Origin of the sequence: Salipaludibacillus sp. CF4.18, assembly GCF_051262595.1 — a bacterium.
Taxonomy (GTDB): domain Bacteria; phylum Bacillota; class Bacilli; order Bacillales; family Salisediminibacteriaceae; genus Salipaludibacillus; species Salipaludibacillus neizhouensis.
Map to the genome: position 1 here is coordinate 115,343 of NZ_JBIMEV010000001.1, position 57,671 is coordinate 173,013.

A 57,671-nucleotide genomic window follows, 5' to 3' on the forward strand; every position below is an offset into this window, starting at 1 on the left:
GTTTTGAAAAACGTCTCAGGTACGCAGAAGAAGAGATGAAAGAAGTAGAAATAAAGGATGAACCAGCTGGTGAAGATTGCGAAAAATGCGAGAATGAAATGGTATTTAAAATGGGTAGATATGGGAAATTTATGGCTTGTTCAAACTTTCCAAATTGCAGAAATACAAAAGCGATAGTGAAAGATATTGGAGTGAAATGTCCTACATGTTCAGAAGGCAATATTGTTGAAAGACGAAGTAAAAAAAGACGTATTTTTTATGGATGTGACAGATATCCGGAATGTGATTTTATTTCTTGGGATAAACCAATTGCGAGACCATGTCCTAAGTGTGAAAGTATGTTAGTAGAGAAAAAATCTAAAAAAGGTGTTCATGTTCAGTGTTCACAATGTGATTATAAGGAAGAAAGTAATTAACTGCATAAGTGCTGTCAGGCTTGCTGAAGATTGGAGCCATACTATGCTGAGAAAAACGCTCATTGTGTATTCCAAAGGATGCAATGGGCGTAGCAATGAAAGAGTTCATTGCCACCGTATATCCATAAAAATTTTAGCAATCAATACTGTGGCCACTTTTCGAAGAGCAAACCAAATGTGAAAAGAAGAGAAAACGTATTCTGGGTGATCAACAGCAACAATTCAGAATTTTGCGAAAAAAGAGTGCAAATATTTGAAAGGGCTACTAATCTGTGGTAAGATTTAGTAGCTCTTAATGTTGAATAAAATAGGTGAAGTCAATGAATAGAGATTGGTTACTGCGCTTTATTGAGTATTTACAAATTGAAAAAGGTGCTTCCCCTCACACGATTGAAAACTATACGTTGGATATTAATGACTTTTTTCATTTTATTGAGCAGCATTTGATTAAATCAATCGCTGCTGTTTCCCATGGAGATATTCGCGTGTATTTAACGGAATTACATCATAAGAATTATGCAAGGAAAACAGTAGCTAGGAAAATTTCTTGTTTACGTTCGTTTTGGACCTTCTTGGTTAGGGAAGAATTAGTAATAAAGAATCCGTTTCAAATGGTTACGACTCCGAGACTTGAGAAGCGCCTACCTACTTTTTTCTATGAGGATGAAATGCAAGCAATTTTTGATGTTATAAATGTCGAGAATCCACTAGGCAAAAGAAATTTGGCACTAGTAGAACTTTTGTATGGTACGGGAATGCGGGTAAGTGAATGTGTTGGCTTGAACCTACAAGACTTTGACAGAACTATTGGAACATTACTTGTTAGAGGTAAAGGCAGAAAAGAGCGCTATGTTCCGGTCGGCAGTTTTGCGGCTGATGCGCTTGATGTTTATTTATCGAAAAGTCGACCGATGATATTACATAACGATGCACAAGATGAAAAAGCCTTGTTTCTTAGTTATCGAGGAAAAAGATTAGGTGATAGAAGTATTCGAAAAGTATTAAATAACCTTGTTAAAGATGCTTCTATATCCTCTAGAATCAGTCCACACGTCCTTCGTCATACATTTGCTACTCACATGTTAAATGAAGGGGCTGATTTGAGAACTGTCCAAGAATTGCTAGGTCACAGTCAATTATCGTCTACTCAAATTTATACCCATGTTACAAAGGATCGACTTAGAGAGGTTTATCGTGCCTCACACCCAAGGGCTTAAGACAGGTTAGGAGGGAAACAGATACTATGGAAGAGATCAAAGGGACAACAATTTTTGCTATTCAACATAATGGACAGTCTGCGATTGCAGGAGATGGCCAGGTCACATTTGGCAATGCTGTAGTCATGAAGCATTCAGCTAAAAAGGTTCGAAGACTTTATCGTGGGCAGGTAATAGCAGGTTTTGCAGGATCAGTTGCCGATGCATTTACACTTTATGAAAAATTTGAAACAAAACTTGAAGAGTTTAATGGTAATCTTCAAAGGGCTGCAGTTGAGCTTGCGAAGGAATGGCGTAGTGATCGCGTCCTCAGAAAGCTAGAGGCCATGCTTCTTGTAATGGATCATACGAACCTGTATTTAATTGCAGGTACTGGTGAAGTTATCGAGCCGGATGACGGAATATTAGCCATTGGATCGGGTGGTAATTATGCGCTTTCTGCTGGGAGAGCGTTGAAAGAACATGCCCCTAATTTAACGGCTAAAGAAATCGCCTATGCTAGTCTGAAAACTGCAGCGGATATTTGTGTCTACACAAATCATCAGATTATTGTCGAGGAATTATCTAGCAAAGAAAAAAACTAAAATGTTCTTTAAAAGTGAGGGAAAAAGACATGAGTAGTGATTTGACACCTAAACAAATTGTAGAAAAACTTGACCAATCCATAGTAGGACAGAATAAAGCGAAAAAATCTGTAGCAGTTGCCTTAAGGAACAGATATAGACGCAGTCAGCTTGATGAGGCAATAAGAGATGAAATAACTCCCAAAAATATTTTAATGATAGGCCCTACAGGTGTAGGTAAAACTGAAATTGCAAGAAGATTAGCTAAATTAGTTGGTGCTCCGTTTGTAAAAGTAGAAGCAACTAAATTTACGGAAGTAGGCTACGTAGGAAGAGATGTCGAATCAATGGTTCGTGACTTAGTAGAAACTTCTATTAGAATTGTAAAGCATGAAAGAATATCGAAAGTGAAAGAGCAAGCAGAAAAAAATGCCAATCACCGATTAGTAGAATTATTGGTACCTTCACAGAAGAAAGAAACGAGTTATCGAAACCCTTTTGAAATGCTTTTTCAAGGTAATCAGCAGGACGCAGGCGAGGAAACGGAAACAGGTGAATCTCAAGAAGATAGTTCGATTAGAGACCGCAGACAAAAAATATCAAAAAAATTAGCTGATGGTCAACTTGAAAATGAAGAAATTAGTATTGAAGTTGATGAGCAACAACAAAGTTTTTCTGATATGTTTCAAGGTGCTGGTATGGAACAAATGGGTATGAATATGCAGGATATGCTTGGAAATATGATGCCTAAAAAGAAAAAGAAAAGAAAACTCCCAGTAAAAGAAGCTAGAAAAGTGTTAACAGAGGATGAGGCGCAAAAGCTCATCGATATGGATGAGGTTCATCAAGAGGCAGTTTCAAAAGCCGAACAATTGGGAATCATTTTTATTGATGAAATTGATAAAGTCGCTGGGAAAGGCAAACAGCAGTCAGCGGATGTCTCAAGAGAAGGTGTACAACGTGATATTCTTCCGATAGTAGAGGGATCAACAGTAGTGACAAAATATGGTTCTGTAAAAACGGATCATATGCTGTTTATAGCTGCCGGCGCTTTTCACTTTGCAAAACCATCGGACCTAATTCCTGAATTACAAGGAAGGTTTCCAATAAGGGTAGAGCTAAACAGCTTAAATGTAGAAGATTTTGTTCGGATATTAGTAGAGCCTGATTTTGCATTAGTGAAGCAATATCAAGCACTTTTGCTGGTGGAAGGAATAAAATTGAAATTTTCTGACGATGCTATTCGTAAAATTGCGGAAATAGCAACTGAAGTTAATGATGAAACTGAAAACATTGGAGCAAGAAGACTTCATACAATTTTAGAGAAATTACTGGAAGACTTATCATTCGAAGCGTCAGAAATATCCATGGAAGAAATTTTAATTACGCCTAACTATGTAGAAGAAAAACTTCAAGACGTAGTTAAAAACCGTGATCTAAGTCAATTTATATTATAACAGGAGGCACACAATGGATTTATTATCAAAAACTAGAACAATTAATGATTTACTGCAAAAAAGTGGAGGGCAATCTGTTAACTTTAAAGATATGGCTGAGACATTAAGAGATGTCATTGAATCTAATATTTTTATTGTAAGTCGCAGAGGAAAATTGCTCGGATTTTCGATAAAACAAGAGATAGAAAATTCCCGAATGAAGCAAATGTTAGAGGAACGACAGTTTCCAGAAGATTATACCTCAGGGTTATTTAAGATTGAAGAGACTTCTTCCAATCTTGATGTGGAAAGTCAATTTACTGCATTTCCTGTAGAGAATAAAGATCTGTTTGCTAAAGGTTTAACAACAATTGTTCCCATTCAAGGTGGTGGTCAACGTTTAGGAACGCTAATACTAGCGCGCTTGGATAAGAGCTTTGATGATGACGATTTGTTACTGGCGGAATACGGTTCTACAGTTGTAGGGATGGAGATTCTGCATGAAAAAACAGAGGAAATTGAGCAAGAGGCACGTAGTAAAGCTGTTGTGCAAATGGCAATAAGTTCGTTATCTTACAGTGAACTTGAAGCTGTAGACCACATCTTCGAGGAGTTGGATGGTACGGAAGGGCTGCTTGTTGCAAGTAAAATAGCAGACCGGGTAGGAATTACCAGATCAGTTATCGTAAATGCGCTGCGAAAATTGGAAAGTGCTGGTGTTATTGAATCACGATCACTAGGTATGAAAGGGACATACATTAAAGTATTAAATGATAAGTTCCTCACGGAGTTAGAAAAACATAAAAATTAACTCAAACAAGAAAAGATAGATATATTAAAGAAGGCTGTTAGTACTTTAGCCTTCTTTTTTTGTATCCAAAAAATAAACTGATATTTTATATATAAAATGGTAAAAAATATGTTAAAGTTTAAAATAGAGGGGGGTAAAAAGTTGAACTTTGTCATATTGTGACTTCAATTGTTAATTTGTGACGAACCGTGACTATAACCCTAATGTAATCTAGTACTTTTTTATGAAAATGTTATATTTTCCATAACTGTTAGACAATGACCCGTTTATTCTATAGAATACATCTAGATAGTAGTTCTATTTTAACAAGACATGTTATCTAGACGAAAGGAAGAAAGCACAATGAACGCAATTAATAATCCTACTACTCAATTGTTAGAAACTGCTTTGTCTTCTTCAATGACTAGGCAAAATACAATATCACAAAATATTGCAAATGTAGATACACCAAATTATAAAGCTAAAAAAACTGTTTTTTCTCACCAATTAAACGAAGCCATGAGTAATCAACAATTATCAGCACACCGGACAGATGAGCGTCACAACCATTTTGGGGGTACTGTTAATAATGATGCCGCCAAAGTTGTAGAAAGAACGAATACTACATATAACCATAATGGGAACAATGTTGATATTGATCAAGAAATGAGTGAACTAGCTAAGAATCAAATTTATTATAATGTTCTGGTAGATCGTATGAATGGAAGATTCAGCAGTATACAGACAGTTATTGGACATGGGAGGTAATTAAAATGTCAATGTTTCACGGAATGAATATTTCTGCCTCTGCTTTAACATCACAACGTCTAAGAATGGACGTTGTATCTAGTAATATGGCCAATGCAGAATCTACGAGAGGCCGATTAGTAGATGGAGAATGGGAACCTTACAGAAGAAAAATGGTAACGATGCAGGCAAATCAGGAGTCAGGATTCCGATCACATTTTAATCAAGCCTTGGGTATGAGTAAGGATGTTGGGCAAGGTGTTAAAGTCAAAAATATAATTGAAGATCAGACTCCTTTCAGACAAGTCTTTCAACCTGATCATCCAGATGCAAATGAAGAGGGTTTTGTAGAACTTCCTAATGTTGATCCGTTGAAAGAAATGATTGATTTAATGGGTGCCCAAAGATCTTATGAAGCCAATGTAACGACGCTGGATGCTCATAAGAATATGATGTTAAAAGCGTTGGAAATAGGAAGATAGTAATCAACTTTTCCAGATCTCATTAATTACTAGGAGGGATGTAAAATGATGGATATTAATCCACTTCAACAGACAAAGTCTATAATGAATCCACAAATAAAAAACAATAACACGATGAGCACTCCACATGAAGCACAAGTATCTTTTAAGACTTGGTTGAATGAAGCAATTACTAATGTGAATGACACACAAGTCAATTCAACTGTTATGACGGAAAAAATGGCCCGTGGAGAGCAAGTTGATTTGCATGATGTTATGATTGCAAGCCAAAAAGCTACAGTGACATTACAAACAACGACAGAGATTCGTAATAAAGCAATAGAAGCGTATCAAGAAGTCATGAGAATGCAAGTCTAATCTCTACTTTTATCTTAATACCACTAAATTGTGAGTGGTAAACTTTATTTTTAATTTTTAGATAAGATGCTATTATAAGTGATATTTTATGAGGAACATAATTTTCGTTAGAGGATAAAAAAATGATTAGCTGTTGTTTTATTCTGTGATGGGACAATCACCCTGTTTACGTTATGTCGATTCTATTTCTTATAGTTAATGAGGACAAACAAGAGACAAAAATGTACATAAGGATTAGATTATTAAATGTCCTATAAGACATATCGGATATCTAAACCGATTCTTAACAAATTATACTAAAGAATTTAAAAAAGATTAACTATAAAGACTTATTCTCTTTTTTAAATGGTTAGGGCAGTGTGGGAGGCAACATGAACGATACAGTGACTGGTTATAAAAATAAAACAATAGAATTTTGGCAATCTCGGACAAAGAAACAAAAAGGATTGTTTATTGGCTCAATTGCATTTATCATAGTTATTTTTCTAGCATTTTCGATTTTAGGTTCACGTACAAATTATGTTCCTCTTTATTCGAATTTAACAATACAAGAAACTGGTGAAATAAAAGCAACATTAGACAGTCAAGGTGTTGCTAGCGAAGTGAGTAGCGACGGGACATCCATTTCAGTTTCAGAGGCTTTAGTAGATGACCTAAAAGTTAGTTTAGCTGCAGAAGGCGTTCCACAAACAGGCAGAATTGATTATGCTACTTTTAGGGATAATATGGGTTTTGGAACAACGGATAATGAATTTCAACTTCTTGAGAGAGCGGCTATTCAAACTTCTTTAGAAGACCTAATTCACAATGTGGATGGGGTTCAGGCATCACAAGTGATGATAACTTTACCAGAAGAGAGTGTATGGCTAGGAGACGAGCCAGAACAAGCTACTGCTTCTGTTTTGTTACAATTAGAAGCAGGGCACTCCATGGATGAAAATCAAATTCGAGCCTTGTATCATATAGTGTCAAGAAGTGTTCCAGACTTACCAGTAGAAAACATTGTAATGATGGACCAATTATCCAGGTATTTAGAATTACAAGATAGTCCTGGAAGTGGTGGGGATTCTGCGCTTTCAGTTTATGAAGAACATCGAAATATACAACGAGATATAGAACGGGACATTCAACAACAAGTTCAACAAATGCTAGGTACAATGATGGGGCAGGACAAAGTACTCGTGTCTATTTCAACGGATCTTGATTTCACTCAAGAGAACCGACAAGAGGAATTAGTCGAGCCCGTGGATGAAGAGAATATGGAAGGTTTGGCTATCAGTGTTGAGCGAATCACTGAGACATACACCGGAGGCGAATTAGTAGATGGTGGTGTTGCTGGAACCGGTGAGGAAGATATACCTGCATACCAGGGAGTTAATGGAGTTGTTCAAGGCGACTCCGAGCGATTGGAAGAGCGAATAAATAATGAAGTTAATCGGATATCAAAAGATATTGTGGAAAGCCCATATCAAATAAAGGACATCGGTATTCAAGTGATGGTAGAACCTCCTGATCCTGAGGATCCAAATTCACTTCCACAAGAACGCCTTGATGACATCCAACAAATACTAGGTCAAATAGTGAAAACATCTGTTGATAGTGATTTGACGGCGGAGTGGGGACCAGAAGAATTGGAAGAACGCATCTTTGTTTCGTCACAACCGTTTTTCGGAAAAGTCGAATTTGAAGAGCCAGCAGAGGGGATTCCGTTTTGGTACTATATCGTAGGTGCTCTGATTGCTGTAGTTCTTTTGTTAATATTCCTCTTGTTTAGAGGTCGTAAAACGGAAGAAGAAGTAAAGGAAGTTACAATGGAGGATAGCAATCCATACGAAGTACCTCCAATCGATAGTGGACCTGATTCAGAAGAAAAAGCTCGTCGTAAGCAACTAGAAAAATTGGCCAAAGATAAACCAGAAGAGTTTTCAAAGCTGGTACGAACATGGTTATCAGAGGACTAAAGGGAGGAAATCATAGTGGCGAGAAAAAAAGAATTATCCGGTAAAGAAAAAGCCGCCATTTTATTAATCTCTTTAGGTCCTGATGTTTCTGCTCAAGTTTATAAACATTTGTCAGAAGAAGAGATTGAAAAACTCACACTAGAAATTGCAGGTGTGAGACGTGTGGAGCAAGATATGAAAGATGACGTCATTGAGCAATTTCACCATCTAGCAATAGCCCAAGATTATATTACTCAAGGTGGAATAGGATATGCGAGAGATGTATTGGAAAAAGCACTAGGTTCGGCTGAAGCAATGGAAATTATCAATCGTCTTACATCTACTTTGCAAGTAAGACCGTTTGATTTTGCTCGTAAAGCAGACCCGTCTCAAATTTTTAATTTCATTCAAAACGAACATCCACAAACGATTGCACTCATTCTTTCGTATTTGGAAAGTGAGCAATCAGGCAAAATTTTGTCTTCCCTTCCACAAGAAGTGCAAGCGGATGTCGCAAAAAGAATTGCCGTTATGGATAGCACTTCACCAGAAATAATCAGTGAAGTTGAAAGTATTCTGGAAAAAAAGCTTTCTACGACTGTTACCCAAGACTTTACTAAAGCGGGTGGCATTGAGTCTGTGGTAGAAGTATTAAATAGTGTTGACCGCAGTACAGAACGAACAATTTTAGATGCTTTGGAAATTCAGGACCCTGAATTAGCGGAAGAGATTAAAAAGCGTATGTTTGTATTCGAAGATATTGTTACATTGGATAATCGTTCGATACAAAGAGTTATTCGTGACGTTGAGAATGACGACTTGCAACTTTCACTAAAAGTAGCAAGTGATGAAGTGAAAGAGATTGTTTTCAATAACATGTCGCAGAGAATGTCAGACACATTTAAAGAAGAAATGGAATTCATGGGACCTGTCCGTTTAAAAGATGTTGAGGAAGCACAATCAAGAATTGTTGCGATAATTCGCAGATTGGAAGAAGCAGGAGAGATCGTCATCGCACGTGGTGGAGGAGATGATATTATTGTCTAAATTAATTAAATCTGCCTCTACCGATCAAAGAGTTTCCAATGAAAAATTAATTCATTTAAAAAGTATTACACCTGCGTTTACCCATTATGATAACGGAACTGATACGAATTCGTCAGAAATGATAGAATCTGAAGGTGATTCTGTTCACTATAATGAACAAGAACTAATCCAACTAGAAAATAATCGTTTAGAACAGCAAAAAAACGACCTTGAACGAGAAAAAGAAGATTGGTTACAAGAGAAAAAACAGCAGCAAATTCTGATGGATGAGACTGCTGAATTTAAAGCAAATCAGGCAGCTGAAGAAGGATATAATCAAGGCTACTCTGATGCGATTGAACAAGTTAAAAAAGAGTATTCTGCACATATTAAACAAGCTGAAAACACAGTGACAGTGGCTAAAGACGATTATTTAAAAAAGATAGAGTCTTCAGAGCCGATTATGCTTGATTTAGCGATTACAATTGCTAAAAAGGTTATAGGCGAAACATTAGCTGACAATGAAAAGTCATGGCTGGAACTTCTCAAAAAAGCGGTACTAGAGGTACGTGAACAAGAAGAAGTAAAACTATACGTTCATCCTAAATGGTTTGAGTTAACTCTTTTTCATAAAAATGAATTACAGGAAATAGCTCTTCACTCGAGAGAACTACTTATTTATCCTGATGAATATTTGCAAGAAAATGGATGTATCATTGAAACTCCTTACGGTCAAATGGATGTTTCTTTAGACAGTCAACTCTTGGAAATAAAAAAATCATTGTTTGAAAAGTTAAGGGAGGGAAACTCAGGTGAGTATTAAACAACTTCAGTCACATGTCGATAGCATTACTCCCTTTAAAACGTATGGAAAAGTTACTCAAGTGGTTGGACTTATGATTGAGTCAAAGGGTCCACAAGCTTCAGTAGGTGATCTGTGTACAATTCTTGTAGGTAAAAAAAAACCAAGACGTATTTTCGTAGAAGTAGTGGGTTTCAGGGATCAGAAAGTTCTTCTTATGCCATATGATCGTGTTGACGAGATTTCACCTGGAAGTTTAGTAGAAACAACACATAAACCTCTTCAAATTAGTGTTGGATCGAGTATGATCGGTTCTGTTGTTGATGGGCTAGGTCGTCCATTTGACGATAAAATCACTCAAGGAGCCTATCAATCAATTTCTACCGACAATCATCCTCCCAACCCAATGGATCGCCCTAGGATAAGTGAGCCGATGAGTTTAGGTGTCAAGGCAATCGACGGTTTGTTTTCAGTAGGAAAAGGCCAGCGGTTAGGTATTTTTGCAGGAAGCGGAGTAGGAAAAAGTACTCTTATGGCAATGATCGCCAAAAACTCAGATGCAGACCTTAATGTGATTGCTCTTATTGGTGAACGTGGTAGAGAGGTAAGAGATTTCGTTGAAAGAGATTTAGGTGAAGTGGGGCTAAAAAACACGATCGTAGTAGTCGCAACCTCTGATCAACCTGCTTTAATGCGGATAAAAGGAGCAATGACTGCAACAGCCATTGCAGAATTTTTCCGGGATCAAGGGATGAATGTCACGTTGATGATGGATTCGGTGACCAGAGTTGCTATGGCTCAGCGGGAGATCGGTTTAGCTATAGGAGAACCACCTACTACTAAAGGGTATACTCCTTCTGTATTTGCGCTTTTACCAAGACTGTTAGAAAGAAGTGGCATGAATAAGGTCGGCTCAATTACAGCCTTTTATACTGTACTTGTGGATGGGGATGATATGAATGAACCAATTGCTGACAGTGTGCGAGGGATATTAGATGGGCACTTGGTATTAGATCGCAAACTTGCGAATAAAGGTCATTTTCCTGCAATTAATGTACTAAAGAGTATAAGTCGAGTAATGAATGATATTGCTTCGCAAGAACATAAAGGGCTTGCAGATTATATGCGCAGTTTATTATCTACTTACGCTGATTCTGAAGATTTAATTACGATTGGTGCTTATAAAAAAGGAACAAATAAAGAGATCGATGAAGCTATCGTAAAGTATCCCGAAATTATGAGATTTCTCAAACAAGAATTAGAAGAAGAGTATACTTTCCAGGAAACAATTCATGAGATGTCGTTGCAGTTTAGCAAGGGAGGTAATTGATGAGTTTTCAATTTACACTACAAAAAGTGCTTGAAATGAAGGATTATGAAAAATCGGATGCCGAGCTTGCTTATACTGATTCCGTAAAGAAATTCGAAGAGATTGCGACAAATTTATATGAATTGATGAAAAGGAAAGAAGTCCTTGCAGAAGAAAACAATAAAAAGCTTCAAACTGGTTTGGCCATTTCTATGATTCAATGGAATGAACAAACGATCGAATTTATTCAAAAGGAAATTGAAGAGTTGCAAATGATGACTCAAAAAGCAAGAATAAAAATGAACGAAAAAGAGAATTACTTACATTTTAAAGCTGTTGATTTAAAAAAATATGAAAAAATGAAAGAAATTAAGTTGCAAGAATACTTAGAGAATGAAAAACAAGAGGAACAGAGGTTTCTTGATGAAATTTCAGTTCAACAGTTTGTCAGACGATGAAATCAGGTGAGACTATGAGTAAAAATAAACCGAAAGAATCAGGTCAAAGTAAGTTTTTAGTTTTCTTCATGGTTATCTTAATTCCTGCCGTTTTTGCACTGATATTGGCAGTAGTTCTTGCTTTTTATTTTGGATTTGGAGACCAACTTCAACGTTTGGCAAGTGTACTTCCTTTTATTGAAGAACCGCAGGAGGAAATGGAAGATGCGAGCGAATCAGGTGAAGAAAGCGAAGAGGGTATTTCGGACGAAGAATATATATTGCAACTTGAAAATGATAATGAAACCTACTTACAAGAAATAACGCGAATAGAGACTGAACTCAACTCGAAAGATGAAGAAATTGCAAGCCTTCAGGAAGAGTTAGTGACGATTCAATCGGAAGATCTTGGTATTGAAGGGGAAGAACCAGAGAACGGTACTACAGATATAAATGATATCGTTAAAACGCTAGAAGAAATGACATCATCTAAAGCTGCGGATATTATCGGAGAGATTCCTCAAGACGAGGCAATTACATATTTACGAATCATGCAAGTTAACTCGAGATCTGAGATTTTAAGTAAAATGGATGCCGAAGCCGCAGCGGGCTTACTTAGTAAAATGTCAAATTAACGATTGGCATTAACGTCAATGAGAGGGGGTGAAAAATTGAACGCAATGATGATGTCATCAATGGTAAACGTAGGTAAAACGGGTAATGGGGAAGGTTTCTCATTAGCTAAAAAAGAATCGGCGGGAAAGTCTGAGTCATTCATACATGCACTAGAGGGTCTTATGAAAGAGGGAAAAGAGACAAATAAAGCTAGTCTCAGCGCATTTTCACTGGAATCTTCAGAAGAGAAAGACTTTATTGCTCAACTTATGGAAATAGACCCAGAAGAGTTGCTAAAGGTATTATATAAGCTTTTAGAAGAGATTCCAACAGACGAAGGTTTTATACCTGAGGATATTCTAATGGGTGAGAAAGTAGCTGCATTTCTTGATGTACTTCCGGAATCTTGGAAAAAAGATTTAGAAGAGTTGATGGACAGCTATGTGTCAATTGAAGGGCTTATGGAAGAGTTTGAGACAACAGGAGATCCAGTAATCCTTCTGGCTATCATTACTAGTTTCACTGTAAAAGAACAACAAGGATTAGAGTTAAAAAGCGGAAATGAATTTCAAGCTTTACAACAGCTAGTCGCTGCATACTTTCCACAGGCAATCCAAGGGAATGAAAAAACATCAATTCTTCATCAAGTCTTCAATCAATTAAAAGAGTTTTTTGCTGAAGCTCAAAATGCACAGGTGAAAACAGCACCATTACAAGTACAAGCACCAACATCAACTCTAGCAATACGCATTGCTGAATTAGCTCAGCTCAATCAACTGGCTAGTACATCAAAAACAGATTTATCAAGGGGACAAGCTAAGCTTGACTTTCAACCGTCTACTTTAACAACTCGTATTGCAGAGTTAGCTCACCAAAATCAGCTAGCAAGTAGTTCTGCAAAACCTGTAGTCCGTGATAATCAGAGTCCAGTTTTGTTCGATACGTCTAACAGCCATATGGCTAGATTACAGCAATTTATGGTTCATACCGGAGAGTCTCAGACTGAGCGACCTCAACAAGAGCAGTTTATTCGCCAGTTTCAAAGTATGTTAGCTAAAAGCTCATTTCAACAACTAAGTAATGGGGTCCAACAATTAAACCTGAAGTTAAACCCTGCTTCGCTAGGAAGGTTGGATATAACTATTCAGCAAGTGAATGGAGTTTTAGTTGCTAAAATGATGACTACAACAGCGGTTGCTCGAGACTTAATTGAAGGTCAGATACAACATTTAAAAAACGCTTTTCAATCGCAAAATATTCAGGTGGATAAAATAGAAGTAACTCAGCAACAAAGTCAGCAAACGCTGAAAGATTTGTCTCAAGGTAATCCTAAAGAGGAACAAACAGCTGAGCAACAATCTGATCGAGAAAAAGAGGAGTCCGAGGAAGAAGATATCCTTGATTTCGCTGAATTCCTGGAAGCAACGATTAATACAGAAGTTTAAGGAGGCAGAATGGATGCCGGTAAATGTGCAAGCTACAGAAAGTAATTATCATGCTGATTATTTGGAGAAACAAAAAGCTCAAAATAATACTGGTTCAACCTTGGGTAAGGATGAGTTTTTAAAATTACTTTTAACTCAATTGCAAAATCAAGATCCGATGAATCCTATGAAAGACCAGGAGTTTATTGCACAAATGGCTCAGTTTTCTGCGCTAGAACAAACGACAAACATGAATTCCAATTTAGAGAAGTTCTTGGATATGCAAACAACGCAAAATTTTGTTTCTCATAGTGATTTAATTGGTAAACAAGTTGAATGGGACAAAACAGCAGAAGACGATGATACGGAAACGGTTTCCAAGTCCGGAATTGTAACATCCGTGATTTTCAAAGATGGACAAGCGCAGCTTGTTATTGATGGTGAAACGAAAATAAATACCACAGATGTTGTTTCTGTAACGAATCCGAAGTAAACAATCAAGCTAAGAGGTGATTAACATGAGTGTAAAAATCATGCCTCATCATCTACATCATACTTTACCAAAACCATCAGTGAAGCAAACTTCTGAATCTAAAGCAACTGAAAAAAACAGTTTTCAAAATATGCTTGCAAAAACATTGGAGAGTCAAGATGAATTAAAAATCAGTAAACATGCTGAGAAAAGAATGATGGATAGAGGCATTGAAATATCTAATGAAACATGGAATGAGATACAGACAAAAGTAAGAGAAGCACGCGACAAAGGCGTGAATGATTCTCTTGTTTTAACGAATGATGCAGCATTTGTTATTAGTGCCACAAATGACACCGTCATAACTGCGATGGACCGAGAGGAAGCGGCGTCTCAATTGTTTACGAATATAAATGGTGCGATTATTATCAATAATTAAGTAATCTGGCTGGACCTTAACAGGAAGCCTTATGCTGTGGATTGACGGAAACAGCTATTAAAAGAACCATCAAAAAGGGGATTAATATTATGATTAGATCTTTATACTCAGGTATTGGCGGAATGAATAACTTTCAAACAAAATTAGATACAATTGGTAACAATATTTCAAACGTGAATACATTTGGCTTTAAAAAGGGACGGGCAACTTTTAATGACTTGATAAGTCAGCAGATGAAAGGTGCAAGTGAACCTGGGGATGTTCGAGGAGGAACTAACCCGCAACAAGTTGGTTTGGGTGGAGGCCTGTCAACGATTGATACGATTTCGACACAAGGCTCTTTACAAACAACTGGTAGAGATTTAGATTTAGCTATTTCCGGCGATGGCTATTTTGTTATGCAGGATGGTGAGGGAGCAGAAAGCTATACGAGAGCAGGTAACTTTTATCTCGATGCAGAGGGAACACTAGTCAATTCAGACGGGTATTTTGTAGTGAGTGATAATGGACAAATAACAATAGATCCAAATGCTGGTTATGAAAGTTATACAATCTCTGGTTCAGGAGTTGTTAGTGGCATTTTCTCAGACGGCCAACCTCCAGCTGAATTGGGTCAAATTCAAATTGCTACTTTTGCTAACCCAGGAGGGCTCTCAAAAGCTGGTGGAAATTTATTTACCGCGACTGCCAACTCAGGAGACCCAATCATTGGTAATCCAGGTGAACAAGGGCGTGGTGATCTAGTAAACTCCACACTTGAAATGTCTAACGTAGACCTTGCAGCTGAATTTGCTGAAATGATCGTGGCACAACGTGGATTCCAGGCAAACACAAAAATGATTACAACATCGGATGAGATTTTACAAGAACTTATAAATTTAAAACGATAATGTTTGATTGGCTTAGTGTCATTTTTAGGCGCTAAGTCAACCTTATTTTTGAATTAAAGGAGGAAGAGAAGAGCCCGCTTTATAAAGTGTAGCTCGTTAAACTAATGATAATTTTAACCAAATTGAATGACCAATCTTTTACATTAAATGCCCTTTACATAGAGCAGGTTCAAGCATTTCCGGATACAACAGTCACTTTAACCAATGGCAAAAAGATTGTTGTGAAAGAAACAGAACAAGAGTTATATCAAAAAATTATCGAATTCTATAAACAGATTGGATTAACCTCTCTTGTTTCGAAACACTATGACTCTAATGAGGAGGTATAAACCATGTTTAAGAACAAGCTAGTCAATATTATGATGATCATTTTAATAGCATTAACCCTAATAGGAGTTTTAGCTCTTGTGTTATACACACAATTTTTCCAGGAAGCGGAAGCTGAAGGGGAACCTACCGTAGATCAGGTTGTAGAAAGATCCGTTGAAACGGAAGAAATTACAACAAATTTATTGTCTAATCATATTATTAGATCACAATTTGTTATTCAATTAGAAAACGATGATGCGAAAGTAGAGTTTGAAAAACGAAGCTTTCAAGTAGAAAATATTATTATTCAAGAACTATCTGACATGCGTGATGTTGATTTTCAAGGTTCTGAAGGAATTAAGGAATTAGAAAGTCGTATTAGAGATCGCGTCAATGAAATTATGCAGGATGGTAAGGTAGTTGAAGTTTATATGAATCAACGCGTTATTCAATAATACTGCGTTTAAATGTCTGAAAAAGTGAGGTGAAAAAAAGATGGCAGATGTTCTATCACAGGGTGAAATTGATGCACTATTATCAGCCATATCCACTGGTGAGATGGATGCAGATGAACTGAAAAAAGAAGACACCGAGAGAAAAATAAGGTCGTATGACTTTAAAAGAGCGTTAAGGTTTTCTAAAGACCAAGTTCGAAGTTTAACAAGAATTCATGAGAACTTTGCTCGATTATTAACGACACATTTATCCGCACAATTAAGAACTTTTGTTCAAATATCTGTGGCATCAGTAGATCAGCTACCCTATGACGAATTCATTCGTTCAGTTCCGCGGATGACCATCTTGAACGTGTTTGAACCTTACCCATTAGAAGGACGATTCGTGATGGAAGTGAATCCAAACATTGCCTTTGCGATGATGGATCGTATGCTTGGTGGAAAAGGCGAAGCCTATAATAAGGTAGAAGATTTAACTGAAATTGAAACAAAGATTATGACACAATTATTTCAAAGAACTCTGGAAACCTTTAGAGAGGCCTGGCTTTCTGTGAAAGAATTAGATCCAATAATGGATGACATGGAAGTGAATCCTCAGTTTTTGCAATTAGTATCACCGAATGAGACCGTAGTTGTAATTTCTTTATCTACAACGATAGGGGAATCTTCCGGGATGATTAATATTTGTCTTCCGCACGTCGTGATTGAGTCACTTCTTCCGTTGCTGTCTGTTCACTTATGGATGCAAACAAAGAAAAAAGAACTCCAACCGATTGAAATAGAATCGTTAAGAAGAAATATTAAACAAGCTCCACTTGATGTAGTGGTTGAGCTTGGACATTCAGAGATTACTATAGCTGAATTTTTAAATCTAGGCGCGAACGATATCATTGAACTGGATCAGTCAATTGAAGAATCTCTTTTGCTTCGTGTTGGGGGCGAACCTAAATTCAAAGTTCAACCAGGTAAATTGAAAAATCATGTGGCCGTTCAAGTCACGGACATTTTAGAAGAGGAGGGGAACATTGATGAATGATGATATGCTCTCTCAAGATGAAATTAATGCCCTTTTGAGTGGCATGGATAATGATGATAACAGTGACAATGAAGAAGAGAACACTGAAGAAAATGTAAGTGATAATAATCTTAAAGTTGAAAACTACTTGTCAAGTATAGAGCAAGATGCACTAGGTGAGATAGGTAATATTTCCTTTGGAAGTTCTGCAACTGCTTTGTCAACGTTATTGAATCAAAAAGTTGATATAACGACACCGAAAGTTTCCGTTATTAGTAAAAAAGAGATTCAGAAAGAGTTTCCTAAACCACACGTGGCAATTTCGGTAGAATATACGGTGGGATTCGAAGGTGTAAATTTACTTGTAATCAAGCAATCTGATGCCTCGATCATCGCAGATTTAATGATGGGCAATGATGGATTAAACGCTCCTGATGATTTAGGTGATATGGAAATAAGTGCAGTTCAAGAAGCGATGAATCAGATGATGGGGTCAGCTTCTACCTCGATGTCTACGATATTCAACAAAAAAGTTGATATTTCTCCGCCAGGCATCGATTTATTGGACTTTTCTAACAATCAAAGCAATGTAGAATTACCTGATGATGACGTGTTAGTTAATATTTCATTTAATTTAAAAGTAGGGGATTTAATTGACTCTAAGATCATGCAGCTTGTTACGATTTCTTTTGCGAAAGATATGGTTGATCAACTAATGAATCCTACTCAAGATGATACACCTTCTAATGATGTCATTCAGCATGCTCAGGAAGAATTGCCACCACAACCACAGAGTCAACAGGAAGATAACACGGTTCCTGCTTCACAACCTAGTTCACGGGAATCTTCGGATACTAACTTGGGTGGACAGCAGTATGGAAATCGAACAGAGCCTCAACACGTTACTTCAGGTTATTCTGCTCCTGGCCGCTCTGTAAATGTTCAACCTGCTGCTTTCTCAAACTTTGATACACCTTCATTAAATGAGAATGAAGCCAAGAACTTAGATATGTTATTGGACATCCCTCTTTCCGTGACGGTGGAATTGGGCAGAACAAAAAGATCGATTAAAGATATTTTGGAATTGTCTCCGGGTTCAGTTGTTGAGCTTGATAAACTTGCCGGAGAGCCAGTTGATATTTTAGTGAATCAAAGATTGATTGCAAAAGGTGAAGTAGTCGTAATTGACGAAAACTTCGGTGTTAGAGTCACAGATATTGTTAGCCAAAAAGATCGGTTAAATAAATTAAAGTAAACATGTTTTGAAAAACTAAGGAGGACGAAAGTTATGGCAACGAAAGTACTAATAGTAGATGATGCAGCATTTATGAGAATGATGATTAAGGATATTTTATCAAAAAATAATTTTGAAATTATTGGTGAAGCAGGAGACGGTGCGCAAGCAGTAGAGATGTATAAAGAACACTCTCCCGATCTTGTGACGATGGATATTACGATGCCAGAGATGGACGGGATTACTTCTTTGAAAGAAATCAAAAAGTTTGACCCGAATGCAAAGGTAATTATGTGTTCGGCAATGGGGCAGCAGGCAATGGTAATAGACGCAATCCAAGCTGGTGCTAAGGACTTTATTGTAAAACCATTTCAGGCTGACAGAGTTCTGGAAGCAATAAATAAAACGTTAGGCTAAGGCTCTTAAGGAGTGACCACAGTGAGAAATTTATGTAACCTATATGTTTTTTCTTTTGTTATTATTCTCTGTTTTTCTTCAACTTTTGTGGTAAATGCAGAAACTAATAATTTTGGAGAAGGCGATCGAAGAATTAATGAAATATTACAGACACCAAGTAATAGTGAGGAAGAAAATACGGACTCCGGGATTAACGAAGAAAATGATACGGAGTCTGATAATGTACAAATGCCCGCTCTTGAAGGTAATGAAGATACAGGAATGGGTGAACAGAATTTATTTTTTCTTACTCTACAGTTATTTCTTGCTTTAGGGGTGGTTATTCTTGGTATTTATGTAGTTTTGAGATTTATTAATAAGCGATCACAGAATGTCCAAGGAAATTCACTCGTTCGAAACATTGGTGGTGTTGGAGTCGGTACTAATCGGTCTGTTCAGGTAGTTCATATCGGGAGTCGTGTTCTTATCGTAGGTGTAGGTGAAACAGTACAGTTATTAAAAGAAATTGATGATCCTGATGAACTGGAAGTTATTTTAAAATCTAATCAATCACAAGAATTATTTGAACAACCTTTAACAAAATTCACAGGGTGGTTGAAAAAGAAAAAATTAAATGGATTTTCAAACTCAAGTGCAGCTGGTTCTTCAAATTCGGATGCAACAGCATTTCAGAATTTATTAAAGCAAGAATTAACCGATGTAAAAAAATCACATAAAAAGGTTCATTCTGCATTAGAGGAGAAAGACCGATGATCGATTTATTATTCCAAATACCGGCTTTAGACGTTTTCAGTGATGATTCCAACGATTTAACAGCAACGATCCAATTGTTACTATTACTAACAGTTTTATCGCTTGCACCGGCAATATTAATTTTGATGACGTGTTTCACTCGTATTGTTATCGTATTATCCTTTGTAAGATCTGGGCTTGCAACGCAACAAATGCCCCCTAACCAAGTTTTAATAGGTTTAGCACTTTTCTTAACATTTTTTATTATGGCCCCTGTACTGGCGGAAGTAAATGAAAATGCTTTGCAACCACTTTCTAATGCGGAGATTTCACAGGAAGAGGCTTTCGCAGCAGCAACAGAACCATTCAAAGAATTCATGGCAGAACACACTAGAGAAAAAGATTTAGCATTATTTATGGGATATGCAGGACAAGAAAGACCGGAAACGCTAGATGATATTCCTTTGACGTCATTAGTTCCTGCGTTTGCAATTAGTGAACTGAAAACAGCTTTCCAAATTGGTTTTATGATATTTGTTCCCTTTTTAGTGATCGATATGATAGTAGCAAGTGTTCTGATGTCAATGGGGATGATGATGTTACCTCCAGTAATGATAGCATTACCATTTAAAATATTACTATTTGTCATGGTTGATGGATGGCACTTAATAGTTCGATCATTATTATTTAGCTTTTAAAAGGGGGAATTCGTATGAGTACAGAAATGGTTATTCATTGGGCAGAGCAAGGAGTATTTACAACACTGCTTATATCGGGTCCACTCTTAATTACTGCATTGGCAATAGGTTTGGCAGTTAGTATCTTCCAGGCAACGACACAAATTCAAGAGCAAACATTAGCTTTCATACCGAAAATAGCCGGGGTTCTCATCGCACTCATCGTTTTCGGCCCATGGATGTTAACGCAGATGCTTACGTTTGCCGAAGAAATATTTAGTAATCTTCATCAATTCATAGGATGATCATATGGTAAATATATTTGAATGGCTTCCTGCTTATTTGCTCATTCTAGTTCGAGTATCAGCTTTTTTCATCACACTGCCTTTTTTCTCTTACCAAAATATACCTAGTCAAGTGAAGATTGGTATTTCTATCTTTCTTTCATGGATTATGTTTTTCACGGGTGATTGGCCGTTATTAGAAATCAACTATGAGTTTTTTCTGCTGATTCTTAAGGAAGCATTAGTAGGTTTGACAGTAGGTCTGATTGCAACTATTTTGTTATACGCAATTCAGGTTGCAGGTGGACTTATAGACTTGAAACTAGGGTTCATGATTGCGAATGTTATAGACCCTCAAACTGGTGCTCAGTCACCTTTGATCGGGAGTTATTTATATACGTTTTCGTTATTATTTCTCTTAGCGACTAATGCTCACCATCTTTTACTAGATGGAGTATTTTACAGTTACCAATTTATTCCCATGGACCAAGTGTTTATACCTTTCGGTGATGAGGCTGTTGTAAATCATGTAGTGGCAACTTTCAGCACAATGTTTATCATTGCTTTCCAAATGTCCATGCCCATTGTTGGCTCGATCTTTTTAGTTGATGTAGCTTTAGGTATGGTTGCTAGAACGGTGCCTCAAGTAAACGTGTTTGTTATTGGGTTACCACTAAAAATATTTTTAGGTTTTATAGTAATGATGTTAACTATGGCACCATTTTTCATGGTTGTTTCACATCTGGTGGATACGATGATTATTGCGATGAGAACGTTGATGCAGTTATATGGAGGAGTTTAGAGGATGTATATTTCCCTCGACTTGCAATACTTTGCCCAAGAGAAAACTGAAAAAGCCTCTCCGAAGAAACGTAAAGAGGAAAGAAATAAAGGACAAGTAGCTAAAAGTGCCGATGTGAATACAGCAATTATTCTATTAGTCGTCTTCTTATTTTTTGGAGTCATCGGAACTTTTGTTGTAGACCAGTTGTTTGCTATGGCAAGATTTACATTTACTGATTATTTACTACTGGAATTATCAGAAGAAAATGTTGTCGCTATGTTCATGGAATTTACTTATCAATCGACCATTGTGCTTGCACCTATCATGTTAGTTACCATTTGTGCAGCTATTTTCAGTAATTATATTCAAGTTGGATTTTTATTTGCACCTGAAGCAATACAAGTGAAGTTAAGTAAACTTGATCCAATCAAAGGGTTTAAACGAATCTTTTCTGTTCGTGCGCTCGTAGAGTTTCTAAAATCTATGCTGAAAATATTTTTAGTGAGTCTTGTTACTGGTGGTGTCCTTTGGATTTTTATGGAGGACTTATTAAGCTTAGGTCTTTATTCAATAGAAGACGGTATGATTTTAATTATAGAACTTGTTGTGTTAATGGGAATATCCGTTTCTGTCTTACTCATTTTTCTATCTATCTTAGATTACATGTATCAAAAATACGATCATGAAAAGAACATTCGTATGTCAAAACAGGATATGAAAGATGAATATAAGAAAACGGAAGGTGACCCTTTAATTAAAGGGAAGATTAAAGAAAAACAGCGTCAGATGGCGATGAGCAGAATGATGCAGGAAGTTCCGAAAGCAGACGTTGTAATTACAAATCCTACTCACTATGCAGTCGCATTAAAGTATGAGGATGGAAAAATGGAAGCTCCTGTTGTTATTGCGAAAGGTGTTGACTACATTGCTTTAAAAGTCATCAATGTCGCAAAAAACAACGAGGTAATTACCGTAGAAAATCGGCCTTTGGCTAGAGCCTTATATGCCCAAGCAGAAATTGGGGACCAAGTACCAGAGGATCTATTTAAGGCTGTAGCGGAAGTGTTAGCATATGTTTATCGTATCGAAAAGAAAGTATAAAAATGATTACTTCATCTTGAAAATTGCATGAAGTGTCCACTAAAGCAATGACTAAGTGTTACATTGCTGCACTAAATCTAGAACACTACTGACTTTTGGTCAGCTCAAGACTTTGTAGTCGACTCTAGTTTGTATCAAAGTCTGAATGAAGAGGAGAGACGTGCAAATGCCTTTAAAAGATTTTAGCGTATTATTAACAGTCATCTTAATAGTCATTATGTTAATTATTCCACTACCGACTGGAATAATAGATTTCTTGATTATTGTAAATATTACATTTGCACTCTTGATTATTTTAGTATCTATGAATACGAAAGAACCACTACAATTCTCAATTTTTCCAACTTTATTATTATTAGTAACTTTGTTTCGTTTAGGATTAAACGTTTCTACTACTCGAGCAATTTTAGGTAACCAAGGGGATGCAGGGAATGTTATTGCTACATTTGGAGATTTTGTTGTTGGGGGAAATGCTTTAGTAGGTTTTGTTGTATTCGTTATTTTGGTCGTCATTCAATTTATTGTTATTACAAAAGGTGCGGAAAGAGTTTCTGAGGTTGGCGCAAGATTTACGCTGGATGCCATGCCTGGTAAACAGATGAGTATCGATGCTGACTTAAATGCAGGGATGATTTCTGATACAGAAGCAAGAGATCGGCGAAAAAAGATTGAACAAGAAGCTGATTTCTATGGTTCTATGGATGGAGCAAGTAAGTTTGTTAAAGGGGATGCTATCGCGGGTATCGTCATTGTAATTATAAATATTATATTTGGTTTAGTTATTGGTATGTTACAAGAAGGACTACCTGTAGCAGAGGCTGCTAGTAAATATACACTTCTTACCGTAGGTGATGGTTTAGTCAGTCAAATTCCTGCTCTCTTAATTGCTACTGCTACAGGGATTGTAGTGACAAGAGGTGCATCTGAAGGTAATTTGGGTCACGACATTACCTCCCAGCTCTTTGCATATCCCAAAATGCTTTATGTAGCAGGCGGAACCGTTCTTGCACTAGGAATTTTCACACCTATTTCCTTAATAGTTACTTCTACGATAGCGGCAATTTTAGGTGTTGGTGGTCTTGCAATAGAAAGAAATGCAAAGAAACTGGTGCAAATAGAGGATCAGGAAGAAGAACAGGCTGCTAATGCTGAAGAAGATATTAAATCACCTGAGAGCGTTATAAATCTTCTTCAGGTAGACCCGATTGAATTTGAATTTGGATATGGGCTTATCCCGCTAGCTGATGCAAACCAAGGAGGAGATCTTCTTGACAGAGTAGTGATGATCCGTCGACAATTAGCGATAGAAATGGGAATGGTTGTTCCAGTGATTCGAATTCGCGATAATATTCAGCTTCAACCGAATGAATACTCGATTAAAATTAAGGGCAATGAAGTAGCAAGAGGAGAATTACTTCTTGATCATTTTATGGCTATGAGTCCCGGAGTAGATGATGAAAATATTACAGGTATAGAGACAGTTGAACCAGCATTTGGATTGCCAGCTTTATGGATTTCCGAGGAGTTAAAAGAGCAAGCCGAGTTATCTGGTTACACGGTAGTAGATCCGCCTTCTGTTGTTTCGACTCATTTAACAGAAGTGATTAAAAAGCATGCTCATGAGCTCATTGGAAGACAAGAAACAAAACAGCTTATTGACCATTTGAATGAAACATATCCAACACTTGTAGAAGATGTAACACCAAACCCATTGTCTACTGGTGATATTCAAAAAGTTTTGAGTAATCTTTTAAAAGAAAAAGTGTCTATCCGAAATTTACCAATTATATTTGAAACGCTTGCGGATTATGGACAGATGACGAAGGATACGGATTTAATAACGGAGTATGTCCGTCAATCCCTTTCACGACAAATATCTAAACATTACACAGCAGAAGGTGAAGCATTATACGTTATTACCGTGAGTGGAAGTGTTGAGAAAGCGTTAGCCGATGCGATTCAAAAAACAGAGCATGGAACTTTTCTTAATTTAGACCCTTCCAAAGCACAGGCGATTATGGAATCCGTCATGTCCGAAGTAGAACGTATGCAAGAAACAGGACAAATGCCAGTTATTCTTTGTTCGCCCGCGGTTCGAATGTATGTGAGACACTTAATTGAACGGTATATACCTCAAGTTCCGGTATTATCTTATAACGAACTTGAGTCACACATTGAAGTACAGAGTGTAGGGGTGGTGAATGGTGGATGAAAGTAAAGAAATATCAAGCCAAAGACATGGCTCAAGCAATGACTAAAATAAAAAATGAATTAGGTCACAATGCTGTGATTCTGAATTCAAAACAAGTGGAAACCGGTGGGTTTCTCGGTTTTTTCACTAAAAAAAGTATTGAAGTTATTGCGGCCTTAGATCAAGAACTGCCGCCAGTTCGATCAAAAAAGAAAGTATCTCCGGCAAAATTGAATCAAACGGAACAAAAAGAGACTCCGAATCAGTTATCATCTGAAATTGATGAGTTAAAAAGGATGATTACGAATATGCAAGGCGATGGCTCCTCAGCAAGTGAAGATTATCCTGAGGCTTTGCAAGTGATTAATAGTCAGCTAATTGACCAAGAGATTCACTCTAACTACCGTTCGCTTATTATGAAAAATCTTTTAAGACGATGGTATAAAGAGGAAGGCGAAAATAAGAAACAAAATGATATAAAAGAATGGTTGGAAAGTGAACTTCGGGCGCTCACTTCAGAAGCTTCCTTTGGTGAATTCAAATACGATAAAAAGTATTTGAACGTTGTCGGTCCTACCGGCGTTGGTAAAACGACGACATTAGCAAAAATTGCTGCTAGAGCAGTTCTCCAGGAAAAAAAGAAAGTGGCTTTTGTTACAACTGATACGTTTAGGATTGCTGCTATAGAACAGTTGAAAACTTACGCTAAAATATTAAATGTCCCAGTTGAAGTCGCTTATTCGATGGAAGATTTCAAAGAAGCTCTTACACGACTAAAAGACTATGATTTTATTTTAATTGACTCCGCAGGGAGAAATTACAGAAATGCAGTTTACGTAGAACAGCTTAATGAAATTATTGATTTTAATGAGGAAACGGAGACCCACCTCGTTTTAGCAGTAACATCAAAATACCGAGATATGAAAAAGATTCTTGAACAGTTTAAGTTAATTAAGGTAGACAAGCTTATTTTTACAAAACTGGATGAAACAGAGACGTTGGGAGCAATGGTGAATATCATTGCAGATTCTAAAATTGGTAGTAGTTATCTCACTACTGGACAAAACGTACCTGATGACATTGAAGAAGCAACTCAAGAAAACATCCTCGAAAGGCTAATAAGGAGATGAGGATCCTGTGAGAGACCAAGCTGATTCACTTCGAAATCAATTATTAGTAGCAGACGAAGGGAATGAAAAATCAAATACATCTATTCAAGTAATCTCTGTCGTCAGTGGCAAGGGTGGAGTTGGCAAATCAAACTTTGTCGTTAATTTTGCTCTAGGTCTGCAAAAGAGAAATAAGAATGTATTAATTATTGACTTGGATATCGGTATGGCCAATATTGATATTCTGTTAGGTCAATCTTCAAAATATTCTATTGTCGACATGCTAGAACAAGAAATGTCTATTTGGTCGATCGTTGAAAAAGGACCTCTTGGTTTATCTTATGTTGCTGGTGGAAGTGGTTTAACTCGATTATTCGAAATGAATAAGGAAAAAGCTGATTTTTTCTATAGACAAATCGAATCTTTAGAGTCGAGCTTTGATTACATATTACTAGATATGGGAGCAGGTGTAACAACAAGTAGTTTACATTTTCTACTCTCATCACATGAGATTTTACTGGTAACTACCCCTGAGCCAACCTCAATAACCGATGCCTATGCAATGATAAAATTTATTCACCTTGAAGACGAGGAAATCCCTATTTCTATGGTGGTAAATCGAGCTTTTTCAAAAAAGGAAGCGGATCGTACCGCAGAAAATGTCATCAATGTTACAAACCGGTTTTTAAATAAATCGATTACATATTTAACGTATATTCCAAATGATGACACAGTTTTGAAAGCCGTTCGTTCGCAACAGCCGTTTTTATTGCTCGCACCAAATTCAAAATGTTCCAAAGCGATAGAAAACACAATTGACGTTTTTATAGGAAGAGATAAGAAAGACTACGGCAAACCAATATCTATGGGAACTTTTTTATCCAAGTTAAAGAGTTTTATTTCAAACTAGTACTTTAGAGAGGGGTGGGAACGTGATACGGGTACTCGTAGTTGATGATTCAGCATTTATGAGAAAAATGATTGCAGATATGCTAAATAAGCATGCAGAAATTGAAGTTATTGATAAAGCTAGGAATGGGAAAGATGCTGTCGATAAAGTAATGAAGTTACATCCTGACGTAGTAACTATGGATGTAGAGATGCCGGTTATGTCTGGTTTAGAAGCGTTGAAAGAAATTATGCAAACTCGGCCTACTCCCGTGGTTATGGTATCGAGTATAACGAAAAAAGGTACAGAAACAACGATTAAAGCGATGGAGTATGGCGCATTTGATTTTATCTCTAAACCATCAGGTTCTATCTCATTAGATATTAATTTAGTGGAAAAGGATCTTATTGAGAAAGTTATTCACGCTTCCAAGGTTTCTATTCATAAAATAAATCATTCTCCCCTCAAAAATAGTCGAGAAGGTAAAATTGAGCATGTAATTCCAATCAGTGACAGCAAACCTAAATATAGAGAATCAGGAACGGGGATGCAGACTATTGTTGCTATAGGGACTTCTACAGGGGGTCCTAAGGCATTACATCAAGTGATAACTAAACTGCCTTCCGATTTTCCTTACCCTATTCTAATTGTTCAGCATATGCCAAAAGGATTCACGAAATCACTCAGTGAAAGATTGGATTCCTTGTGTGCCATTACTGTAAAAGAAGCAAAAGATGGAGAAATTTTAAAAAAAGGTATTGCCTATATTGCTCCGGGAGGATACCATTTAAAAGTAAGGACTATTGGGACTTCAGTCGCGATTCATTTAGATCAATCAGAATTAGTAAATGGACATAGACCTTCGGTAGATGCAATGTTTTTATCGCTGTCATCGATTAAAGTGAAAAAAGTTATTGCAGTGATCATGACCGGGATGGGATCGGATGGTAAAAAGGGATTAGTTGAATTAAAGGAAAAATTACCTACACTTGCCATTGCGGAATCTGAGAAAACATCTATCGTTTTCGGAATGCCAAAATCAGCGATTGAAACATCATTAGTCGATAAAGAGTTAGATTTAGACAAAATAGCAAAATATTTAGTTGAACAATCCTAATAGGAGGGATCTTTTTGGACAAAAATCAATATTTAGATATGTTTCTTGATGAAAGTACTGAGCACCTGCAAGCTATGAATGACAATTTACTTAAACTGGAAAGTAATCCGACTGACAATTCAATCATCGATGAAATTTTTCGTTCAGCTCATACACTGAAGGGAATGTCCGCTACGATGGGGTATGAAGATTTAGCTAAGTTAACTCATCATATGGAAAATGTATTGGATGCAATCCGGAATAACAAGTTAAAGGCTAGCAGTGAATTAATGGATGTCGTTTTTGAGTCGGTGGATGACCTCGAAGCAATGGTAACAGATGTTGCTAACGGTGGTGAAGGTAAACGAGACGTTTCGGCCGCTGTTAGTAAGCTAGAGAGGCTAGAAAAAGGAGAAGTACTGAGTGAGGTTGCTGCGACTAAAGAGATGGAAAAAACTTCTTCAAATCAGAAACATGACTTTGACGATTTTGAATTAACGGTGTTATCGCAATCAAAGGAACAAGGATTTCAAGGGTACTCTTTGGAGATCTCTCTTAGAGCGGATGTTATTCTAAAAGCAGCAAGAGTATTTATGGTCTTCGAAGTATTAGAACAAATTGGGGAAGTGATCAAATCAGTGCCTACTGTTGATCAACTAGAAGAGGAAAATTTTGACTTAAGTTTTTCAGTGACAATTGTTACTAAGGATCCGGAAGAAGATGTAAAAGCAAAAGTTATGAAAGTTTCAGAAATTGAAGATGTCAAGATCACTTTAATAGAGACTCTTGATTCAAAAGAGGAAAAAGAAAACACTAGTAATGATCAGCAACAAGCGAATGAAACTGTTTCGAATGAGGAGGAGGGGCAACAAGAAAAGAAATCATCTCCTGCCTCAAGTAAAACAATTCGCGTAAATATCGATCGATTAGACAGCCTTATGAATCTATTCGAAGAACTAGTCATTGATCGTGGAAGGCTCGAGCAAATTTCAAAGGATTTAAGCAGCAGTGAATTAACAGAAACTGTGGAACATATGTCACGTATTTCGGGAGACCTGCAAAGTATCATTCTTAATATGCGAATGGTGCCTGTTGAGCAAGTATTTAATCGTTTCCCTAGAATGGTCAGAGGCCTTGCCAAAGATCTTGATAAGAAAATGAATTTAAATATTATTGGAGCGGAGACAGAGTTGGATCGAACAGTAATCGACGAAATAGGAGACCCACTCGTACATTTGTTACGTAATTCTATTGACCATGGTGTTGAAGTTCCTGCTGTAAGAAAACAAGCAGGAAAATCAGAAGAAGGTCAAATTACGTTAAAGGCTTATCACAGTGGAAATCATGTATTTATAGAAGTATCTGACGATGGTGCAGGTATTAACCGTGACAAAGTGCTTGCTAAAGCAATTAGTCGTGGCGTTGTCTCCCAAGAAAATGCAGCTAACTTAACGGATACACAAGTCTATGAATTACTTTTCTCAAGCGGATTAAGCACTGCAGATGAAATTTCAGATATTTCAGGTAGAGGCGTAGGTCTTGATGTTGTTAAGAATAAAATTGAATCATTAGGTGGACATGTAACTGTTAATTCTGTGCTTGATCAAGGGACTGTATTTTCAATCCAATTACCGTTAACATTATCTATCATCTCTGTCATGCTTGTTGAAGTTCAAGATGAGAAATATGCGGTTCCACTATCATCGATTATTGAAACGGCTATTATTAAAAAAGAAGATATTATGGCCGCTCACAACCAGAAGGTCATTGATTTTAGAGGCAGCGTGGTTCCACTAATTAACCTAACAAACTTCTTCGATGTACCTAAGACAAGAGAAGACGATGAATTTTATTCAATCGTTATTATTCGAAAAGGCGAAAAAATGGCTGCATTAGTAGTAAATGCCTTTATTGGACAACAAGAAATAGTATTAAAGTCTTTAGGCGACTATTTGAACAATGCATTTGCTATATCGGGCGCCACCATTCTTGGGAATGGACAAGTTGCGTTAATCATTGATTGCAATGCTTTAATAAAATAAACGTTTCTATGTGAATGGTTATGAACTTAACATATTTTCAATTAATAATATAAGGGAGGACGAGGACAATGATTGAAGGATCTGGTTTACAAGATATGAAAGTAATTGTTTTTCAGTTGAAGGATGAAGAATACGGAGTTGAGGTGGACCAAGTCAGGTCAATAGAGCGAGTAGAGCATATAACTCGTGTACCAAGTACTCCTGATTTTGTCGAGGGAGTAATTAATCTTCGTGGGGTTGTAACGCCTATTATTGATCTTCGTAAAAGATTTGAGATCGAGGCAATTGATCATACGGATACAACAAGGGTGATTATTGTTACGGTGGGGAATATGGATGTTGGTTTAGTAGTAGATGCAGCTAACGATGTGATTGATATTTCTCGGGAGTCAGTAGAACCTCCTCCAGAGGTAGTAGGTTCTTTGGAGGCAGAATATATTCAAGGTGTGGCAAAACTTGAAAAGAGACTATTGATCTTACTAAATTTGGACAAGGTGTTAAACCGAACAGAAAGAGAGCAAATGAAAGATATCGAGAGGTCCGTATAATGAAGGATTTAAGCGATATAAGACTCGAACACTTAGATATTCTGAAAGAAATTGGAAATATAGGTGCTGGAAATGCTGCTACCGCTTTATCTCAAATGTTAAATAAAACCATTGATATGAAGGTGCCTGCAGTTAAGGTAGTTCCTTTTAATGAAATAAGTAATTTAGTAGGAGGAGAAGAAGTTGTCGTGGCAGCTATTTTCCTCCGTATAAAAGGGGATGCACCAGGTAATATGTTTTTTATGTTACCGGTTGACGAAGCAAGCCGATTGGTTCAGCAATTAGTTGGAGACTCAACGATTGATTTTAGTGAGGAGCCGATTAATGAAATGGGTGCATCAGCATTAAATGAAGTAGGCAATATATTGGCGGGGTCATATTTGTCAGCATTATCGGACTTTACGAAATTAAATTTGCAGCCAACCCCGCCAGATTTAGCGATAGATATGACAATGGCAATCCTGTCTTTTGGACTTGTTGAACTGTCACAGGCTGGTGATTTTGCGATAGTAATAGATACAGAAATCAATGAGCTAGGAGAAGATGAAACGATTCAATCAAAAGCTCATTTCTTTTTGTTGCCGGACCCTGAATCACTGATTAGAATTTTTCATTCGTTAGGAGTACCTCTTGATGAGTAGTGTCGTGGGTAATGTCGTGAAAGTCGGAATGGCGGATTTAAAGCTAGCAAAGCCACCACAAACCATTCGAACGTCTGGGTTAGGATCTTGTGTTGGTATCATTATGTATGATGATCGTTTAAGAATATCAGGAATGGCTCATATTATGCTTCCCGATTCGACGTTTGCGCGTTCGGGACAGTTGAATAGAGCAAAATATGCAGACACTGCTATTACAGATTTACTTGAAAATTTATTAGAACAAGGTGCATCTAAATACCGCATGAAAGCAAAAATAGCTGGTGGTGCGCAGATGTTCAAGTTTTCATCTAGTAATGAAGCTACTAGAATCGGACCGAGAAATGTAGAGGCAGTAAAAAGAATTTTAGCGGATGCTAACGTTCCTATCATGTTTGAAGATGTTGGAGGAAATAGTGGCAGAACCATTGAATTCGATCCTGAATCATCTGTGTTAGAAATTCGAACCGTAAATAAAGGTGTGATTCAAGCATAATGAGCAGACAAAGAATTTTGTTTATTCTAGTTTCCAGTCTTCTTGGTTTCTTGGTAGTTTTTGCTTCTTCTCTCACAAGTAATTCTGTCATTACCTCGCTTTTTCGCGGTGGTGTTGCGTTTGCCATATTTCTGTTTATCGGATTAATTTTTCATATAATCTGGGGTTTTATTACCGTGGATCTGGTAGAGAAAGAGCAGTTGCCTAAGAGTACTCAAGGTACTGAAAAGGAACAAGAAACTAAAGAATAAAAAGCTAATGAGAAAAGATAAAGGTTAGAAAATGTATGTGACATATTTATGAGCAAATAGGAGGTTTCCTATGTCTAAGGTAAAAGAATCAGTGACGTTAACAAAAGTATGGGATCGATGGGTAAAAGACAGGGATCCACTAGCTGGGGATCGGTTGATAGAAGCTTATTTGCCATTAGTGGATTATCATGTCCAGCGGATAAGTGTAAACCTTCCCCGGAGCATACAACTAGATGATTTAAGAAGTCATGGATTAGTTGGTCTTTACGACGCTCTAGAAAAGTTTGATCATACAAGAGAACTAAAATTCGACACATATGCTTCCTTTCGTATTAGGGGCTCTATTATAGATGGATTAAGAAAAGAGGATTGGCTTCCAAGGTCTATCCGTGATAAGTCAAAAAAGGTGGAACAAACAATTGAGCAATTAGAACAACAGCATGGTCGATATGTAACATCTGAGGAAGTGGCATCTGAACTTGGATGGAGTGCAAATGATGTAACTAATACTATGAACGAAAGCTTTTTCTCCCACCTTCTATCCATTGATGAACCTACCTCTGATACTGAGAGGGATGATACCTATTCTTCTTCGATAGTGGACCAGCAAACTCCCACCCCTGAAGAAAGTCTGGGGACAAAAGCTAGAAATCAAGAATTAGCAAAATATATAAAAACATTAAATGAGAACGAACAACTTGTTATTTCTTTGTTTTATTTCGAAGAATTCACTTTAACCGAAATAGGAGAAGTACTAAATCTATCCACTTCCCGTATATCACAGATCCATTCGAAAACGTTATTTAAACTTCAGCAAAAATTGAAAAAAGATAACTTATAGTTTGTTATCCAACCTAATTACTTTTGAATATTCCAATTTTCATATAGTGGGGGAGAACCTATAATGGATAGCCTAAATGAGGTACTATTGATAGAAGTTGACAATGATGCACTCGAGGTTACTCTTAAGCAAAATCTTTCTTTGCCAGAAGAGTTGAAATTAGAAGATCTAACATTGTTCCTCGAGGAACATGGAATTGTATATGGAATTAGTAAAGAAACTTTAGAAAAAATAGTCTCGAAAGAAATTAGTTTACCCGTTACTGTTGCTCAAGGAGAAAAGCCAAAACACGGGATAGATGCTTGTTTATGGACCGTCTTAGAAGGTTTTAAAGGAGATTCAACAGAAGTAACACCAGGGGATGATGATAAAAATTTAAAGCAAGTGATAAACATACCTTCTGTTACAGCAGGTACAATTGTAGGAAAGAAAATTAACCCCACTCCTGAAGAAAAAGGTGTTTCTGTTTACGGAGAGGAAATAAAAGCAAGACCTGGAAAGGATCTAAAGTTACGACCTGGAAAAAATACGCGGATAAGTGACGGCGGCATGGAAATTATTTCGATGATAGATGGTCAAGTATCCGTTGAACCGAAAGTCGTACATGTTTATCCGATCTTTGAAGTGAATGGGAATTTGGATTTAAATGTTGGGAATATTGACTTTGTTGGAAACGTAAACATTCGCGGGAACGTGCCTTCTGGCTTTGAAATTAAAGCAAGAGGAGACATTCGTGTGCATGGTTCTGTTGAATCGGCCGAATTAGTTTCGGGTGGTTCTATTTACATACATCAAGGAGTGGTTGCACAAGGGAAAGGTCTTATAGATGCACAAGGAGAAATCAAGACCTCTTTTTTAAATCAGGCCAACATTCGAGCTAAAGGTGATATCCACGTTTCAAAGTCTATACTACATAGCAAGGTCGAAACGCAAGGACGGTTGTTTTGTAATCAAGGAAAAGGAAACATAGTTGGTGGAAGCATTTCAGCAGGTGTAGAAATAGTGGTTAATGAACTTGGCAACCATATGAGTACCCCTACCGAGTTATACATCGGCTTAAGTGAATCAATTGTTACAGCGGAGAAAAAATATAAAATTCAACTCAAGGAAGCTCGAGACGATGTTCAAAAGTTAGGTGTCTTATTAAAAAGGATCGTTACGAAAGAAGCAGAAGGTACTCTAAATGCTCAAGAAAAAATAATGAAGCTCAGGATTAGAAATTCACTTTTTGAGTCTAATAAACTTATGCAGGAAGCCAGTGAGCAATTAGGGGAGTTGGAAGAATTTTTTGCTAGTCAGGAGGATGTGAAAGTGAAAATTCAACGGACTATCTACCCAAATACAGTTCTAAACTTTGGTAAATATAAACGGAAAATTATCTCAAAGCACGACCATGTATTATTTCGTATTGAGAAAAGTGAAATTAAGTTTGAGACCTTATAACAACAAAAAGTGTTACAATTAATAGGAAACGATGTGTTTAATATCTTAATAAGTGATGATGAAGATGTAATAAGGCAAAGGGGACAATAATGGTATATTTAGTAATCATAAGTTTGGCGCTGCATTTTGTAAGTTTTTATATTATGATCCTTCTCTATCAGCGAATGGAGCGTACAAAACCTTTAGATAAAGAAAAAACAATGAAAGAATTAGAAGATCTTCTTCTATCTTATACTACAGAAATGAAAGACAATAATGAAAGATTAGCTCGAAGGGTTAGTAAACTTTCTGCTAATTCATCTCCTAAAGTGAATGAACATAGAAAGATAGAAAATATACCAGAACCAATAACTGATCCTGATCAGAGTTTAGTAAATACTTTTCCTGATTCCGCTGATCATGAAGAAGATTATAAAGAGTATGAGCCTCCACTTCCGGATGAAACATCAGAAGAAATAGCTCTGGATTCTTCTACAACATCTAGAGTATTGTCGCTTTACAAACGGGGGAATTCTATAACTGATATTGCAAAGGAATTACGCATTGGTGCTGGAGAGGTTGAATTACTCCTAAAGTTTTATAAATAAATTCCTTCCATCTCTTGTCATAGCATGATGTATATGATATATTATCTCTTGGTGTTACTACACACGCTTGCGGATCTAATCGAGGGTGCTTTATTCAATTAAAGTCTTAATTAGAGAAGATGCGAGCGGAGGATTTAAAAAACCAGAGGAGGTGAGTGAAATGGCAGTGATTTCCATGAAACAATTATTAGAAGCAGGGGTTCATTTCGGACACCAAACACGTCGTTGGAACCCAAAGATGGATCGCTACATTTTCACAGAAAGAAACGGTATTTACATTATTGATCTTCAAAAAACAGTTAAGAAGGTTGACGAGGCATTTAATTTTGTTCGTAACTTAGCTGAGCAAGGTGGAACAATGCTTTTTGTAGGTACAAAGAAACAAGCTCAAGATTCTGTTAAGGAAGAAGCTGAGCGTTGTGGTATGTACTTCATTAACCAACGTTGGTTAGGTGGTACTTTAACTAACTTTGACACTATCCGTAAGCGTATTGCTCGTCTTGTTGAGATCGAAACTATGCAAGAAGATGGAACGTTTGATGTCCTTCCTAAAAAAGAAGTTGTCCTTCTTGTTAAGGAAATGGACCGTCTTGAGAAATTCCTAGGTGGAATTAAAGAGATGAAGCGTCTGCCGGATGCATTATTTATTATCGATCCTCGTAAAGAGCGAATCGCTGTTGCTGAAGCTCATAAATTGCATATCCCAATCGTTGGGATTGTTGATACTAACTGTGACCCTGACGAGATTGATTATGTCATTCCAGGTAACGATGATGCAATTCGTGCTGTTCGTTTACTTACTGCGAAAATGGCTGATGCAATCATTGAAGCTAATCAGGGTGAAGAAACATCTGCTTAAAATGTTCGTCCAAAAGGGTGATAGAGGGCTAGACCCTTTATCATCCTTTTTTTAAAATTACTATTGCAGGTTATGTTGATGCTCTAAAGTGGTAATAATGTAAAAAAGCGCCAGGGGAATCCCAAATAGTTTTCGAAATTTAAAAACAAGCGCTATACTTAAAATGTAAATAAAACAGAAGATATAAATTAAGGAGGAATTTGAATGGCTATTTCAGCTAAAATGGTAAAAGAACTTCGTGAAAAAACAGGTGCAGGTATGATGGACTGCAAAAAAGCCCTTACAGCAACTGACGGGGATGTGGATAGCGCAATTGATTTTCTTCGTGAAAAAGGAATTGCCAAAGCAGAAAAGAAATCTGACCGTATTGCTGCCGAAGGTCTTGCTCATATCGTTACAGAAAACAATCGTGCGGTTATCGTAGAAGTCAATTCTGAAACTGACTTTGTTTCAAAAAATGAAAACTTCATTAATATGGTGGATAAGATCGCACGTCATATTTTGACTAATAATCCAACTACAGTAGATGAAGCCTTAGGACAATCTTTCGATGGTTCAGAAGATACTCTAAAAGGATTTATTAATAGCCAAATCGCAAAAATCGGTGAAAAAATTTCGTTGCGTCGTTTCGCACTTGTTGAAGGTGGAGAAAATGAAGCATTTGGTGCTTATATTCATATGGGCGGACGAATCGGTGTATTAACTGTGCTTACAGGAACTGCAGATGAGCAAGTTGCAAAAGACGTTGCGATGCATGCTGCTGCTTTAAATCCTAAGTATGTTCGTCGTGAAGAAGTCTCTGAAGATGAAGTAAATCGTGAGCGTGAAGTATTGAAGCAACAAGCTATGAACGAGGGTAAACCTGAGAAAATCGTTGATAAAATGGTTGAAGGTCGACTTGGTAAATTCTTCGAAGAAACTTGTTTGAATGAGCAAGCATTCGTAAAAGACAGTGATCAAAAAGTAGGCAAGTATGTATCTTCAAAAGGAGCGGAAATCAAAACTTTCTTCCGTTATGAAGTTGGAGAAGGCATGGAGAAAAGGGAAGAAAACTTCGCTGAAGAAGTTATGTCCCAAGTTAAAAAATAATATTTGCTGGATCATAGAGGGGCACTCCGTGTCCCTTTTTCCTAAGAGTATTAGTTAAAATACATAATATATAATGGAGGGTACTATGGAGGAGCGAAAGTATAGCCGAATTGTGTTAAAATTGAGTGGTGAAGCGTTATCAGGAGATCAAGGATTCGGTATTGATCCAACAATGATCCAATCCATCGCTGATCAGGTGAAAGATATTGTCGCTCTGAAAGTTGAAGTTGCAATTATTGTTGGAGGAGGAAATATTTGGCGAGGAATGGCCGGAGCCGCTAAAGGTATGGACCGGGCAACCGCAGATTATATGGGAATGCTTGCTACAGTAATGAACTCATTAGCACTCCAAGACAGCTTGGAGAATATAGGGGTTCAAACAAGAGTTCAGTCCTCCATTGAAATGAGACAAGTAGCCGAACCATACATAAGACGCCGAGCAATACGCCACCTTGAGAAAAAACGAGTGGTCATTTTTGCTGCTGGTACGGGTAATCCTTATTTTTCAACAGACACAACAGCCGCATTACGAGCAGCTGAAATTGAAGCGGATGTCATTTTAATGGCCAAGAACAATGTAGATGGTGTATATAGCGCTGATCCTAGCATGGATTCAACTGCGGTTAAATATGATACGTTAACTTATTTAGATATCTTAAAGGACGGTTTGGCTGTTATGGATTCCACGGCTTCGTCTCTATGTATGGATAACAATATCCCGTTAATTGTTTTCTCTATCGCGGAAAAAGGCAATATAAAACGAGCTGTGTTAGGTGAAGAAATTGGAACAATAATAAGGGGGAAGTAAAATAATGTCTAACGAAGTATTAAAACAAGCAAAAGAGCGAATGGAAAAGTCAGTTGAGGCGTATGAAAGAGAATTAGGCACGTTACGGGCAGGCAGAGCCAATCCATCTATATTAGACAAGGTTCAAGTAGAATATTACGGTATGATGACGCCGTTAAATCAACTTGCTTCCATAACTGTTCCTGAGGGAAGAATGCTTTTAATTCAGCCGTTCGATAAATCTTCTATTTCTGATATCGAAAAAGCTATTCAAAAAGCTGACCTTGGATTAACGCCGTCCAGTGACGGTAATATCATTCGAATTACGATTCCTGCACTAACAGAAGAACGTCGTAATGATCTCGTTAAAATAGTAGGCCGTTACGCAGAGGAAGCTAAAGTTGCTGTTCGTAATGTACGCCGCGATGCGAATGACGAACTAAAGAAGAAAGAAAAAGATGGTGACTTAACAGAAGATGAACTTCGTCGTGGGCAAGATGAAGTTCAAAAACTTACAGATTCGACAATTAGTAATATCGATAGTATTTCTAAAGTCAAGGAAGAGAGTATTCGTGAGGTCTAGTCTTTCTTAACTGTATATAATTAAAAATGTGAGAAAGGGCCCTCTCGAGATAGAGGGTCTTTTCAATTTAATTGAGTATGTTCAATAGATCTTGAAATACTAAATGAATATGGTGTTGACCATTTACAAATTTTCATCTTATACGATAAGCTTGTTCATGGTAGAATATAAAAAGGGACCAATATATTCCACATTAACATTTCAGGTCGATAACATATGTGCAAAGATGGTAAAGTGTATGATACATATAAAAAATGTCATTATTTGAATTTCAAACCGCCTGGGGGAAAAAAGCATGTTTGATAAATTAACAGGCCGTAATAAAAACGGACAACCAAATGAAGATCCTACTCTTTTAATCTCACAAGAAAACATCCCGAATCACGTTGCAATTATCATGGATGGAAATGGGCGCTGGGCCAAAAAAAGAGGTCTTCCTCGTATAGCAGGACATCGTGAAGGAATGAGTGTTATAAAAAAGATTGTCCGTTACTCTAATAATCTAGGTATTAAAGTTTTAACACTTTATGCATTTTCAACTGAAAACTGGAAGAGACCTAAAACAGAAGTTGATTTTCTAATGCGACTCCCAGAACGCTATTTAAGTGTTGAATTACCAAAACTGATCAAAGAAAATGTTGTTATAAGAATTACTGGTGATCGAGAGAAATTACCTGATTATACGAAAAAAGCAGTAGATAATGCTATTGAGAAAACAAAGAATAATAATGGACTTATCTTGAATTTTGCTCTTAATTATGGCAGCAGGTCAGAAATCCTTGATGGGATGAAATCAATTTACAGAGATATAGAGAATGGGATTATACACATAGATGACGTATCTGAAACGATGCTTTCCAACCATCTGATGACTTCGGATCTTATTGAACCAGATTTACTTATTAGAACCAGTGGAGAAATTAGACTTAGCAACTTTATGCTCTGGCAACTAGCCTATTCCGAGTTTTGGTTTACGAAAGTACTCTGGCCGGATTTTGCAGAGGAGCATTTTGATGAAGCGATCCAGGAGTATCAAAAGAGACAGCGAAGATATGGCGGTGTTTAGAGAGGAGCAGGAAATTTGAAACAACGAATTATAACCGGGGTTGTTGGGGGTAGTGCCTTCCTTGGCCTTATTATTTTAGGGGATCTTCCTTTTACATTGTTAATGATTGCCTTGGCAGCTATTGCAATGTGGGAATTAATTAAAATGAAAAGAATCCAACCGTTTTCTGTTAAAGGAGTTGTTGCATTTATTTTTATGTTTCTCCTATTAGTTCCGGAAAACTTGGTGTCCATGCAATGGATTCACCTTCAAAGATTAGAGTTATTTTTACTGTTAATTATCGTTCTATTAGCATTGACAGTTGTAACGAAAAATTCTTTTTCCTTTGATGAAGCAGGCTTTGTCATTCTTGCTTCGGTGTATGTAGGTTTTGGTTTTCATTACTTTATGTATGCCAGATTTTTAGAAAACGGACTAGAAGTGATATTTTTTATTTTAACCATCGTTTGGTCAACTGACTCAGGGGCTTATTTTGCTGGAAGAAGTTTTGGGAAACATAAACTTTGGCCGGAAATTAGTCCGAAAAAAACGATAGAAGGCGCTGTTGGCGGTACTGTTCTAGCGGTTTTAATCGGCTCAATTTTTATAATTTTCATTCCGGTTTTCTCATCGTGGATTGTAACGATGATGTTTATGCTTATTGTTTCTATTACTGGGCAATTAGGGGATCTAGTCGAATCGGCTTTTAAACGACACTATGCAGTAAAGGACTCTGGTCAAGTGTTACCGGGTCACGGAGGTATCTTAGATAGATTTGACAGTTTGATATTTGTAATGCCAATTATTTATTTACTTGGATTCATTTAATCTGGTCATGAAAAGAGAGGCGTTAATCATTGAAAAAAATTAATTTAATTGGTTCAACTGGATCTATAGGGATTCAAACACTGGATGTTGTTCGTTCTCATCCTGATAAGTTTTCTATTTTAGGTCTCAGTTTTGGTGTGAATATAAAGGTTGGAATGGCACAAATTGAAGAATTCCAACCTGAAATTATAAGTGTAGGATCTCTGGAAGTTTGTGAAAAAGTAAAACAACAGATTACTTATCCTGCCCGCATTCTCTATGGAGACCACGGATTAATAGAAGTTGCTACCTATGGGGAATCGGAAGTACTTGTCAATGCCGTCATGGGAAGAATAGGTTTGGAACCTACTTTAAAAGCGATTGAGGCTGGAAAAGATATAGCAATTGCAAATAAGGAAACGTTAGTGACAGCCGGACATATTGTCACAGCGATGATTGAAAAACACGGTGTACAACTTATACCAATCGATAGTGAACATTCAGCTCTTTACCAATGTTTACACGGTAACATTGATAAAGAGGTCTCTAAACTAATTTTAACTGCATCTGGAGGGAGTTTTCGCAATTTAACACGGAGTGAACTAGAAGGAGTAACGGTTAACGATGCATTAAAACATCCTAATTGGCAAATGGGAGCTAAAATCACCATTGACTCTGCTACGATGATGAACAAAGGCTTGGAAGTTATTGAAGCGAAATGGTTGTTTAACATGAGTTATGATAAAATTGATGTTATCTTACATAAAGAAAGCATTATTCATTCTATGGTTGAATATATTGACGGTAGTGTACTTGCCCACCTCGGAACACCAGATATGAGAGTTCCTATTCAGTTTGCATTATCTTTACCTGAGAGGCTTGATTTAAAGGGTGGAGAAAGGTTAAACTTATGGGAAGTTGGTGCACTCCACTTTGAAAAAATGGACAAAGAGAGATTTAGATGTCTAGAAATTGCCTACCAGGCTGGTAAACAAGGTGGTTCGGCTCCGACTGTATTAAATGCGGCAAACGAAATCGCAGTCTCTTTATTTCTACAAGGAAAAATATCATTTTTAGATATAGAATATTTTGTAGAAAAAGCATTGGATGGTCACACCCCATCCAACGATCCTTCACTGGAAGAAATCATTTCTTTAGATGATGAGATTAGAAACAAGGTGTTATCTTATATCAGTTAAAGGGTGTGTGTGAATGAATACTTTAATAGCAGTAATTGTGATCTTTGGACTACTTGTGTTTATACATGAGTGGGGGCATCTTATTTTTGCTAAAAGGGCCGGTATTTTATGTCGTGAATTCGCCATAGGATTCGGACCAAAAATATTTTCTTTTAAACGAAATGAAACGGTATATACGATTAGGCTCCTTCCATTAGGTGGCTTTGTGCGAATGGCTGGAGAAGATCCTGAGATGGTTCAAATCAAGCCTGGCTATGAAATTGGTCTATTTTTTAATGATTCTGGTAAAGTAAATCGTATGATTATTAATAATAAGTCTAAACATCCCGGGTGCAAGGTGATGCAAGTAGAAAAAATAGATATGGAACATGATTTATTTGTACAAGGGTATGTAGATGATTCAGAGGAACTAATAACTTATCAGATTGATGAAAAAGCGGAGTTTGTTCATGATGAACTAGCTACACAAATAGCGCCTTATGATCGTCAGTTTTCATCTAAAACAGTTGGCCAGCGTGCAGTAGCTATTTTCGCTGGACCTATGATGAATTTCGTACTAGCTGTTGTAATATTAATGGCTTATGCACTAATTGCTGGTATGCCAGTCGATGAAGCGTTAGTTGGAGATTTAACGGATGATGGTGTTGCCTTGGAAGCGGGTCTTGAAAGTGGAGATAGAGTTCTTTCTATCGATGGCGAAAATGTCACCACCTGGGAAGATATGACCAGCATTATCCAAGATCAGCCAAATGAAAACCTTCAGTTTGAAATTGAACGTGGGTCAGATCAATTTGAGGTTAACATAGTCCCTCAAGAAAGAATTGGCGCTGAGGATGAAGTAGAAGGAGTCGTAGGTATCTATCCGCCAACTGAAAAGAGTATAGGTGGTGCAATTGCTTTCGGTTTCACGCAAACGTATGAGTATACAATGCTCATAGTTGAAGCATTAGGTATGCTTGTCACCGGACAATTTAGTTTAGATCATTTATCAGGCCCTGTAGGGATTTATAATTACACGGGTGAAGTTGCAGCAATGGGGATTCTAGTTTTATTCCAATGGGCAGCAATTTTAAGTGTTAATTTAGGGATAATTAATTTGTTACCATTGCCTGCACTTGATGGTGGTCGACTGATATTTATTGGGTTAGAAGCAATTCGAGGAAAACCAATTGATCCACAAAAAGAAGGAATCGTTCACTTTGTGGGGTTTGCCTTGCTAATGTTATTAATGCTCGCAGTGACATGGAACGACATAAATAAGTTTTTCTTGTAGACATTTAGACAACTAGAAAGCAATGAGCTTTCCAGCTTACTCCTTAAGCGGATTTGAGTACCTTGCTTTTTAAATTAAACTAACAATCTTAAAGAAAACAGCTTTAACTTAGAAGCGACACCTCTAATTTCAACTTAGGGTGTTGCTTCGTTTCACTGTTGTACCAAAGTGATCTATAGAGGAAAATCAAATCATTGCCACAGTTTTTTGAACACATTTTTTAGAAGATTAATATTAATGTAAAGGTTGGGGTGGCTTATAATGAGACAAAGTACATATTTAGCACCTACGTTACGAGATATACCGGCAGATGCTGATGTAAAGAGTCATCAATTAATGCTTCGTGCCGGGTTGATTCGTCAGAGTGCTTCTGGAGTTTATTCGTTTCTACCCTTAGGTATGAAAGTGTTGCAAAAGGTGGAAACAATTGTCCGTGAAGAAATGAATCGTGCTGGGGCACAGGAGTTATTGATGCCGGCTATTCAACCTGCGGAACTCTGGCAAGAGTCAGGGCGTTGGGAAGCTTATGGACCTGAGTTAATGAGATTTAAAGACAGACATAACCGTGAGTTTGCCTTAGGACCAACTCATGAGGAAGTAATTACGAGCCTAGTAAAAGATGCTGTTGGTTCCTATAAAAAACTTCCAATGACGTTATATCAGATTCAAACGAAATTCCGTGACGAGAGAAGACCTAGATTTGGGATTCTTCGTGGCCGGGAGTTTTTAATGAAAGATGCCTATTCGTTTGATACGAGTTTTGAAGGATTAGATGAAAGTTATAATAAAATGTATGAAGCTTACAAGAATGTGTTTACGCGTTGTGAATTAAATTTCAGAGCAGTTGTTGCTGATTCTGGTGCAATGGGAGGAAAGGACACTCATGAATTCATGGTTCTTTCTAACATTGGTGAAGATACGATTGCCTACTCTGATTCTTCAGATTTTGCAGCGAATATTGAAATAGCGCCTGTGAATGTAGCCTATGAAAAATCCAGTGAAGCCATTAATGAAATCGAAACAATTTCAACGCCTGGTAAAAAATCTATAGCTGATGTTGCTGCATTTTTGGAAGCAGACAAGCAACGCTGCTTGAAATCGTTACTATTTATCGTTGATAAAGAACCTGTACTTGTGCTGGTTCGTGGAGATCATGAGGTAAATGACGTGAAAATCAAACATTTCTTTGAAGCAACGCAAGTCGATCTTGCCTCTGATCAGGAAACAAGCTCATGGCTTGAAACAGAGGCTGGGTTCATTGGTCCGGTTGGAATAGATAATAAAGTGAAAATTATTGCAGACCATGCTGTGAAGTACATGGTTAACGCTATCTCAGGAGCTAATCAAAAAGATACCCATCTTAAGAATGTCACCCCTGATAAAGACTTTGAAGTGTCTTCCTACGGAGATTTCCGAAATATCCAAGAAGGAGATCCTTCACCAGATGGGCAAGGAACAATCCATTTCAAAGAAGGTATCGAAGTTGGTCATGTATTTAAGCTCGGGACACGCTATAGTGAAGCACTAGGTGCAACATTTTTAAATGACCAAGGAAAAGCTAAACCGATTGTGATGGGAAGTTATGGAATTGGAGTTTCCAGAACAGTTGCAGCAATTGTAGAAGAAAATCACGATGATGATGGTATTATTTGGCCAAACAGTGTAGCTCCTTTTCAAGTCCATCTTATCCCGGTAAATATAAAGCAAGAAGAGCAAAGGGTTCTAGCTGAGTCTTTATATGAGAAGCTTGAACAGCAACGTTTTGAGGTTTTATTGGATGACCGTACAGAGCGTCCAGGTGTTAAATTCAAAGATGCAGATCTTTATGGTCTACCAGTGAGAATTACTGTAGGTAAAAAAGCAACAGATGGCATTGTAGAGGTTAAAATAAGGAAGACTGGTGAAATGCTAGAACTTCATGAGGATGATCTCCTGGAATTCTTAGCTAAAACTGTTAGATAATTTTTTATAATGAGGGTGCGTTCATAAAGTCGATAACTGACTTTATGATGCACCCTCATAGTAATGAAACACCTGGTTTTACAAGATAAAGGTAAGAAAGTATAATAATTCTTTAATAGGCTGCGCGTAATCAACGAAGTTTGTATTGTTGTTTTCTTCGAAGCCAAACTAGATGTTTTAATTTTTCAAAGACGGCTATGCCGTTTTTCATGGAGGGGAAGAAAGTGAGTAATGAAATTGAAATTAGGCAGGAGCGATTTAACCTCTTAATGGAGCAAGTTGTGATGCCTGATGAAATCATTTCAAATCAGTTACAAGGCTCATATATACAAAAACTTGAAGTGTATCAAAAAGAGCGCAGATGGAAATTTTCGTTTATGATACCTAAAGTTCTGCCTTATACTGCTTTTGAACTGTTTAAAAGTCGTATTACTCAAGGTCTTCAACATATTGCAGATGTAAGTATTATGATAGATTATGAGGAAAACAGTGATATTACGAAACATATAAATGAATATTGGCCTTACTTCGTAGAACAAGTGAGGCATACTACTAACGGTCTTATTCAGCGATTGCAAGAACAAGTGCCAGTGATAGACGGTAGGAAAGTTATCATTGCAGTGCTTAATGAAACGGAAGCAGAGATGCTCCATCGAAGAGTGTTGGGTCCTTTGAAAGAAGTATTCCAAGATTCAGGATTTGGAAATGTTCAATTAGAGACTACGGTGAAGGAATCACAAGAAGCAATGGACCGGTTCGCAGAGCAAAAAATGGAAGAAGATCAAAATAAGATCGTCGAAGCAATGCTTGAAAAACAGAAATACGATGAAAAAGCAAAAGAGCTCCAACATAATAGAAAAGTAACGATGGGCGTTCAAATTAAAGACGATCCTCAGCCTATTGAAAACATTATCGAGGAAGAGAGACGAATTACTATTCAAGGCTTGGTTTTTGATGTAGAAACGAAGGAGTTAAAAAGTGGCCGGACGTTATTAACCTTTAAAATAACAGACTATACAGATTCATTAACTATAAAAATGTTTTCGAATGATAAAGAAGATGTCCCAGTCTTTCAATCTATTACGAAAGGAATGTGGATAAAGGTAAGAGGGAGTGTGCAATTTGACACATTTATTCGAGACTTAGTAATGATGGCGAAAGATTTTGAACAGATACGTAAAGCGGAACGACAAGATAGCGCTCCTAAAGATGAGAAGAGAGTAGAACTTCACCTTCATTCGCCGATGAGTCAAATGGATGCTGTAACGCCAGTTAGCTCTTATATAGAACAAGCCAAAAAATGGGGGCATCCAGCAATTGGGTTGACCGATCATGCCGTGCTGCAATCTTTTCCGGAAGCTTTTGGTGCAGGGAAAAAACATGATATAAAAATTCTTTATGGGGTAGAGATTAATTTAGTAAATGATGGTGTTCCAATTGCATACAACCCTTCCGACCGTGTGCTTCAAGATGAAACGTATGTCGTTTTTGATGTGGAGACAACGGGCTTGTCTGCTATTTATAATACTATTATAGAGTTAGCAGCAGTTAAAATAAAAGATGGTGAAGTGGTTGACAAGTTTGAATCATTTGCAAATCCACACGAGAAACTAAGTCCATTGATTATTGATTTAACGGGGATTACAGATGATATGGTAGAAACTGCACCGGAAATTGAAGATGTACTAAAAAAGTTTCATGAATGGATCGGAAACGATACCCTCGTTGCTCATAACGCAAGCTTTGATATGGCATTTTTGAATGCAGGTTATCAAAAGATCGGCTTTGAAAAAGTAACTAATCCTGTTATTGACACATTGGAATTAGGCCGTTTTCTATATCCTACGTTTAAAAACCACCGGCTGAATACGTTGTGTAAGAAATTTAATATCGAATTAGTGGCACATCACAGAGCGATTTACGATGCGGAAGCCACTGGCCATCTCCTTTGGAAAATGGTTAAAGATGCCACAGAAAAAGAAATTTTAGTTCATCACCAATTGAATGATCAGACATCTAAAGACGATTATAAGAAACAACGTCCAAATCATTGTACGGTATATGCTCAAACGAAAGCAGGGTTAAAAAATCTTTATAAACTTGTGTCATTATCACATTTGAACTATTTTTTCCGAGTGCCTAGAGTTCCGCGCTCTGAATTGATCAAGCATCGTGAAGGATTACTAATAGGATCTGCTTGTGATAAGGGGGAAGTTTTTGATGCTCTTATGCAAAAGTCTCCAGAAGAAGTAGAAGAGGTAGCCGCTTTCTATGATTATCTTGAGGTACAGCCGCCAAGTAATTACATTCATTTAGTAGAGCGGGAAATTGTAAGAGATGAATTAGCATTAAAAGATATGATCAAAAATATTATTTTAATTGGTGATAAATTAGGAAAAAGAGTCGTGGCTACGGGAAATGCTCATTATTTACAACCTGAAGATCATATCTACCGGAAAATCCTGATTGCTTCACAAGGTGGAGCCAATCCGTTGAATAAACAGACACTTCCTCAAGTTCATTTCAGGTCTACAAATGAAATGCTTGATTGCTTTAGTTTTTTACCGGCAGATAAAGCAAAAGAAATTGTTGTAACGAATACTCAGAATTTCGCGGATGATATTGATGACATAAAACCAATCCCAGATGAATTGTTTACACCTCATATCGAAGGTGCAGATGAGGAAATCAGAGAAATGTGTTATGCAAGAGCAAAAAGCATTTATGGCGATGATTTGCCACAACTCCTTATTGACAGATTAGAAAAAGAATTAACAAGTATCATCAGTAACGGATTTTCCGTGATCTATTTGATCTCCCAAAAACTGGTGAAAAAATCATTGGAAGATGGCTATTTGGTTGGGTCAAGAGGATCTGTTGGTTCCAGTTTTGTTGCAACAATGACAGAAATTACAGAAGTGAATCCATTACCTCCTCATTACGTGTGTCCAAACTGTTATCATTCTATCTTTTTTAATGACGGTACAGTGGGATCAGGTTTTGATTTACCGGATCGATCCTGTGAGAAATGTGATGCAGAGTACAATAAGGATGGTCATGATATTCCGTTTGAAACGTTTTTAGGTTTCAAAGGCGATAAAGTTCCCGATATAGACTTGAACTTCTCAGGTGATTATCAGTCAAAGGCTCATAATTATACAAAAGAATTATTCGGGGAAGATTATGTTTATAAAGCAGGTACCATTGGAACTGTAGCAGATAAAACAGCATATGGGTACGTCAAAGGCTATGAGGGTGACGAAAATATTCAGCTTAGAGGCGCAGAAATAGACCGACTTGTAGCTGGATGTACAGGTGTTAAACGGACAACAGGCCAGCACCCGGGTGGTATTATTGTTGTACCTGATCATCTCGATATATATGATTTTTCACCGATACAATACCCTGCTGATGATAACCAATCTGATTGGAAAACCACTCATTATGATTTTCATTCTATTCATGATAATTTGTTGAAGCTGGATATTCTCGGTCACGATGATCCTACAGTTATCAGAATGCTTCAAGACCTAAGTGGTATTGATCCAAATGATATACCTGTGGATGATGCAGAGGTATATAAAATATTTGCAGGACCACAACCTTTAGGAGTTACGGCAGAACAGATTATGTGTAAGACGGGGACGTATGGCATACCGGAGTTTGGGACACGTTTTGTTCGGCAAATGTTAGAAGAAACAAAACCTAATTCTTTCAGTGAGCTTGTTCAAATTTCAGGGCTATCGCATGGTTCAGACGTATGGTTAAATAATGCAGCCGATCTTATCGCGCAGGGTACGTGTGTATTAAAAGATGTTATTGGTTGCCGTGATGACATTATGGTTTACCTCATATATAAAGGTGTAGAACATTCTTTGGCTTTTAAAATTATGGAATTTGTCCGTAAAGGAAAAGGACTGCAGGAAGAATGGATTGAGGAAATGAAAAAGCATGGTGTACCAGATTGGTACATTGGTTCATGTCTGAAAATAAAGTATATGTTCCCTAAGGCGCATGCCACGGCATATGTATTAATGGCAGTACGAATAGCTTATTTCAAGGTACATCTTCCAATATTATTTTATGCAGCATATTTTACGGTTAGAGCGGATGATTTTGAATTGGATACAATGGTACGAGGGTCTGCAACGATTCGTAAAAGAATTGAAGAGATTTATCGTAAAGGATTCGATGCTTCTCCGAAAGAAAAAAGTGTTGTAACAGTACTTGAGCTTTCCTTGGAAATGTGTGAAAGGGGATTCTCTTTCCAAAAAGCTGACCTTTACCGCTCTAAGGCAACAGAATTTATTGTCGATGGGGATACTCTTATCCCACCTTTTAATGCGATAACTGGTGTGGGAACAAATGCGGCTATAAATATTGAAAACGTTAGGGAAGATGGAGAATTTATTTCTAAGCAAGACTTACGGGAGCGAAGTAAGATTACAAAAACTGTTCTCGAAAGTTTAGACGATCATGGTTGTTTAGACGGGATGTCAGATTCAAATCAACTTTCTTTATTTTAAGTGATATAATTTTTTGAGAAATAGATTATTTTCTGAAAAGCTTTTGCTTTCAAAATGGTGGGACAACACATGTAGTACAAGAGAATTTGCATGCGTCCCTAGAATATGGTATATTAATGAAGGACTCAGATTATATCGGCTACGAAAGAGTGGGGAAACCCACTCTTTCTTTTGTACCTATTTAGGAAATTATAGTTTCATGAGTTGTACATAATACGTTTAATATAGAAGTGTTTCGTTCTGCTTCTACGTCGGTGTTTATGGGGCTTACGCTATTGTACTTATATTCATTTCCATTTGAAGGAATAATAATTAAGGAAGCCTAAAGCTATCCTTTTTATCGATAAGGTAGCGTAGCTGGGCATCATAGATTCAAGGTATCAATACGAGTTACCTTACGAAAAAAGGAGGTTTACCCTATGGCTGAAAATATTCAAACAAAAGTAGGAGATCTTGTGACTCCAATTCTTGAAGAACTGTCCCTTGAGTTAGTGGACGTGGAATTCCAAAAAGAAGGAAAAAATTGGTTTCTTCGTGTATTTATAGATAGTGATAAAGGAGTGGACTTGGAAGATTGTTCAGCGGTAAGTGAAAAATTAAGTGAAGCTCTCGACGAAAAGGACCCTATAGAACAGGCTTATTACATGGAAGTATCATCACCTGGAGCTGAGAGACCATTAAAAGGTGAAAAAGATATCAAACGAGCCGTAGGAAAAAATGTACATGTTTCAACTTATGCGCCTATTGATGGAGCCAAAAGCTTCGAAGGACTGTTAACACAGTTCGATGGAGAAAATCTTACTATTGAAATGAAGGTAAAAACGCGTCGTATTACGGTGACTGTACCTTATGAAAAGGTGGCAAAAGCCAGATTAGCGATAGCTTTTTAATATGGCTTTGTAACAATGAAGAGTTGAGGATGAAGAAAACTGTGTTTGTGCTGACATGCAATAATAACTTGTAGTAATTATAGGCAGTTCATACCAGTCATCAACGCCCTTTACTAGTAGAGCCATTAAATTTGAAAGGGGGAAAATTGTTCCATGAATAATGAATTTATGGATGCATTGGCATCCATTGAAAGAGATAAAGGTATTGATAAGGAAATTATTTTGGAAGCAATTGAGCAAGCCTTAATTACTGGATATAAACGTAATTTTAATTCTGCTCAAAATGTTCGGGTGGATATTGACCGCGAAACTGGAGTCATCCGTGTTTATGCAAGAAAAGAAGTAGTTGAAGAGGTTTTCGATATCAGACTTGAAATCGCGATTGAAGAAGCGAAGTCAATTAATCCTCTGTATGACGTTGACGATGTGGTTGAAATCGAAGTAACGCCGCGGGATTTTGGAAGAATTGCAGCTCAAACTGCCAAGCAGGTTGTTACTCAACGGGTAAGAGAAGCAGAAAGAGGTATTATTTATTCTGATTTTATAGATCGTGAAGAAGATATCATGACTGGTATTGTCCAGCGTCAAGATCATCGCTTCATTTATGTTGATTTAGGCAAAGTAGAAGCATTAATGCCTGTCGGAGAACAAATGCCGAATGAATCTTATAAACACAATGATCGAATCAAAGCTTATATTACTAAAGTAGAAAAAACAACAAAAGGACCGCAGATTATGATTTCACGAACTCATCCTGGACTTTTAAAACGGTTATTTGAATTAGAAGTACCTGAAATTTATGATGGCACTGTTGAAATTAAATCAGTGTCACGCGAAGCAGGAGAACGATCAAAAATTTCTGTTCACGCGGACGATGAGGATGTTGATCCTGTTGGATCTTGTGTTGGACCACGTGGACAACGAGTTCAAACAATTGTGAATGAATTAAAAGGCGAAAAAATAGATATCGTTAAGTGGTCTGCGGACCCTCAAGTGTATGTGGCAAATGCATTAAGTCCTTCTAAGGTGCTCCAAGTTACTGTAAGTGATGACGAAAAAATGACCCAAGTGGTTGTTCCGGATTATCAATTATCACTTGCCATTGGTAAACGAGGCCAAAACGCGCGGTTAGCAGCAAAATTAACAGGATGGAAAATCGATATTAAAAGTCAAACTGATGCTGAAGAATTAGGTATATATGATGCTAATGCTCCTATAGAAGAAATTCAGCAAGAGGAAGATGATTATATGGATGATATTGAGGGAAATAAAGAGGACTAAGGAGGGGAAAAACATGGCAGGTAAAAAGAAAGTGCCCCTTCGTAAATGCGTTGTTACTCAGGAAATGAAACCTAAAAATGAACTAATTCGTGTGGTTCGTTCGCCTGAAGGAGAAGTTTTCGTGGATCCATCTTCGAAAAAATCAGGCAGAGGGGCATATGTTTCAAAAGATTACGATGTCATCTCAAACGCACAAAAAAAAGACAGCTTATCCCGTCATTTAAAAGCTAAGGTTCCAGAAACAGTTTACGAAGAACTTCTTCGTATGAGTGATAAAGGTAAAGTCACATGACAGATAAATCATGGGTGAACTTATTGGGTCTCATGCAACGAGCCAGAAAAATTGTTACCGGGGAAGAGCTTGTTGTTAAAGCAATACAGAAAAAACGAGTTGTTTTTGTTATTATTGCAGCAGATGCATCAGATAACACGAAAAAAAAGGTTACCGACAAGTGCCATTATTATGAAATTCCTTATATATTTTTTGAAGATCGCTATGCAATTGGACAAGCGATAGGAAAAGCCGAACGAGTGACTGTTGGATTAGTTGATAAAGGTTTTGCAAATAAATTTCGCTCATTAATTGAGTAATATCTATTACAGGATCAGCTGTAGTAGGTATAGGAGGTATGTATATGAAAAAAATTCGTATTTATGAATATGCAAAAGAAAATAATACGACAAGTAAAGAAGTGATTAATCAACTTAAAAAGATGGGCATTGAAGTAACAAACCATATGAGTGTGATTGATGACAAGACAATCGAAAAACTTGGTGGCAAAACAGACCCGGCAAAGACCGATGCTCCTGCTCCTAAGAAAGCAACGCCAGAACAAAGCAAAGCTAAGAAAACTGGAAATAAAAGTACGGACAACGCGTCAAAAGATAATTCTAAAGGACGAGTAAATAACGGTGGTAATAATAAAAACCGTAAAAATGACTCTCGTAATCAGTCGCAGCAACAAACAAAACAGACATCTCCTAAGCCTGCGGTAAAAGAAACACCATCTAAAATCGTTTATTCTACACCTGTAACGGTTGGTGGATTTGCCGAAAAGTTAAAAAAAGAACCAGCAGAACTTATTAAAAAGCTTATGGATTTAGGTGTTATGGCAACTATTAATCAAGAATTAGATACTGAAACGATCAATATTTTAGCAGAGGAGTTTGGTGTGGAAGCAGAAGAAGAAGTAATTATTGACGAAACTGCTTTTGAGTCAATAGAAGAGAATGATGACCCGGCTCTTTTAGAAGAACGTCCTCCAGTAGTTACGATTATGGGGCATGTTGACCATGGTAAAACAACACTTCTTGATAGTATTCGTCACACAAAAGTGACAGCAGGAGAAGCAGGCGGTATTACACAACATATTGGTGCTTATCAAATCGAAGAAAATAATAAAAAAATAACTTTCCTTGATACTCCTGGTCACGCCGCTTTTACTACGATGCGTGCAAGAGGAGCACAAGTAACAGATATTACGATTCTTGTAGTGGCAGCCGATGATGGTGTTATGCCTCAAACAGTGGAAGCAATCAATCATGCTAAAGCAGCGGAAGTACCAATTATTGTAGCTGTTAATAAAATGGATAAAGAAGGTGCTAACCCTGACCGAGTTATGCAAGAACTGACTGAGCATGGGTTAGTTGCAGAAGCTTGGGGCGGCGAAACAATCTTTGTAAATGTTTCGGCTATTAATGGAACTGGCATTGATGAATTGATTGAAATGATTCTTTTAGTTTCAGAAGTCGGAGAATTAAAAGCAAACCCTGATAAAGCTGCATTAGGTTCGGTTGTTGAAGCGGAACTAGACCGTGGTCGTGGTCCTGTTGCAACGCTTCTCGTTCAAGCCGGTACTCTTCATGTTGGAGACCCAATTGTTGTAGGGAATTCTTTTGGTAAAGTGCGTGCAATGGTCAATGATCTTGGGAAACGAGTTAAATCTGTTGGACCATCCACACCGGTTGAAATTACAGGTTTGAATGCTGTACCTCAAGCGGGTGATCAGTTCCGTGTATTTAAAGATGAGAAAAAAGCACGTCAATTTGGTGAGGCTCGTGCATCTAAACAGCGTGTAGCCGACAGAAAAGAAACATCTACAGTTAGCCTGGAAGATTTATTCGAACAAATCCAACAGGGAGAAATTAAGGAAATTAATCTTATTGTGAAAGCAGACGTTCAAGGTTCTGCAGAAGCAATGAAAGGTACCTTAGAGAAGATTGAAGTAGAAGGTGTGAAAGTAAATATTATTCACACTGGTGTTGGTGCAATTGCTGAATCCGATGTTATTTTAGCTTCTGCCTCCAATGCAATTATAATTGGGTTCAACGTTCGACCTGACGTAAACGCAAAACGAACAGCTGATGCTGAAAAAGTAGATATTCGATTACATCGTGTTATCTATGATGCAATCGAAGAGGTTGAATCTGCAATGAAAGGCCTACTGGATCCGATATTTGAGGAGAAAGTTATTGGGCAAGCAGAGGTAAGACAAGTATTTAAAGTATCTAAAATTGGTGCAATTGCAGGTTCTTACGTAACAGAAGGAAAGATTACAAGAGGATCATCTGTCCGGGTTATTCGAGACGGAGTTGTTGTTTTTGAAGGTGACGTTCGCGCATTAAAACGTTTTAAAGACGATGTAAAAGAAGTTGCCAACAACTACGAATGTGGGATAACTCTTGAGAACTTTAATGATGTGAAAGAGGGAGACATCATCGAAGCTTATGTTATGGAAGAAATTAAACGTAAATGATAATCGGATCGATCAATGTTGAAGCGGTGATTTATCATCCCCATTCATTGAAAGAAAAACGATCTGTAACCAAAAGTGTTGCTACTCGCGTGAAGCAACGGTTCAATGTCTCTATTGCAGAGATTGGGTACCAAGATGTTTGGCAACGGACAGAATGGGCAATTGTTTCTGTAGGATCACAAAAGATCCAAGTAGAAAAAGAACTTCAACGGGCAATTTCCATTATTGATTCGAATGAGCAATTAGAAGTTACTTCAATCACTTGGGAATGGTTATAGGATTTAAGCTTATAATATAAAAAGAAAGAATCTACGTTGTCGATAGGAGTGTCTTGCTATGAGTAAAGTTCGTGCCAATCGTGTTGGGGAACAAATAAAAAAAGAGTTAACAGATATCATTCAAAGAGATCTTAAAGATCCCCGTATAGGTTTCGTTACAGTCACTGCAGTCGATGTAACCGGTGACTTGCAACAAGCAACAGCATTTATTACTGTTTACGGGGAAGATGAAGAACGTAAAAAAACGCTTCAAGCGTTGGAGCAAGCTAATGGTTTTATTCGATCTGAAATCGGTAAAAGAATTCAACTTAGAAAGACACCGGAGTTATCTTTCACATTCGATGAAAGCATAGAACGAGGAAACCGAATTGATGAGCTTTTACGTGGATTAAATAAAGATAAGTAATAATACTAGGGGAGATGGAGGAAATCTGTCTCCCCTTTCTTTTGGTTAAATACTAAATTAAACTTAATCTGGAGAGTGGACATAATGTCAAACGAATTAATAGGTGTTTTTCCTTTATGGAAACCTAAAGGAATGACTTCTTTTTCTGCAGTGAGAGAAGTTGGGAAGAGATTCGGTACTAAAAAGGCAGGTCACACTGGGACGCTAGACCCTGATGTTGAAGGAGTTCTTCCTGTTTGTCTGGGTAGAGCAACGAAAATTGTAGAGTATTTAACTGCTGAAAAGAAAACATACATTGGTGAAGTAACATTAGGATTTTCGACGACAACGGAAGATTCTTCGGGAGAATTAGTCGACAAAAAAGAAATTAAAGAGGACATTACGGAAGACAGCGCTAAAGCAGTTTTGCGCCAGCTTGAAGGAGTAATTAAACAAACTCCGCCGATGTATTCCGCTGTGAAAATAAAAGGAAAAAAGCTTTATGAATATGCCAGAGAGGGAATCACAATAGACCGTCCCAGCCGTGAAATAACGATTTATGAGCTTGAATTACTTGATCATCCAAAAAAGAATCAAGATGGAACAGTTTCATTTTCTTTTAGAGCCGTTTGCAGTAAAGGCACATACATACGCACATTAACTGTTGCCATTGGCGAGAAGTTAGGATACCCAGCACATATGTCTCATTTAATTCGTGAAGCGTCAGGCGCTTTCCACAGGGAGAATTGTTATACCTTGGAGACGCTGGATGAATACCGGCTTCAGGATAAACAACAAGATTTATTAATTAGCCCGGAAGAAGCTCTTTCAAGTTTTCCGAAAATAACAGTGACCGACCATGATGCATTGAGAGTAATGCAAGGAGCGATTTTGACTATACCAGAAGAAGTTAAATCGATGGACGAATCGATTTGGGGTTTGTATAATCAACAAGGAGAATGTCTCGCTTTATATAAAAAAGATGAAAAAAGAGCAGACAGTATGAAACCTGAAAAAATGATAAGAACTGTTCATCAGCGATGAGGTGGCAATAATGCAAATAGTGAAGTTAAAACACCCTCATACTCAAATGGAATTTCCTGAGACAGCTACAGCATTGGGCTTTTTCGATGGAGTTCATCGAGGGCATCAAGAAGTGATTCTTACAGCGAAAAAAAAAGCGAATGAGCTGCAATTGAAGTCTGCTGTTATGACATTTTTTCCTCATCCGAAGGAAGTTTTACGTAAAACTGATAAAGATGACGTATACTATTTATCCACGATTAAAGAAAAAGAAAAACAGATATCTGAACTTGGGATAGATTACCTGTTTATCATTGAATTTGACACTGCTTTTTCAGAATTGTCTCCTCAGGAATTCGTGGATCAGTATTTAATTGGGTTAAATATTAATCATGTTGTGGCAGGTTTTGATTATTCCTATGGTCGATTAGGTAAAGGGTCCATGGAAACATTACCTTTTCATTCCCGTGAGAAGATATCTCAGACAACGGTGGATAAAATCACGTATGAGGGCGAGAAAATAAGTTCTACTGAAATTCGTCATGCACTTTTACAGGGGGATATTGATAAGGCAACCACCTATTTGGGAAGAAAATATGTCATATATGGCGAGGTCGTTCATGGTGAAAAGCGTGGACGAACGATTGGTTTTCCGACAGCTAATATTGCTTATCACGAAAAAGTAGTTATTCCAACTACAGGTGTTTACGCTGTATGGTTACGTGTAGACAAAAACTGGCATCGCGGAGTTTGTAATATAGGATACAAACCAACTTTTCATGATCCTTCAAACGAGATTCCAACGATTGAAGTTCATCTTTTCGATTTCGATGGAAATCTTTACGACAAAGAAGTCTCATGTTCATTTGTTGCTAGAATAAGAGGAGAGAAAAAGTTTGCTTCCGTTGATGATTTGATCGCGCAAATTTCAAAAGATAAAGAAACAGCTAGAAGCTTATTTGAACAAGATTCTTAGATCGCAGAATCTGCAAAAAACGGGTTAAATTTTTCTTTCTTTGTGTAAAATGAATGAAAAACTTGAAATATGGCAATAAAACTAGTATGATTAAAAATGTTAAGAACCAATGCTTGGCAAATCGAGTCACCGACGTTTGCTCGGCAATTGGGGATGAAAAGAAGGAGGTGTAGCAAGATGGCATTAACTCAAGAACGTAAAAATGAAATTATTGAAAATTTCAAGACTCATGACAAGGATACAGGTTCTCCTGAAGTGCAAGTAGCTATCCTTACGGAGCAAATTACTACGCTTAATGATCATTTGCGTACTCATAAGAAAGATCATCACTCACGTCGTGGTCTTTTGAAAATGGTCGGTCAACGTCGTAACTTACTTACGTATTTACGTAATAAGGATGTTACTCGTTACCGTCAAGTTGTCGATAAGCTCGGTCTTCGTCGATAATTACGTAAGCGGGAGTTTCTCCCGCTTTTTCTTATGCTTACGTAGATAGTTAAAAATTTCCTACTTCTAAAACTTAGAATGACACTTGGTGAATGATTTTTTATGATATTTTTTGTTGTTTGGTTATAAGCTTGGAGAATCGGAAAGTGTACTGGCTGTAGCGAATTCAAGCGGAATCCTAACAACTTTTAATAAAACAGCCTTGTTTTTCAACGCATAAAAGATTTGCTCTATTATAAAAATATTATTGCTTTTATCATAACTACATAAATAAAAGTTAATTATAAAAGGAACTATTACTTGAATGAGAGGAGTTAAACTAAAGATGAATCAAGAAAATCAATCATTTTCAATGGAATGGGCCGGCCGTACGTTAACGTTCGAGGTAGGACAGTACGCAAAGCAAGCAAACGGCGCAGTAATGGTACGTTATGGTGATACTACAGTATTATCTACTGCTACAGCTTCAAAAGAACCAAAAGACTTACCGTTCTTTCCTTTAACAGTGAATTATGAAGAACGCCTTTACGCTGCTGGGAAAATCCCCGGAGGGTTTATTAAACGTGAGGGACGTCCAAGTGATCACGCGGTTCTAACTAGCCGACTTATCGATCGTCCGATTCGACCTCTATTTCCAGATGGATTTAGAAATGATGTTCAAGTTATCAGCATCGTTATGAGTAGTGACCTAGATTGCTCTTCAGAAATGTCGGCTATGGTCGGTTCATCACTTGCATTATCGCTTTCAGACATCCCGTTTGATGGTCCTATTGCCGGAGTAACAGTTGGTCGTATTGATGGGGAATTTATCATCAATCCTAGTACAGATCAAATGGAACAGAGCGATATAAATCTAATCGTTGCTGGAACAAAAGATGCCATTAATATGGTGGAAGCAGAAGCAAATGAGCTTCCTGAAGAAATCATTTTGGATGCAATTATGTATGGACATGAAGAAATCAAAAAATTAGTTTCCTTCCAAGAAGAGATTATAGAGAAACTCG

At 37.3% G+C, this 57,671-nt stretch carries 61 protein-coding genes (2 of these 61 running past the window's edge); all 61 read left to right on the forward strand.

Features of this window, described 5'->3' with window-relative positions; genetic code table 11:
- Positions 1–416, forward strand: the final stretch of a protein-coding gene (gene topA / locus ACHABW_RS00560) for a type I DNA topoisomerase (RefSeq protein WP_435753600.1). 1,660 nt of this gene lie to the left of the window's left edge; only the last 416 of its 2,076 coding nucleotides appear in the window; its start codon lies beyond the left edge, outside the window; its stop codon occupies positions 414–416.
- 320 nt (positions 417–736) lie between these two features.
- On the forward strand, positions 737–1,633 hold the full coding sequence (gene xerC / locus ACHABW_RS00565; RefSeq protein WP_435753601.1) for a tyrosine recombinase XerC: 897 nt from the start codon (positions 737–739) through the stop codon (positions 1,631–1,633).
- A 26-nt stretch (positions 1,634–1,659) separates the two neighbouring features.
- Positions 1,660–2,217, forward strand: coding sequence for an ATP-dependent protease subunit HslV (hslV, locus tag ACHABW_RS00570; RefSeq protein ID WP_110936374.1), 558 nt, complete (start codon positions 1,660–1,662; stop codon positions 2,215–2,217).
- Between the two features lie 29 nt (positions 2,218–2,246).
- Positions 2,247–3,653 (forward strand): ATP-dependent protease ATPase subunit HslU, encoded by a 1,407-nt coding sequence (gene hslU, locus ACHABW_RS00575; RefSeq protein ID WP_435753602.1) that lies wholly within the window; start codon positions 2,247–2,249, stop codon positions 3,651–3,653.
- A 13-nt stretch (positions 3,654–3,666) separates the two neighbouring features.
- On the forward strand, positions 3,667–4,443 hold the full coding sequence (gene codY, locus ACHABW_RS00580) for a GTP-sensing pleiotropic transcriptional regulator CodY (protein ID WP_435753603.1): 777 nt from the start codon (positions 3,667–3,669) through the stop codon (positions 4,441–4,443).
- A 342-nt stretch (positions 4,444–4,785) separates the two neighbouring features.
- Entirely contained in the window at positions 4,786–5,190 is a 405-nt protein-coding gene (gene flgB / locus ACHABW_RS00585) for a flagellar basal body rod protein FlgB (protein ID WP_110936372.1), read from the forward strand.
- 5 nt (positions 5,191–5,195) lie between these two features.
- A complete protein-coding gene (gene flgC / locus ACHABW_RS00590; protein ID WP_110936371.1) occupies positions 5,196–5,651 on the forward strand; it encodes a flagellar basal body rod protein FlgC in 456 nt (151 codons plus the stop codon).
- 45 nt (positions 5,652–5,696) lie between these two features.
- Entirely contained in the window at positions 5,697–6,008 is a 312-nt protein-coding gene (gene fliE / locus ACHABW_RS00595) for a flagellar hook-basal body complex protein FliE (protein WP_223292283.1), read from the forward strand.
- A 371-nt stretch (positions 6,009–6,379) separates the two neighbouring features.
- A complete protein-coding gene (fliF, locus tag ACHABW_RS00600; RefSeq protein ID WP_435753604.1) occupies positions 6,380–7,969 on the forward strand; it encodes a flagellar basal-body MS-ring/collar protein FliF in 1,590 nt (529 codons plus the stop codon).
- Between the two features lie 15 nt (positions 7,970–7,984).
- Positions 7,985–8,995 carry a flagellar motor switch protein FliG gene (gene fliG / locus ACHABW_RS00605; protein ID WP_435753605.1) on the forward strand — a complete coding sequence of 337 codons (1,011 nt, stop codon included), beginning with the start codon at positions 7,985–7,987 and terminating at the stop codon, positions 8,993–8,995.
- Complete coding sequence (gene fliH / locus ACHABW_RS00610; protein ID WP_435753606.1) at positions 8,988–9,797, forward strand: flagellar assembly protein FliH; 810 nt, start codon at positions 8,988–8,990, stop codon at positions 9,795–9,797. The genes fliG and fliH overlap by 8 nt, the downstream gene beginning before the upstream one ends.
- Entirely contained in the window at positions 9,787–11,106 is a 1,320-nt protein-coding gene (gene fliI, locus ACHABW_RS00615; RefSeq protein WP_435753607.1) for a flagellar protein export ATPase FliI, read from the forward strand. Before fliH ends, fliI begins: the two co-directional genes overlap by 11 nt.
- Positions 11,106–11,543, forward strand: coding sequence for a flagellar export protein FliJ (gene fliJ / locus ACHABW_RS00620; RefSeq protein WP_435753608.1), 438 nt, complete (start codon positions 11,106–11,108; stop codon positions 11,541–11,543). Before fliI ends, fliJ begins: the two co-directional genes overlap by 1 nt.
- Positions 11,544–11,557: 14 nt before the next feature.
- A complete protein-coding gene (locus ACHABW_RS00625) occupies positions 11,558–12,157 on the forward strand; it encodes a magnesium transporter MgtE N-terminal domain-containing protein (RefSeq protein ID WP_435753609.1) in 600 nt (199 codons plus the stop codon).
- Positions 12,158–12,202: 45 nt separating this feature from the next.
- The gene (locus tag ACHABW_RS00630) at positions 12,203–13,582 is read left to right on the forward strand and encodes a flagellar hook-length control protein FliK (protein ID WP_435753783.1); all 1,380 of its coding nucleotides are present in this window, start codon (positions 12,203–12,205) and stop codon (positions 13,580–13,582) included.
- Between the two features lie 13 nt (positions 13,583–13,595).
- Entirely contained in the window at positions 13,596–14,054 is a 459-nt protein-coding gene (gene flgD, locus ACHABW_RS00635; protein ID WP_110936363.1) for a flagellar hook assembly protein FlgD, read from the forward strand.
- Between the two features lie 25 nt (positions 14,055–14,079).
- Positions 14,080–14,472 carry a TIGR02530 family flagellar biosynthesis protein gene (locus ACHABW_RS00640; RefSeq protein ID WP_435753610.1) on the forward strand — a complete coding sequence of 131 codons (393 nt, stop codon included), beginning with the start codon at positions 14,080–14,082 and terminating at the stop codon, positions 14,470–14,472.
- An 89-nt stretch (positions 14,473–14,561) separates the two neighbouring features.
- Positions 14,562–15,362 (forward strand): flagellar basal body rod protein FlgG, encoded by an 801-nt coding sequence (gene flgG, locus ACHABW_RS00645; protein WP_435753611.1) that lies wholly within the window; start codon positions 14,562–14,564, stop codon positions 15,360–15,362.
- Positions 15,363–15,466: 104 nt separating this feature from the next.
- A complete protein-coding gene (locus tag ACHABW_RS00650; RefSeq protein ID WP_435753612.1) occupies positions 15,467–15,691 on the forward strand; it encodes a flagellar FlbD family protein in 225 nt (74 codons plus the stop codon).
- 3 nt (positions 15,692–15,694) lie between these two features.
- Complete coding sequence (gene fliL, locus ACHABW_RS00655) at positions 15,695–16,126, forward strand: flagellar basal body-associated protein FliL (RefSeq protein ID WP_110936359.1); 432 nt, start codon at positions 15,695–15,697, stop codon at positions 16,124–16,126.
- 40 nt (positions 16,127–16,166) lie between these two features.
- On the forward strand, positions 16,167–17,162 hold the full coding sequence (gene fliM, locus ACHABW_RS00660; protein WP_110936358.1) for a flagellar motor switch protein FliM: 996 nt from the start codon (positions 16,167–16,169) through the stop codon (positions 17,160–17,162).
- Positions 17,155–18,396: a flagellar motor switch phosphatase FliY gene (gene fliY, locus ACHABW_RS00665; RefSeq protein ID WP_435753613.1), complete on the forward strand. Its 1,242-nt coding sequence runs from the start codon at positions 17,155–17,157 to the stop codon at positions 18,394–18,396. Before fliM ends, fliY begins: the two co-directional genes overlap by 8 nt.
- A gap of 33 nt (positions 18,397–18,429) precedes the next feature.
- On the forward strand, positions 18,430–18,792 hold the full coding sequence (locus tag ACHABW_RS00670) for a response regulator (RefSeq protein ID WP_110936356.1): 363 nt from the start codon (positions 18,430–18,432) through the stop codon (positions 18,790–18,792).
- Between the two features lie 21 nt (positions 18,793–18,813).
- Positions 18,814–19,545, forward strand: a complete 732-nt coding sequence (locus tag ACHABW_RS00675; RefSeq protein ID WP_435753614.1) for a flagellar biosynthetic protein FliO — start codon at positions 18,814–18,816, stop codon at positions 19,543–19,545.
- Entirely contained in the window at positions 19,542–20,222 is a 681-nt protein-coding gene (gene fliP / locus ACHABW_RS00680) for a flagellar type III secretion system pore protein FliP (RefSeq protein ID WP_110936354.1), read from the forward strand. Before ACHABW_RS00675 ends, fliP begins: the two co-directional genes overlap by 4 nt.
- A 14-nt stretch (positions 20,223–20,236) precedes the next feature.
- Positions 20,237–20,506, forward strand: a complete 270-nt coding sequence (gene fliQ, locus ACHABW_RS00685) for a flagellar biosynthesis protein FliQ (protein ID WP_110936353.1) — start codon at positions 20,237–20,239, stop codon at positions 20,504–20,506.
- A 4-nt stretch (positions 20,507–20,510) separates the two neighbouring features.
- Entirely contained in the window at positions 20,511–21,287 is a 777-nt protein-coding gene (gene fliR / locus ACHABW_RS00690) for a flagellar biosynthetic protein FliR (protein ID WP_435753615.1), read from the forward strand.
- Positions 21,288–21,290: 3 nt separating this feature from the next.
- Positions 21,291–22,370 (forward strand): flagellar biosynthesis protein FlhB, encoded by a 1,080-nt coding sequence (gene flhB, locus ACHABW_RS00695; protein WP_110936351.1) that lies wholly within the window; start codon positions 21,291–21,293, stop codon positions 22,368–22,370.
- Between the two features lie 166 nt (positions 22,371–22,536).
- The gene (gene flhA / locus ACHABW_RS00700; RefSeq protein ID WP_435753616.1) at positions 22,537–24,582 is read left to right on the forward strand and encodes a flagellar biosynthesis protein FlhA; all 2,046 of its coding nucleotides are present in this window, start codon (positions 22,537–22,539) and stop codon (positions 24,580–24,582) included.
- Entirely contained in the window at positions 24,579–25,691 is a 1,113-nt protein-coding gene (gene flhF, locus ACHABW_RS00705) for a flagellar biosynthesis protein FlhF (RefSeq protein ID WP_435753617.1), read from the forward strand. Before flhA ends, flhF begins: the two co-directional genes overlap by 4 nt.
- A gap of 7 nt (positions 25,692–25,698) precedes the next feature.
- Positions 25,699–26,580 carry a MinD/ParA family protein gene (locus ACHABW_RS00710; protein ID WP_435753618.1) on the forward strand — a complete coding sequence of 294 codons (882 nt, stop codon included), beginning with the start codon at positions 25,699–25,701 and terminating at the stop codon, positions 26,578–26,580.
- A 22-nt stretch (positions 26,581–26,602) separates the two neighbouring features.
- Positions 26,603–27,676: a protein-glutamate methylesterase/protein-glutamine glutaminase gene (locus ACHABW_RS00715; protein ID WP_435753619.1), complete on the forward strand. Its 1,074-nt coding sequence runs from the start codon at positions 26,603–26,605 to the stop codon at positions 27,674–27,676.
- 14 nt (positions 27,677–27,690) lie between these two features.
- Entirely contained in the window at positions 27,691–29,697 is a 2,007-nt protein-coding gene (locus ACHABW_RS00720) for a chemotaxis protein CheW (RefSeq protein ID WP_435753620.1), read from the forward strand.
- A gap of 68 nt (positions 29,698–29,765) precedes the next feature.
- Positions 29,766–30,245 carry a chemotaxis protein CheW gene (locus tag ACHABW_RS00725; RefSeq protein ID WP_435753621.1) on the forward strand — a complete coding sequence of 160 codons (480 nt, stop codon included), beginning with the start codon at positions 29,766–29,768 and terminating at the stop codon, positions 30,243–30,245.
- A complete protein-coding gene (locus ACHABW_RS00730; protein WP_435753622.1) occupies positions 30,245–30,886 on the forward strand; it encodes a chemotaxis protein CheC in 642 nt (213 codons plus the stop codon). The genes ACHABW_RS00725 and ACHABW_RS00730 overlap by 1 nt, the downstream gene beginning before the upstream one ends.
- A complete protein-coding gene (locus ACHABW_RS00735; protein WP_110936344.1) occupies positions 30,879–31,379 on the forward strand; it encodes a chemotaxis protein CheD in 501 nt (166 codons plus the stop codon). Before ACHABW_RS00730 ends, ACHABW_RS00735 begins: the two co-directional genes overlap by 8 nt.
- Entirely contained in the window at positions 31,379–31,630 is a 252-nt protein-coding gene (locus ACHABW_RS00740) for a hypothetical protein (RefSeq protein ID WP_435753623.1), read from the forward strand. Before ACHABW_RS00735 ends, ACHABW_RS00740 begins: the two co-directional genes overlap by 1 nt.
- A 70-nt stretch (positions 31,631–31,700) precedes the next feature.
- Positions 31,701–32,471, forward strand: a complete 771-nt coding sequence (locus tag ACHABW_RS00745) for a FliA/WhiG family RNA polymerase sigma factor (RefSeq protein WP_435753624.1) — start codon at positions 31,701–31,703, stop codon at positions 32,469–32,471.
- A gap of 63 nt (positions 32,472–32,534) precedes the next feature.
- Positions 32,535–33,914 (forward strand): DUF342 domain-containing protein, encoded by a 1,380-nt coding sequence (locus ACHABW_RS00750; RefSeq protein ID WP_435753625.1) that lies wholly within the window; start codon positions 32,535–32,537, stop codon positions 33,912–33,914.
- Between the two features lie 89 nt (positions 33,915–34,003).
- Complete coding sequence (locus ACHABW_RS00755) at positions 34,004–34,501, forward strand: DUF6115 domain-containing protein (protein ID WP_435753626.1); 498 nt, start codon at positions 34,004–34,006, stop codon at positions 34,499–34,501.
- Positions 34,502–34,661: 160 nt separating this feature from the next.
- Positions 34,662–35,360 carry a 30S ribosomal protein S2 gene (gene rpsB / locus ACHABW_RS00760; RefSeq protein WP_110936339.1) on the forward strand — a complete coding sequence of 233 codons (699 nt, stop codon included), beginning with the start codon at positions 34,662–34,664 and terminating at the stop codon, positions 35,358–35,360.
- A 204-nt stretch (positions 35,361–35,564) separates the two neighbouring features.
- Positions 35,565–36,449 (forward strand): translation elongation factor Ts, encoded by an 885-nt coding sequence (tsf, locus tag ACHABW_RS00765; protein WP_110936338.1) that lies wholly within the window; start codon positions 35,565–35,567, stop codon positions 36,447–36,449.
- An 85-nt stretch (positions 36,450–36,534) separates the two neighbouring features.
- A complete protein-coding gene (gene pyrH / locus ACHABW_RS00770) occupies positions 36,535–37,257 on the forward strand; it encodes a UMP kinase (protein ID WP_435753627.1) in 723 nt (240 codons plus the stop codon).
- A 4-nt stretch (positions 37,258–37,261) separates the two neighbouring features.
- Complete coding sequence (frr, locus tag ACHABW_RS00775) at positions 37,262–37,819, forward strand: ribosome recycling factor (RefSeq protein ID WP_435753628.1); 558 nt, start codon at positions 37,262–37,264, stop codon at positions 37,817–37,819.
- Between the two features lie 295 nt (positions 37,820–38,114).
- Complete coding sequence (locus ACHABW_RS00780) at positions 38,115–38,885, forward strand: isoprenyl transferase (RefSeq protein WP_435753629.1); 771 nt, start codon at positions 38,115–38,117, stop codon at positions 38,883–38,885.
- A 15-nt stretch (positions 38,886–38,900) separates the two neighbouring features.
- Positions 38,901–39,692: a phosphatidate cytidylyltransferase gene (locus ACHABW_RS00785; protein WP_110936334.1), complete on the forward strand. Its 792-nt coding sequence runs from the start codon at positions 38,901–38,903 to the stop codon at positions 39,690–39,692.
- A 29-nt stretch (positions 39,693–39,721) separates the two neighbouring features.
- Positions 39,722–40,870 carry a 1-deoxy-D-xylulose-5-phosphate reductoisomerase gene (locus ACHABW_RS00790; protein ID WP_435753630.1) on the forward strand — a complete coding sequence of 383 codons (1,149 nt, stop codon included), beginning with the start codon at positions 39,722–39,724 and terminating at the stop codon, positions 40,868–40,870.
- A 13-nt stretch (positions 40,871–40,883) separates the two neighbouring features.
- Positions 40,884–42,143 carry an RIP metalloprotease RseP gene (gene rseP / locus ACHABW_RS00795; RefSeq protein ID WP_435753631.1) on the forward strand — a complete coding sequence of 420 codons (1,260 nt, stop codon included), beginning with the start codon at positions 40,884–40,886 and terminating at the stop codon, positions 42,141–42,143.
- Positions 42,144–42,404: 261 nt separating this feature from the next.
- Entirely contained in the window at positions 42,405–44,105 is a 1,701-nt protein-coding gene (locus ACHABW_RS00800; RefSeq protein WP_435753632.1) for a proline--tRNA ligase, read from the forward strand.
- 224 nt (positions 44,106–44,329) lie between these two features.
- A complete protein-coding gene (locus ACHABW_RS00805; RefSeq protein ID WP_435753633.1) occupies positions 44,330–48,631 on the forward strand; it encodes a PolC-type DNA polymerase III in 4,302 nt (1,433 codons plus the stop codon).
- A gap of 419 nt (positions 48,632–49,050) precedes the next feature.
- Positions 49,051–49,521 (forward strand): ribosome maturation factor RimP, encoded by a 471-nt coding sequence (gene rimP / locus ACHABW_RS00810; protein ID WP_110936329.1) that lies wholly within the window; start codon positions 49,051–49,053, stop codon positions 49,519–49,521.
- A gap of 153 nt (positions 49,522–49,674) precedes the next feature.
- The gene (nusA, locus tag ACHABW_RS00815) at positions 49,675–50,802 is read left to right on the forward strand and encodes a transcription termination factor NusA (protein WP_435753634.1); all 1,128 of its coding nucleotides are present in this window, start codon (positions 49,675–49,677) and stop codon (positions 50,800–50,802) included.
- A 13-nt stretch (positions 50,803–50,815) separates the two neighbouring features.
- The gene (rnpM, locus tag ACHABW_RS00820; RefSeq protein WP_110936327.1) at positions 50,816–51,094 is read left to right on the forward strand and encodes an RNase P modulator RnpM; all 279 of its coding nucleotides are present in this window, start codon (positions 50,816–50,818) and stop codon (positions 51,092–51,094) included.
- Positions 51,091–51,393 (forward strand): YlxQ family RNA-binding protein, encoded by a 303-nt coding sequence (locus ACHABW_RS00825; RefSeq protein WP_435753635.1) that lies wholly within the window; start codon positions 51,091–51,093, stop codon positions 51,391–51,393. Before rnpM ends, ACHABW_RS00825 begins: the two co-directional genes overlap by 4 nt.
- Positions 51,394–51,437: 44 nt before the next feature.
- Positions 51,438–53,558, forward strand: a complete 2,121-nt coding sequence (infB, locus tag ACHABW_RS00830) for a translation initiation factor IF-2 (protein WP_435753636.1) — start codon at positions 51,438–51,440, stop codon at positions 53,556–53,558.
- The gene (locus ACHABW_RS00835; RefSeq protein ID WP_110936324.1) at positions 53,555–53,836 is read left to right on the forward strand and encodes a DUF503 domain-containing protein; all 282 of its coding nucleotides are present in this window, start codon (positions 53,555–53,557) and stop codon (positions 53,834–53,836) included. Before infB ends, ACHABW_RS00835 begins: the two co-directional genes overlap by 4 nt.
- Before the next feature lie 58 nt (positions 53,837–53,894).
- Complete coding sequence (gene rbfA, locus ACHABW_RS00840; protein WP_110936323.1) at positions 53,895–54,242, forward strand: 30S ribosome-binding factor RbfA; 348 nt, start codon at positions 53,895–53,897, stop codon at positions 54,240–54,242.
- A gap of 84 nt (positions 54,243–54,326) precedes the next feature.
- Positions 54,327–55,265 carry a tRNA pseudouridine(55) synthase TruB gene (gene truB, locus ACHABW_RS00845; protein ID WP_435753637.1) on the forward strand — a complete coding sequence of 313 codons (939 nt, stop codon included), beginning with the start codon at positions 54,327–54,329 and terminating at the stop codon, positions 55,263–55,265.
- 10 nt (positions 55,266–55,275) lie between these two features.
- Positions 55,276–56,220, forward strand: a complete 945-nt coding sequence (locus ACHABW_RS00850) for a bifunctional riboflavin kinase/FAD synthetase (RefSeq protein WP_435753638.1) — start codon at positions 55,276–55,278, stop codon at positions 56,218–56,220.
- Between the two features lie 177 nt (positions 56,221–56,397).
- On the forward strand, positions 56,398–56,667 hold the full coding sequence (gene rpsO, locus ACHABW_RS00855; protein WP_110936320.1) for a 30S ribosomal protein S15: 270 nt from the start codon (positions 56,398–56,400) through the stop codon (positions 56,665–56,667).
- Between the two features lie 325 nt (positions 56,668–56,992).
- Positions 56,993–57,671, forward strand: the 5' end (the start) of a protein-coding gene (pnp, locus tag ACHABW_RS00860; protein ID WP_435753639.1) for a polyribonucleotide nucleotidyltransferase. The gene runs 1,418 nt beyond the window's last position; 679 of the gene's 2,097 nt are visible here — the first part of the coding sequence; its start codon is at positions 56,993–56,995; its stop codon lies off the right edge, out of view.

Bases quoted from the DNA above. Each gene is read 5' to 3' on its own strand.
- rpsO (WP_110936320.1), top strand. From the start codon at position 56,398: ATGGCATTAACTCAAGAACGTAAAAATGAAATTATTGAAAATTTCAAG.
- ACHABW_RS00730 (WP_435753622.1), top strand. From the start codon at position 30,245: ATGAAGGATTTAAGCGATATAAGACTCGAACACTTAGATATTCTGAAA.
- fliJ (WP_435753608.1), top strand. From the start codon at position 11,106: ATGAGTTTTCAATTTACACTACAAAAAGTGCTTGAAATGAAGGATTAT.
- rnpM (WP_110936327.1), top strand. From the start codon at position 50,816: ATGGCAGGTAAAAAGAAAGTGCCCCTTCGTAAATGCGTTGTTACTCAG.
- fliM (WP_110936358.1), top strand. From the start codon at position 16,167: ATGGCAGATGTTCTATCACAGGGTGAAATTGATGCACTATTATCAGCC.
- rbfA (WP_110936323.1), top strand. From the start codon at position 53,895: ATGAGTAAAGTTCGTGCCAATCGTGTTGGGGAACAAATAAAAAAAGAG.
- ACHABW_RS00755 (WP_435753626.1), top strand. From the start codon at position 34,004: ATGGTATATTTAGTAATCATAAGTTTGGCGCTGCATTTTGTAAGTTTT.
- nusA (WP_435753634.1), top strand. From the start codon at position 49,675: ATGAATAATGAATTTATGGATGCATTGGCATCCATTGAAAGAGATAAA.
- ACHABW_RS00735 (WP_110936344.1), top strand. From the start codon at position 30,879: ATGAGTAGTGTCGTGGGTAATGTCGTGAAAGTCGGAATGGCGGATTTA.
- fliF (WP_435753604.1), top strand. From the start codon at position 6,380: ATGAACGATACAGTGACTGGTTATAAAAATAAAACAATAGAATTTTGG.
- ACHABW_RS00825 (WP_435753635.1), top strand. From the start codon at position 51,091: ATGACAGATAAATCATGGGTGAACTTATTGGGTCTCATGCAACGAGCC.
- ACHABW_RS00725 (WP_435753621.1), top strand. From the start codon at position 29,766: ATGATTGAAGGATCTGGTTTACAAGATATGAAAGTAATTGTTTTTCAG.
- fliQ (WP_110936353.1), top strand. From the start codon at position 20,237: ATGAGTACAGAAATGGTTATTCATTGGGCAGAGCAAGGAGTATTTACA.
- ACHABW_RS00780 (WP_435753629.1), top strand. From the start codon at position 38,115: ATGTTTGATAAATTAACAGGCCGTAATAAAAACGGACAACCAAATGAA.
- flgC (WP_110936371.1), top strand. From the start codon at position 5,196: ATGTCAATGTTTCACGGAATGAATATTTCTGCCTCTGCTTTAACATCA.
- fliL (WP_110936359.1), top strand. From the start codon at position 15,695: ATGTTTAAGAACAAGCTAGTCAATATTATGATGATCATTTTAATAGCA.
- flhB (WP_110936351.1), top strand. From the start codon at position 21,291: ATGTATATTTCCCTCGACTTGCAATACTTTGCCCAAGAGAAAACTGAA.
- rimP (WP_110936329.1), top strand. From the start codon at position 49,051: ATGGCTGAAAATATTCAAACAAAAGTAGGAGATCTTGTGACTCCAATT.
- ACHABW_RS00740 (WP_435753623.1), top strand. From the start codon at position 31,379: ATGAGCAGACAAAGAATTTTGTTTATTCTAGTTTCCAGTCTTCTTGGT.
- ACHABW_RS00670 (WP_110936356.1), top strand. From the start codon at position 18,430: ATGGCAACGAAAGTACTAATAGTAGATGATGCAGCATTTATGAGAATG.
- flgG (WP_435753611.1), top strand. From the start codon at position 14,562: ATGATTAGATCTTTATACTCAGGTATTGGCGGAATGAATAACTTTCAA.
- frr (WP_435753628.1), top strand. From the start codon at position 37,262: ATGTCTAACGAAGTATTAAAACAAGCAAAAGAGCGAATGGAAAAGTCA.
- fliP (WP_110936354.1), top strand. From the start codon at position 19,542: ATGATCGATTTATTATTCCAAATACCGGCTTTAGACGTTTTCAGTGAT.
- hslU (WP_435753602.1), top strand. From the start codon at position 2,247: ATGAGTAGTGATTTGACACCTAAACAAATTGTAGAAAAACTTGACCAA.
- pyrH (WP_435753627.1), top strand. From the start codon at position 36,535: ATGGAGGAGCGAAAGTATAGCCGAATTGTGTTAAAATTGAGTGGTGAA.
- ACHABW_RS00750 (WP_435753625.1), top strand. From the start codon at position 32,535: ATGGATAGCCTAAATGAGGTACTATTGATAGAAGTTGACAATGATGCA.
- infB (WP_435753636.1), top strand. From the start codon at position 51,438: ATGAAAAAAATTCGTATTTATGAATATGCAAAAGAAAATAATACGACA.
- tsf (WP_110936338.1), top strand. From the start codon at position 35,565: ATGGCTATTTCAGCTAAAATGGTAAAAGAACTTCGTGAAAAAACAGGT.
- ACHABW_RS00640 (WP_435753610.1), top strand. From the start codon at position 14,080: ATGAGTGTAAAAATCATGCCTCATCATCTACATCATACTTTACCAAAA.
- fliR (WP_435753615.1), top strand. From the start codon at position 20,511: ATGGTAAATATATTTGAATGGCTTCCTGCTTATTTGCTCATTCTAGTT.
- truB (WP_435753637.1), top strand. From the start codon at position 54,327: ATGTCAAACGAATTAATAGGTGTTTTTCCTTTATGGAAACCTAAAGGA.
- flgB (WP_110936372.1), top strand. From the start codon at position 4,786: ATGAACGCAATTAATAATCCTACTACTCAATTGTTAGAAACTGCTTTG.
- rpsB (WP_110936339.1), top strand. From the start codon at position 34,662: ATGGCAGTGATTTCCATGAAACAATTATTAGAAGCAGGGGTTCATTTC.
- ACHABW_RS00835 (WP_110936324.1), top strand. From the start codon at position 53,555: ATGATAATCGGATCGATCAATGTTGAAGCGGTGATTTATCATCCCCAT.
- flhA (WP_435753616.1), top strand. From the start codon at position 22,537: ATGCCTTTAAAAGATTTTAGCGTATTATTAACAGTCATCTTAATAGTC.
- ACHABW_RS00850 (WP_435753638.1), top strand. From the start codon at position 55,276: ATGCAAATAGTGAAGTTAAAACACCCTCATACTCAAATGGAATTTCCT.
- fliE (WP_223292283.1), top strand. From the start codon at position 5,697: ATGATGGATATTAATCCACTTCAACAGACAAAGTCTATAATGAATCCA.
- rseP (WP_435753631.1), top strand. From the start codon at position 40,884: ATGAATACTTTAATAGCAGTAATTGTGATCTTTGGACTACTTGTGTTT.
- codY (WP_435753603.1), top strand. From the start codon at position 3,667: ATGGATTTATTATCAAAAACTAGAACAATTAATGATTTACTGCAAAAA.
- ACHABW_RS00650 (WP_435753612.1), top strand. From the start codon at position 15,467: ATGATAATTTTAACCAAATTGAATGACCAATCTTTTACATTAAATGCC.
- ACHABW_RS00745 (WP_435753624.1), top strand. From the start codon at position 31,701: ATGTCTAAGGTAAAAGAATCAGTGACGTTAACAAAAGTATGGGATCGA.
- fliY (WP_435753613.1), top strand. From the start codon at position 17,155: ATGAATGATGATATGCTCTCTCAAGATGAAATTAATGCCCTTTTGAGT.
- ACHABW_RS00625 (WP_435753609.1), top strand. From the start codon at position 11,558: ATGAGTAAAAATAAACCGAAAGAATCAGGTCAAAGTAAGTTTTTAGTT.
- xerC (WP_435753601.1), top strand. From the start codon at position 737: ATGAATAGAGATTGGTTACTGCGCTTTATTGAGTATTTACAAATTGAA.
- hslV (WP_110936374.1), top strand. From the start codon at position 1,660: ATGGAAGAGATCAAAGGGACAACAATTTTTGCTATTCAACATAATGGA.
- flgD (WP_110936363.1), top strand. From the start codon at position 13,596: ATGCCGGTAAATGTGCAAGCTACAGAAAGTAATTATCATGCTGATTAT.
- ACHABW_RS00800 (WP_435753632.1), top strand. From the start codon at position 42,405: ATGAGACAAAGTACATATTTAGCACCTACGTTACGAGATATACCGGCA.
- flhF (WP_435753617.1), top strand. From the start codon at position 24,579: ATGAAAGTAAAGAAATATCAAGCCAAAGACATGGCTCAAGCAATGACT.
- ACHABW_RS00630 (WP_435753783.1), top strand. From the start codon at position 12,203: ATGATGATGTCATCAATGGTAAACGTAGGTAAAACGGGTAATGGGGAA.